This is a genomic window from Inquilinus sp. 2KB_23 (assembly GCF_052115705.1).
Classification (GTDB): Bacteria; Pseudomonadota; Alphaproteobacteria; order DSM-16000; family Inquilinaceae; genus Inquilinus; species Inquilinus ginsengisoli_A.
Genome location: NZ_JBFRHF010000003.1, coordinates 277,141 through 333,136 on the forward strand (window position 1 = coordinate 277,141; position 55,996 = coordinate 333,136).

At 68.6% G+C, this 55,996-nt stretch carries 54 protein-coding genes (2 of these 54 running past the window's edge); 32 read left to right on the top strand and 22 right to left on the bottom strand.

All coding sequences use genetic code 11. The features are described from left to right. The 4 genes from AB4112_RS05465 to AB4112_RS05480 form a co-directional block, all read right to left on the bottom strand. Positions 1–887 carry the 5' portion of a nitrilase-related carbon-nitrogen hydrolase gene (locus AB4112_RS05465; RefSeq protein WP_309796090.1) on the bottom strand. It extends 124 nt beyond the left edge of the window, so 887 of the gene's 1,011 nt are visible here — the first part of the coding sequence; the start codon lies at positions 885–887; its stop codon lies off the left edge, out of view. A 180-nt stretch (positions 888–1,067) separates the two neighbouring features. Beyond that, positions 1,068–1,442 carry a hypothetical protein gene (locus tag AB4112_RS05470; protein WP_309796092.1) on the bottom strand — a complete coding sequence of 125 codons (375 nt, stop codon included), beginning with the start codon at positions 1,440–1,442 and terminating at the stop codon, positions 1,068–1,070. Positions 1,443–1,484: 42 nt separating this feature from the next. Next, positions 1,485–1,937 carry a hypothetical protein gene (locus AB4112_RS05475; protein WP_309796094.1) on the bottom strand — a complete coding sequence of 151 codons (453 nt, stop codon included), beginning with the start codon at positions 1,935–1,937 and terminating at the stop codon, positions 1,485–1,487. After that, positions 1,934–2,806 (bottom strand): alpha/beta fold hydrolase, encoded by an 873-nt coding sequence (locus AB4112_RS05480; protein ID WP_309796096.1) that lies wholly within the window; start codon positions 2,804–2,806, stop codon positions 1,934–1,936. The genes AB4112_RS05475 and AB4112_RS05480 overlap by 4 nt, the downstream gene beginning before the upstream one ends. Positions 2,807–3,206: 400 nt before the next feature. On the opposite strand from AB4112_RS05480, the gene AB4112_RS05485 reads away from it, so the two are divergent. Then, complete coding sequence (locus AB4112_RS05485; RefSeq protein WP_309796098.1) at positions 3,207–4,163, top strand: GlxA family transcriptional regulator; 957 nt, start codon at positions 3,207–3,209, stop codon at positions 4,161–4,163. Between the two features lie 167 nt (positions 4,164–4,330). Here AB4112_RS05485 and AB4112_RS05490 read toward each other — a convergent pair whose 3' ends face one another. Together AB4112_RS05490 and AB4112_RS05495 are read right to left on the bottom strand one after the other, a co-directional pair. Continuing rightward, positions 4,331–4,792, bottom strand: a complete 462-nt coding sequence (locus tag AB4112_RS05490; protein ID WP_309796100.1) for a peroxiredoxin — start codon at positions 4,790–4,792, stop codon at positions 4,331–4,333. 103 nt (positions 4,793–4,895) lie between these two features. Then, complete coding sequence (locus tag AB4112_RS05495; protein WP_309796101.1) at positions 4,896–7,883, bottom strand: bifunctional [glutamine synthetase] adenylyltransferase/[glutamine synthetase]-adenylyl-L-tyrosine phosphorylase; 2,988 nt, start codon at positions 7,881–7,883, stop codon at positions 4,896–4,898. A gap of 80 nt (positions 7,884–7,963) precedes the next feature. On the opposite strand from AB4112_RS05495, the gene AB4112_RS05500 reads away from it, so the two are divergent. Continuing rightward, a complete protein-coding gene (locus AB4112_RS05500; RefSeq protein WP_441717612.1) occupies positions 7,964–11,164 on the top strand; it encodes a YhdP family protein in 3,201 nt (1,066 codons plus the stop codon). A 4-nt stretch (positions 11,165–11,168) separates the two neighbouring features. Here the strand turns inward: AB4112_RS05500 and ggt are convergent, their stop codons facing one another. From ggt to AB4112_RS05520, 4 genes are all read right to left on the bottom strand, one after another. Then, complete coding sequence (gene ggt, locus AB4112_RS05505) at positions 11,169–12,932, bottom strand: gamma-glutamyltransferase (protein ID WP_309796104.1); 1,764 nt, start codon at positions 12,930–12,932, stop codon at positions 11,169–11,171. 120 nt (positions 12,933–13,052) lie between these two features. Next, a complete protein-coding gene (tyrS, locus tag AB4112_RS05510) occupies positions 13,053–14,297 on the bottom strand; it encodes a tyrosine--tRNA ligase (protein WP_309796105.1) in 1,245 nt (414 codons plus the stop codon). Positions 14,298–14,397: 100 nt separating this feature from the next. Continuing rightward, positions 14,398–15,249 carry a class I SAM-dependent methyltransferase gene (locus AB4112_RS05515; protein ID WP_309796106.1) on the bottom strand — a complete coding sequence of 284 codons (852 nt, stop codon included), beginning with the start codon at positions 15,247–15,249 and terminating at the stop codon, positions 14,398–14,400. Between the two features lie 49 nt (positions 15,250–15,298). Further along, a complete protein-coding gene (locus tag AB4112_RS05520) occupies positions 15,299–15,958 on the bottom strand; it encodes an alpha/beta hydrolase (protein WP_309796107.1) in 660 nt (219 codons plus the stop codon). A gap of 378 nt (positions 15,959–16,336) precedes the next feature. Between AB4112_RS05520 and AB4112_RS05525 the strand changes: the two genes are divergently transcribed. From AB4112_RS05525 to AB4112_RS05580, 12 genes are all read left to right on the top strand, one after another. Then, positions 16,337–16,804: an Rrf2 family transcriptional regulator gene (locus AB4112_RS05525; protein WP_309796108.1), complete on the top strand. Its 468-nt coding sequence runs from the start codon at positions 16,337–16,339 to the stop codon at positions 16,802–16,804. A gap of 10 nt (positions 16,805–16,814) precedes the next feature. Then, entirely contained in the window at positions 16,815–17,912 is a 1,098-nt protein-coding gene (locus AB4112_RS05530) for a cysteine desulfurase family protein (RefSeq protein ID WP_441717615.1), read from the top strand. Between the two features lie 85 nt (positions 17,913–17,997). Then, on the top strand, positions 17,998–18,324 hold the full coding sequence (locus tag AB4112_RS05535; RefSeq protein WP_309796110.1) for a ferredoxin family 2Fe-2S iron-sulfur cluster binding protein: 327 nt from the start codon (positions 17,998–18,000) through the stop codon (positions 18,322–18,324). A gap of 252 nt (positions 18,325–18,576) precedes the next feature. After that, entirely contained in the window at positions 18,577–20,031 is a 1,455-nt protein-coding gene (gene sufB, locus AB4112_RS05540; protein ID WP_309796112.1) for a Fe-S cluster assembly protein SufB, read from the top strand. 99 nt (positions 20,032–20,130) lie between these two features. Continuing rightward, a complete protein-coding gene (gene sufC / locus AB4112_RS05545; RefSeq protein ID WP_309796113.1) occupies positions 20,131–20,895 on the top strand; it encodes a Fe-S cluster assembly ATPase SufC in 765 nt (254 codons plus the stop codon). A gap of 7 nt (positions 20,896–20,902) precedes the next feature. Then, on the top strand, positions 20,903–22,231 hold the full coding sequence (sufD, locus tag AB4112_RS05550; protein ID WP_441717618.1) for a Fe-S cluster assembly protein SufD: 1,329 nt from the start codon (positions 20,903–20,905) through the stop codon (positions 22,229–22,231). 1 nt (position 22,232) lies between these two features. Beyond that, positions 22,233–23,486 (top strand): SufS family cysteine desulfurase, encoded by a 1,254-nt coding sequence (locus AB4112_RS05555; protein WP_441717620.1) that lies wholly within the window; start codon positions 22,233–22,235, stop codon positions 23,484–23,486. Beyond that, complete coding sequence (locus tag AB4112_RS05560) at positions 23,483–23,941, top strand: SufE family protein (protein WP_309796116.1); 459 nt, start codon at positions 23,483–23,485, stop codon at positions 23,939–23,941. The genes AB4112_RS05555 and AB4112_RS05560 overlap by 4 nt, the downstream gene beginning before the upstream one ends. After that, positions 23,938–24,366: an iron-sulfur cluster assembly protein gene (locus tag AB4112_RS05565; RefSeq protein ID WP_309796117.1), complete on the top strand. Its 429-nt coding sequence runs from the start codon at positions 23,938–23,940 to the stop codon at positions 24,364–24,366. The genes AB4112_RS05560 and AB4112_RS05565 overlap by 4 nt, the downstream gene beginning before the upstream one ends. 108 nt (positions 24,367–24,474) lie before the next feature. Further along, entirely contained in the window at positions 24,475–24,855 is a 381-nt protein-coding gene (locus tag AB4112_RS05570) for a HesB/IscA family protein (protein WP_309796595.1), read from the top strand. Positions 24,856–24,873: 18 nt separating this feature from the next. Beyond that, positions 24,874–26,199 carry a chloride channel protein gene (locus tag AB4112_RS05575; protein ID WP_441717623.1) on the top strand — a complete coding sequence of 442 codons (1,326 nt, stop codon included), beginning with the start codon at positions 24,874–24,876 and terminating at the stop codon, positions 26,197–26,199. 138 nt (positions 26,200–26,337) lie between these two features. Further along, entirely contained in the window at positions 26,338–26,550 is a 213-nt protein-coding gene (locus AB4112_RS05580) for a hypothetical protein (RefSeq protein ID WP_441717625.1), read from the top strand. Between the two features lie 14 nt (positions 26,551–26,564). On the opposite strand, the gene AB4112_RS05585 is transcribed toward AB4112_RS05580, so the two are convergent. Continuing rightward, entirely contained in the window at positions 26,565–26,951 is a 387-nt protein-coding gene (locus AB4112_RS05585) for a nuclear transport factor 2 family protein (RefSeq protein ID WP_309796121.1), read from the bottom strand. Between the two features lie 198 nt (positions 26,952–27,149). Here AB4112_RS05585 and AB4112_RS05590 point away from each other — a divergent pair, with 198 nt between their 5' ends. The 10 genes from AB4112_RS05590 (at position 27,150) to AB4112_RS05635 (ending at position 35,537) form a co-directional block, all read left to right on the top strand. Beyond that, positions 27,150–28,124 carry an aliphatic sulfonate ABC transporter substrate-binding protein gene (locus AB4112_RS05590; protein ID WP_441717627.1) on the top strand — a complete coding sequence of 325 codons (975 nt, stop codon included), beginning with the start codon at positions 27,150–27,152 and terminating at the stop codon, positions 28,122–28,124. A gap of 3 nt (positions 28,125–28,127) precedes the next feature. Next, complete coding sequence (locus AB4112_RS05595) at positions 28,128–28,955, top strand: ABC transporter permease (protein ID WP_441717629.1); 828 nt, start codon at positions 28,128–28,130, stop codon at positions 28,953–28,955. Between the two features lie 2 nt (positions 28,956–28,957). After that, positions 28,958–29,752 (top strand): ABC transporter ATP-binding protein, encoded by a 795-nt coding sequence (locus AB4112_RS05600; RefSeq protein WP_441717631.1) that lies wholly within the window; start codon positions 28,958–28,960, stop codon positions 29,750–29,752. 9 nt (positions 29,753–29,761) lie between these two features. Then, positions 29,762–30,271 (top strand): OsmC family protein, encoded by a 510-nt coding sequence (locus AB4112_RS05605; RefSeq protein ID WP_441717633.1) that lies wholly within the window; start codon positions 29,762–29,764, stop codon positions 30,269–30,271. 400 nt (positions 30,272–30,671) lie between these two features. Further along, positions 30,672–32,231 (top strand): flavin monoamine oxidase family protein, encoded by a 1,560-nt coding sequence (locus AB4112_RS05610; RefSeq protein ID WP_441717635.1) that lies wholly within the window; start codon positions 30,672–30,674, stop codon positions 32,229–32,231. 38 nt (positions 32,232–32,269) lie between these two features. Next, entirely contained in the window at positions 32,270–32,671 is a 402-nt protein-coding gene (locus tag AB4112_RS05615; RefSeq protein ID WP_309796127.1) for a c-type cytochrome, read from the top strand. Positions 32,672–32,854: 183 nt separating this feature from the next. After that, entirely contained in the window at positions 32,855–33,349 is a 495-nt protein-coding gene (locus tag AB4112_RS05620) for a RidA family protein (protein ID WP_309796597.1), read from the top strand. A gap of 136 nt (positions 33,350–33,485) precedes the next feature. Beyond that, positions 33,486–34,601, top strand: coding sequence for a catalase family peroxidase (locus AB4112_RS05625; RefSeq protein ID WP_309796128.1), 1,116 nt, complete (start codon positions 33,486–33,488; stop codon positions 34,599–34,601). Beyond that, positions 34,598–35,161, top strand: a complete 564-nt coding sequence (locus AB4112_RS05630; RefSeq protein WP_309796129.1) for a cytochrome b — start codon at positions 34,598–34,600, stop codon at positions 35,159–35,161. The genes AB4112_RS05625 and AB4112_RS05630 overlap by 4 nt, the downstream gene beginning before the upstream one ends. A 73-nt stretch (positions 35,162–35,234) precedes the next feature. Continuing rightward, entirely contained in the window at positions 35,235–35,537 is a 303-nt protein-coding gene (locus AB4112_RS05635; protein ID WP_309796131.1) for a putative quinol monooxygenase, read from the top strand. A gap of 16 nt (positions 35,538–35,553) precedes the next feature. Here AB4112_RS05635 and cysW read toward each other — a convergent pair whose 3' ends face one another. The 5 genes from cysW to AB4112_RS05660 all read right to left on the bottom strand — a co-directional run bounded on the left by cysW (position 35,554) and on the right by AB4112_RS05660 (position 39,980). Continuing rightward, on the bottom strand, positions 35,554–36,459 hold the full coding sequence (gene cysW, locus AB4112_RS05640) for a sulfate ABC transporter permease subunit CysW (RefSeq protein WP_309796132.1): 906 nt from the start codon (positions 36,457–36,459) through the stop codon (positions 35,554–35,556). Continuing rightward, a complete protein-coding gene (gene cysT, locus AB4112_RS05645) occupies positions 36,443–37,297 on the bottom strand; it encodes a sulfate ABC transporter permease subunit CysT (protein WP_441717639.1) in 855 nt (284 codons plus the stop codon). The genes cysW and cysT overlap by 17 nt, the downstream gene beginning before the upstream one ends. Before the next feature lie 13 nt (positions 37,298–37,310). Beyond that, the gene (locus tag AB4112_RS05650; RefSeq protein WP_309796135.1) at positions 37,311–38,312 is read right to left on the bottom strand and encodes a sulfate ABC transporter substrate-binding protein; all 1,002 of its coding nucleotides are present in this window, start codon (positions 38,310–38,312) and stop codon (positions 37,311–37,313) included. 164 nt (positions 38,313–38,476) lie between these two features. Then, on the bottom strand, positions 38,477–39,541 hold the full coding sequence (locus AB4112_RS05655; protein ID WP_309796136.1) for a sulfate/molybdate ABC transporter ATP-binding protein: 1,065 nt from the start codon (positions 39,539–39,541) through the stop codon (positions 38,477–38,479). 241 nt (positions 39,542–39,782) lie between these two features. Further along, a complete protein-coding gene (locus tag AB4112_RS05660; protein WP_309796137.1) occupies positions 39,783–39,980 on the bottom strand; it encodes a DUF3553 domain-containing protein in 198 nt (65 codons plus the stop codon). 97 nt (positions 39,981–40,077) lie between these two features. Here AB4112_RS05660 and AB4112_RS05665 point away from each other — a divergent pair, with 97 nt between their 5' ends. Both AB4112_RS05665 and AB4112_RS05670 read left to right on the top strand, forming a co-directional pair. Next, positions 40,078–41,223, top strand: coding sequence for a trans-sulfuration enzyme family protein (locus AB4112_RS05665; protein WP_441717642.1), 1,146 nt, complete (start codon positions 40,078–40,080; stop codon positions 41,221–41,223). 171 nt (positions 41,224–41,394) lie between these two features. Next, positions 41,395–42,489, top strand: a complete 1,095-nt coding sequence (locus AB4112_RS05670) for an ABC transporter ATP-binding protein (RefSeq protein ID WP_441717644.1) — start codon at positions 41,395–41,397, stop codon at positions 42,487–42,489. Positions 42,490–42,504: 15 nt separating this feature from the next. Here the strand turns inward: AB4112_RS05670 and AB4112_RS05675 are convergent, their stop codons facing one another. Continuing rightward, the gene (locus AB4112_RS05675) at positions 42,505–43,218 is read right to left on the bottom strand and encodes a DJ-1/PfpI family protein (RefSeq protein ID WP_441717646.1); all 714 of its coding nucleotides are present in this window, start codon (positions 43,216–43,218) and stop codon (positions 42,505–42,507) included. Between the two features lie 82 nt (positions 43,219–43,300). Between AB4112_RS05675 and AB4112_RS05680 the strand changes: the two genes are divergently transcribed. After that, positions 43,301–44,248, top strand: coding sequence for a GlxA family transcriptional regulator (locus tag AB4112_RS05680; RefSeq protein WP_441717648.1), 948 nt, complete (start codon positions 43,301–43,303; stop codon positions 44,246–44,248). Positions 44,249–44,255: 7 nt separating this feature from the next. Here AB4112_RS05680 and AB4112_RS05685 read toward each other — a convergent pair whose 3' ends face one another. The 3 genes from AB4112_RS05685 to AB4112_RS05695 all read right to left on the bottom strand — a co-directional run bounded on the left by AB4112_RS05685 (position 44,256) and on the right by AB4112_RS05695 (position 47,165). Further along, entirely contained in the window at positions 44,256–44,543 is a 288-nt protein-coding gene (locus tag AB4112_RS05685) for a GIY-YIG nuclease family protein (protein WP_309796142.1), read from the bottom strand. Between the two features lie 181 nt (positions 44,544–44,724). Further along, on the bottom strand, positions 44,725–45,924 hold the full coding sequence (locus AB4112_RS05690) for a lytic murein transglycosylase (RefSeq protein ID WP_309796143.1): 1,200 nt from the start codon (positions 45,922–45,924) through the stop codon (positions 44,725–44,727). A 251-nt stretch (positions 45,925–46,175) separates the two neighbouring features. Continuing rightward, positions 46,176–47,165, bottom strand: a complete 990-nt coding sequence (locus tag AB4112_RS05695) for an aldo/keto reductase (protein WP_441717650.1) — start codon at positions 47,163–47,165, stop codon at positions 46,176–46,178. A gap of 432 nt (positions 47,166–47,597) precedes the next feature. Between AB4112_RS05695 and AB4112_RS05700 the strand changes: the two genes are divergently transcribed. Together AB4112_RS05700 and AB4112_RS05705 are read left to right on the top strand one after the other, a co-directional pair. Further along, the gene (locus tag AB4112_RS05700) at positions 47,598–49,100 is read left to right on the top strand and encodes a C1 family peptidase (protein ID WP_309796145.1); all 1,503 of its coding nucleotides are present in this window, start codon (positions 47,598–47,600) and stop codon (positions 49,098–49,100) included. A gap of 24 nt (positions 49,101–49,124) precedes the next feature. Further along, a complete protein-coding gene (locus tag AB4112_RS05705) occupies positions 49,125–49,523 on the top strand; it encodes a protease inhibitor I42 family protein (RefSeq protein ID WP_309796146.1) in 399 nt (132 codons plus the stop codon). Positions 49,524–49,615: 92 nt separating this feature from the next. On the opposite strand, the gene AB4112_RS05710 is transcribed toward AB4112_RS05705, so the two are convergent. Then, positions 49,616–50,647, bottom strand: a complete 1,032-nt coding sequence (locus AB4112_RS05710; protein ID WP_441717653.1) for a D-2-hydroxyacid dehydrogenase — start codon at positions 50,645–50,647, stop codon at positions 49,616–49,618. Positions 50,648–50,897: 250 nt separating this feature from the next. On the opposite strand from AB4112_RS05710, the gene AB4112_RS05715 reads away from it, so the two are divergent. Then, positions 50,898–53,408, top strand: a complete 2,511-nt coding sequence (locus AB4112_RS05715) for a GcvT family protein (RefSeq protein WP_441717655.1) — start codon at positions 50,898–50,900, stop codon at positions 53,406–53,408. 51 nt (positions 53,409–53,459) lie between these two features. Here the strand turns inward: AB4112_RS05715 and AB4112_RS05720 are convergent, their stop codons facing one another. Beyond that, positions 53,460–54,230 (bottom strand): class II glutamine amidotransferase, encoded by a 771-nt coding sequence (locus tag AB4112_RS05720; protein WP_441717657.1) that lies wholly within the window; start codon positions 54,228–54,230, stop codon positions 53,460–53,462. Between the two features lie 221 nt (positions 54,231–54,451). Here AB4112_RS05720 and AB4112_RS05725 point away from each other — a divergent pair, with 221 nt between their 5' ends. Then, positions 54,452–55,045: a hypothetical protein gene (locus AB4112_RS05725; protein WP_309796150.1), complete on the top strand. Its 594-nt coding sequence runs from the start codon at positions 54,452–54,454 to the stop codon at positions 55,043–55,045. A gap of 622 nt (positions 55,046–55,667) precedes the next feature. Further along, on the top strand, positions 55,668–55,996 hold the beginning of the coding sequence (locus AB4112_RS05730) for a DegQ family serine endoprotease (protein WP_309796152.1). It continues 1,264 nt past the right edge of the window; only the first 329 of its 1,593 coding nucleotides appear in the window; the start codon lies at positions 55,668–55,670; its stop codon lies off the right edge, out of view.

The following is a 55,996-nucleotide window of genomic DNA, read 5'->3' on the forward strand; positions in this document are numbered from 1 at the left end:
AGCAGGCTGAGCAGTTCCGGACGGCTGTAGTGACCGCGCGAATCCATCAGGCGCTTGCGTTTGTCGATGGCCCGGAAATCGAGATCGGCGATGACCTCGCCTTCGCCCGATCGCAGTGGCGCGCCCATCAATGCGCCCTCTGGCGAGACGATCGCCGTGAAGCAGCCGCTGGTGATGGGCTCAATGCTGCAGCCGGTGTCCTTCATGATCTGGGCTTGCTGCTCGGCGTCCAGCCAGGCGGTCGCACAGACCACGAAACACCCGGCCTCCAATGCGTGCTGGCGGATATTGACCGAGATCTGTTCGGAGAAGCCGTCGCCGGCGAACGACCCGGGATACATGGCCGAGTGAATTTGTTCGCCGTCCGCCATCAAGGCATAGCGGGCCAGCGGGTTGTAGTGTTCCCAGCAGGCCAGTTGACCGATGCGCCCAACGGCGCTGTCGACACAGCGCAGGCCGGAGCCATCGCCTTGACCCCAGACCATGCGTTCATGATAGGTCGGGGAGATCTTGCGGCGGTGCTGAATGAGCGTGCCGTCGGCATCGAACAGGAGTTGCGCATTGTAGATCGTGCCGCCATCGCGCTCGTTGACGCCGATGGAGACGACCATGCCAGCTTGCTTGGCGGCCTCGGCGATCGCGCGGGTAGCGTCGGACGGCACGGTCACCGCCTGATCGAGCAACTTGTAGTGTTCCGCGCCCATCAAATAAGGCGCTTCGACGAAGGAAAAATAGGGATAGTAGGGAACGACCGTTTCCGGGAAGGTCGCGAACTGGACACCTTGGCGCCCAAGCTCGAGGATCTTCTTGACGACTTTGCCGACTGTGCCCTCGCGACTGTAGAGAACGGGACTGAGCTGCACGGCTGCGGCTTTGACAACAGGCATCGCGGCGGGTCCTTATTGGCGGGTTGTTGATGTCGTCGTCGCTCCGCCGCGACATGGTTCCGCCGGGTCCCGAATTGCGGTTCGAGATCGGTTGACGATCGAGCAGTCACGAAGTTGACGAAGGCGATCCCGATGGAGCCTGGAGCGCTGCCAGGCTTCCAACGAGGCCCGCGGATCACATCACGAGCGGGGCGGCTCACCGATGAGCATGGCGAGCGGGGCGAGCGGCCCGAGAGCGATCAGCTCGAATTCCATCATGCCGGCCACGCCGAGAGGAAGCTTCTCCAGGAGTTCGTGGGCCTCTGCGGTGCTGGTGGCGTTCACGATGAAGACGACGCCGTAGCCCTCGGTCTGGAAGAACCACTGCTCGATCTTTCCGGCGAGATGGTTGCGAACCGTCGCGCGGACTTCGTGGGGCAGGACCGGCGCGATCGCCTCGGGCGTGCCCTTGGCCGTGACCGAGCCGATCGCCAGGATCTTGGTCGTCGGAACGACGACGGCGGCAAGTGCGGGCAGTATCTCGGCATGAACGCGCGGATTCTTGTTGTTGGGCATTTTGCTAATTCCTTTTGATAGATTGGTCTGGAACGCCGCGAACTACTTCGCAGGCTCGGCTAAAAGCACGCGAAGCGGCGCGATCGGGCCGAGCGGGATGATCTGGAATTCCATCAGACCCGCCTGGCCGAAGGGAAACTTGCCAAGAAGCTCCAGAGCCTCGTTTGGGTCGGTGACGTTCATCATGAACACCACGCCGCTCTGGTCCTGTTTGAGGTACCACTGGTCGATTTTCCCAGCGAGATAGAGCCGTACCGTGTCGCGCACTTCGGCGGGGAGGAGCGGCTTCCATTGCTCCGGCGTCCCCTTGGCCGTGAAGGTGCCGATCGCCAACAGTTTGGTTGTCGGAACGTCGAGGCCCGAGGATGGCGGCGCCGACTGAGCGAACGAAGCGGCCGGCCCGATCGCTGCGAGCACCGCAACGAGGACGCCGATGCAGGCGAGCCTACTCAAGCGGGTCGCGTTCACAGCGAACTTGTCGAGGACGCGGCTCATGACAGCATCGCCTTCGCCACTTGCGCGGGCTCGTCGGCCTGCAGCCAATGGCCTGCCGGGATGACGGTGAGGGACGCATTCTTGAGCTGAGACTGGCGCCGCTCGGCCATGGCGGCGGGGAAGTAAGGATCGAACTGTCCCCAGATCAGTTTGACCGGAATATCCAACGCCTTGAGCGCCGTCAGATGCTGGGCGTTTCTGGCATGTTCATCGAAGAATTCCGCGGCCAACTGTACGAAGGCAGGCCCGGCGCCAGGTTGGACGATGAAGTTGTCGCTGATCAGCGAACCGATGAACGCGCTGAAATGGGGCTTTTGCGCCTCGGGCAAAGCGTCCAGGAATTTCTTCTGCTGCCATCTCAGCAGCCAGCCAAACTGTTCGGGGCTCTGGGCGATCGCCATGGCCAGGGGCTGGATGCTCCGGGTCGCAAAGAGCGTGATCATCTCTGGCCAAAGAAAAGTGGAGTCCTCGCTATAGGCCGAGTTGAGCATGATCGCGGAGTCGACGGCCTCCGGATGCGTGAGCGCGTAGTTGAGAGTCGCCATACCGGAGGAATCGTGAGCGACCGGGACGATCTTCCCCAGGCCTAGACTCTCTACGACCGCTTCAAGGTCACCCAGTTGCTGATTGAAACTGTACGCAGCGGCGGCGGGTTTGTCGGAGGCGCCGAAGCCCAGAAAATCGAACGTCACAACGCGACGTCCGCTCGCGACCAAGTGCGGGATCAGGTCATCCCAGATATGCAGGTTGTCGGGGAAGCCGTGCATAAGCACAAAAGCCGGCCCGGTGCCGGCATAGTCTCTAGCGTAGACGCGTCCCTCGCCTCGCGGAATACGGTGCTCGGTGAATGCGATGTGATCAGAAGACATGCATCATCCTTTCTTCCTCGCGGAAGAGTTGAGGTAGGCGTTTGATTGGCCGCTGGTGCCGCAACACGATCCGCCTCCAGAGAGGTCCAGGAATAGCCGTGCCCGGCGAGCACTCGGCAGCTTGGCCATAGCACTCGAGTTGATGGCGGCCGAACAGACGCTTCCTTTATTACTCAGAAGATGAGCAACAACCTGGTTAGGCAGAACGAGATCTGTGTGTTGCTTATGTATTAGCGATTTTGGCGGGATCAGCGTAGGTCGTTCTTGCCACCATTCGTGACATGGATCGGCACGAGCCTAACGAAGCTGGCTCGCGAGCGCCGAGCGGCTGTTTCCGAACACACCTCGTGGATGGCATTAATTTCGGGTAGCATATGAATTTCGGACACTAGGAGTGAATATGCATCGGGTCGGTTTCATCGTGCCGCGCGGATTCCAGTTGATGAGCCTAGCGGCGCTGACGGCGTTCGAGATCGTGAACCTGCCCCCGGCTGACCAGCGCTACGACATCCATTTGCTGTCTGAACATGGCGGTCCAGTTCGGTCTTCCTCGGGAATGATGCTGGAAACCGAGGCATTCGGAGATCCCGCCTTCGACACCGTCATCGTGGGTTCGATCACCGAGATGGAAATGCCGCCCTCAGATGCGAGCGTGATCGCGTTCGTCCGAGAAGCCGCCAAGGCCTCCAGGCGGACAGCCTCCATCTGCAGCGGCGCATTTGTGCTTGCTGAGGCGGGCCTTCTGAATGGCCGGCGCGCGACGATGCACTGGGCCCATGCAGCGAGCTTCAGGATCCGGTTTCCCGACGTCAAAACGGAAGAGGACCGGATCTTCATCAACGATGGCCCGATCTGGACCTCGGCTGGCATGACCGCGGGGATCGACCTCGTTCTGGCGCTGATCGACAACGATCTTGGTCCCGAAACCGCAAAGATGGTCGCCAAGCTTCTGGTCATGAACCAGCGTCGGATGGGCGGACAAAAACAGCATTCCGCACTCCTTGATATGACGCCGAAATCCGATCGCATCGAATTGGTCCTGGCGCATATTCGTCAAAATCTCCGGAACCCGCTCACGATCGAGGAGCTTGCGGACGTCGCCAACCTCAGTCCCCGCCAGTTCAGCCGCGCCTTTCTGGCCGAGACGGGCCAGTCCCCGGCTAAGGCCGTCGAGCAACTTCGGCTGGAGGCGGCCAGGTTCATGATTGAAGAAGGGCGGCACACGGTTAACGTCGTCGCGCAGGAGACGGGTTTTGCCGACCGCGAACGCATGCGTCGAGCGTTCCTCCGGACCTTCGGTGTGCCTGCCGAGATGCTGCGCAGGAACGCGCGACGGGAGGCGGTGGCGGCGGCCTGACTTTGGGCCTTGGCCACGACCTTCCGTTAAGATTGGCATCTGCGGAGCGCATTCCCCTTGTGGATTGGCTGCCGGCAACCGATTAAGCAGCAAGCTTGGGAATTGGCTGTTCGACCAATCGCAAGAACCGGGTGTTGCGAGCCCGCGAACCCAACCTCGCGGGGGACCTAACCCTTCGCGGCGGCCAGCACCGCCTCGACATGGCCCGGCACCCGGACGCCGCGCCACAGGCCGCGCACGACGCCGGTTTCGTCGACCAGGACGGTCGATCGGTCGATGCCCATGTACTTCCGGCCATACATCGACTTCTCGACCCAGGCGCCGTAGCGCTCGACCGTGTCGTCGTCCTTGGCCGAGGCCAGGGTGAAGGTCAGGCTGTACTTCGCCGCGAACTTGTTCAGCGCCGGCACCGGATCCTTCGAGATGCCGATGATCTCGGCATCGACGCCGCTGAATTCCGGCAGCGCGTCGTTGAAGCCGCAGGCCTCCTTGGTGCAGCCCGAAGTGTCCGCCTTCGGGTAGAAGTAGACGATCACCTTCCGGCCCTTGAGGGCCGAGAGCGAGACCGTCCCGCCGCCGGCCTTGGGCAGGGTGAAGTCGGGGGCGGGCTCGCCGATCTCGACAGTCATTCGGATGTCTCCACACGCGGTTCGCTGCGCTCTGACCTAGGACGCCGGCCGTCATTCGGCAAGCCCGTCGATACGACGAGGCCGGCTGACCTCAGCATGCTGCCTACGCCTTCGCCGGCTCGTCCCGGGGCGGCGGGGGCGGGCCGATCACCCGGTCGAAGATGGCCATGACCGCCGCGGCCTGCTCCTGCATGCCGGCCACGGCGGCGTCGAGGTCCTCGGGCGGCGCCGTGCGGTTCTCGCCGATGGCGCGCAGCAGGCCCTGGATCATGGCGTGCGAAGCGTCGGCCGGGTCGAACTTGTCCTCCACCGCGAAGCGCAGGAACGCCTGCAGCCGCTGCCAGGTCGCCAGCGCCCGCTGCAGCACCTCGGCCTCGTCGGGCGGCAGCAGCCCGGCGGCGGCGATGCGGCGCAGCGCCTCGGCCGTGGCCTGGTGCAGGATGTCGGGATGCTCGGCGGCGTGCAGCAGCTGCAGGTGCTGGGCGATGAACTCGATATCGACCAGCCCGCCGCGGAAATGCTTGATGTTCCAGATGTCCGCCGTGTCGCGCTGGCGGGCCATCCGGCCGCGCATCTCGGCGATGTCGCGGCGCAGCGTGTCGGGGTCGCGCTTCATGCACAGCACGGCCCGGACCTCGGCCTCGATCCGCCGGCGCAGCGGCTCCGGCGCCAGGATCACCCGGGCCCGGGTCAGGGCCATGTGCTCCCAGGTCCAGGCCTCCCCCTGCTGATAGGCGGTGAAGGCGTCAAGGCTGGTCGCCAGCGGCCCGGAATTGCCGGAGGGGCGCAGCCGCATGTCGACCTCGAACAGGGCTCCCTGCGCCGTGGGCGCCGTGATCGCCGACACCAGCCGCTGGATCAGCCGGGTGTAGTAGACCATCGGGCCGATCGGCTTGTCGCCGTCCGACACCTGATCCGCCCCCGCGTCATGGATCATGATCAGGTCGAGGTCGGAGCGGATGGTCATCTCGCGCCCGCCGAGCTTGCCGAGGGCGAGGAGGGCGATGCCGCCATCCGGGAACCGGCCGTGCCGGCGCGCGAACTCCGCCTCCACCCGGGGCGTCAGCGCCCGCAGCGCCACCTCGGTGACGTCGGACAGGAAGGCGGCGCAGGACGGCGTCTCCGACAGCCGCCGCAGGATGTGGACCGCGGCGCGGAAGCGTTGGTCGTTGGTCCAGCGCCGCAGTACGTCGAGCGAATCCTCGAAGTCGCGCGCCGTCGCCAGCTCGCTGCCCAGCCGCTCCTCCAGCCGGTCCTGCTCCGGCAGGGTGGTGAAGAAGCCCGGCGCCAGCACCGCCTCCAGCTGGCCGGCATGGGTCGTCAGATAATCGGCTATCCGGCCGCCAAATCCGAGTATATCTATAAGGAGATCAAGGAGCTCTGGGTTGATGTTAAACAAGGAGAAGAGCTGGACGCCGGCCGGCAGCCGGCCCAGGAAGCCATCCAGCCGCTGCAGCGTGGCGTCGGCGTCGGCGGTGGCGCCGACGATCGCCAGCAGCCGGGGCAGCAGGCTGTTGATCAGTGTCCGCGCCCGGTCGCTGCGCAGCGCCCGGTAGCGGCCGTGCAGCCAGCCGCGGACGATGGCGATCGCCTCGGGCGGGCGGGCGAAGCCCAGCCGCTGCAGCGTCTCGACCGTGCCCGGGTGGTCGTCGGCGCCGGCGAAGACCAGGGCGACGCTGCCCTCGGGCGGCCGCTCCTCCTGGAACAGCTCGGCGTAGCGGCCCTCGACCAGGCGCAGCGTGTCGGTCAGGACGGTGCGGAAACCGGCGGGGTCGGGGAAGCCCAGGAACCGCGCCAGCGCGTCGACCTCGGCCGGGTTCTCCGACAGCGCATGAGTCTGGCGGTCGTCGACCATCTGGATGCGGTGCTCGACCCGGCGCAGGAAGCGGTAGCACTCGGCCAGGCTGGCGGCGGTGGCCCGGTCCACCCGGCCGGCCTCGGCCAGCGCCGTCAGCCCGGCGATGGTGCCGCGCAGCCGCAGCTTCGGCTCGCGGCCGCCGAAGATCAGCTGCTGCATCTGGACGAAGAACTCGATCTCGCGGATGCCGCCGCGGCCCAGCTTCAGGTCATGGCCCTCGATGGCGACGACGCCGTGGCCGTGATGGCTGTGGATCTGGCGCTTGATCGCATGGATGTCCTGGATCGCCGCGAAGTCCAGGTTGCGGCGCCAGACGAAGGGCGTCAGGAAGTCGAGGAAGGCGTCGCCGGCCGTCTTGTCGCCCGCCACCGGCCGGGCCTTGATCATCGCCGCCCGCTCCCAGCTCTGCGCCAGGCTGGTGTAGTAGGTCTCGGCCGCCTCCAGCGACACCGCCGGCGGCGTCGCGCCGGGGTCGGGGCGCAGCCGCAGGTCGGTGCGGAAGACATAGCCGTCGACCGTCCGCTCCTCCATGATCCGCACCATCTCGCGCACCAGCCGGGTGAAGGTCTGGCCGAGGTCGTCGGGCCGGTCGGTCGGCACCTTGTCGCGGTCGTAGAAGATGATCAGGTCGATGTCGCTGGAGTAGTTCAGCTCGCGCGCGCCGAGCTTGCCCATGCCCAGCACGATCAGCCCGGACGCGTCGGGCGTGGCCACGGCCTCGGGCCGCAGCAGGCCACGCCCCACGGCGCGGGCCAGCAGGTGCGAGATCGCGAGGTCCAGGGTGGTGTCGGCGAGGTCGGACAGGGCGGCGGTCACCCGCTCCAGCGGCCACTGGCTGCCGATGTCGGCCAGGGCGATCAGCAGCGCGGTGCGGCGCTTGGCCAGGCGGAACGCCGCCATCAGCCGGGCGGTGTCGGTCTCGGCGGCCAGCTCGGCGCGCAAAGTCGCCAGCTCGGCGGCGACGGCCGCGTCGGGACCTTCCGCCAGGAAGCGTCGGATCGTCGCGGGCGTCTTCAGCACCAGCTCGGTGAGGTAGGGGCTGCCGCCGAACACCGCCTCCAGCAGGGCGTGGCCGCCGGGGTCGGAGGGCAGCGCCACGGCAAATTCGCGAAGCTCGGGATCGGATTGCTCGGCCGCGCGTTCAACCCAACGTTCGAGCCCGCGCCGGGCGCGGTCGGGGTCGCCCGCGCGGGGCCAGACGGCATCGGGCCAGGCGACATCAAGACGTGGCATCGAGCTTTCCAAGTGCCTAAGGTGCGGGCGCAGCATCGGGTGCCTGCGGGTACTGGTCAAGCAGGGGTGAAACGTTCGGGATGAGGGCGCTGAAGATCCTGGCGGAGATCGTCGGTCTGGCGGTCGCCGGCTTCGCGCTCGCCGCTGTCGCCCTGGCGTGGCGGCTGTCGTCCGGGCCGCTGGAGATCGGCGGCCTGACGCCGTATGTCGAACAGGCGATCTCCGACCAGAACGCCACCACTGAGCTGGGCAGTCTTTCGCTGCGCTGGGACGGGTTCCAGCGGCCGCTGGTGCTGACCGCCACCAATGTCCGGGTGCGCCAGAAGGACGGGACGGCGATCGCCATCATCCCGGAGATCTCGGCCGACCTCAGCTTGCCCCGGCTGGCGCGCGGCGAGGTGGCCCCGCTGCGGCTGGACATGATCCGGCCGCATCTGCGGGTGGTCCGCACCGCCGAGGGCGATTTCAGCTTCGGCCTGGACAGCGCGGCACAGGCGAATCCCCAGGGGCCGCCGACGGATCCGGTCGCGCCGCCGCCAGCCGGGCCGCCGACGCGGGATGTGGTCAAGGACCTGCTGGCGGCTCTCGACGCCCGGCTCGACAGCGGCACCAGCCCGATCGCGTCGCTGCGGCGGCTGACGGTGGTCGACGGCAGCGTCAGCATCGACGACCGCATGCTCGGCCAGACCTGGTATGCGCCGAAGGCCGCCGCCGACCTCAGCCGGACGGCGACCGGCGTCGACGGCAGGGCCTCGCTCACCGTGGTGTCCGCCGGCGGGGCCTCGGATTTCTCGGGCGAGATCCACTATGTCCGCGCCCGGCGGAGCGGTCGGGCGGCGATCGGCTTCACCAACGTGACCCCGGCGTCGCTGACCCGGATCTCGCCGGTGCTGGCGCCGCTGGAGGCGATCCAGAGCCCGGTGTCGGGCCGGCTCGACGTCGATTTCGATTCCCGGTTCCAGCCGACCACCGGCCGGTTCTCGCTGACCAGCATCAATACCCGGCTGATGCTGCCGCCTTTGTGGACCGCGCCGTTCAGCGCCGCCCGGGCCAGCCTGTCGGGGTCGGTCGACCTGCCGAAGCGGCGCCTGGTGCTGGACGACTTCACCATCGATCTCGGCGGGCCCAGGATATCCCTGTCCGGCCAGGTCGATGCGCCACAGGACACGATCGAGGTGGCGATCGTCGGCACGGTCGCCAGCCTGCCGGTCGACCTGCTGGACAGCCTGTGGCCGCCCGGCGTGCCCAGCGGCGCCCGAGACTGGATCACCACCAACCTCCGCGACGGCATGATCGACCGGACCGAGTTCAGCCTGCAGGCGCGCGCGCCGCTGGCCGATCCCGCCAATGCGGCGCTGGTGTCGCTGGACGGCACCCTGCAGGCGCGCGGGCTGACGGTGAACTACTTCAACGGCCTGCCGAAGATCACCGGCCTCAACGCCGCGGGCAGCTTCAACCAGTCGCTGCTGCGCATCGCCACCGCCGGCGGGGGGATCGGCGACATCGCGTTGAAGCCTGCCGACATCACCATCACCGGCCTAGACCAGCACGACCAGGTGATCGAGATCGACGCCCCGATCGAAGGGCCGGTGAAGTCGGTGATGGGGGTGCTCGACGTGCCGCGGCTCGGCTACGCCAAGAAGGTGGGCCTGGATCCCGACCGCATGTCGGGGCGGGTGGCCGCCCGGCTGCGCTTCGGCTTCTCGCTGCTCGCCGACCTGACCTTCGAGCAGATCCGGCTCGCGGCCGACGGCGACCTGACCGATGTCGGCGTGACCGCCGTCAAGCCCGGCTACGACGTGAGCGGCGGCAACGCCAAGCTCGCGCTCGACAAGGCCGGGATGACGCTCGACGGCCGGGCGCAGGTCAACACGGTGCCGGTCGCGTTCACCTGGCACGAAGCTTTCGACGATTCCCCCGTCGACACCAAGGTCTCCGCCAAGGTGACGCTCGACCCGGCCGCCCGCGCGGCCCTGCACCTGCCGGAGATCCAGATGATCGGCGGCACCGTGGTCGCCGATCTCGACCTGGCGATGGGCGGCAGCACCGGCACGCTCGACGCCAAGCTCGACCTTACCGATGCGCGGATCTCGCTCGACCCGATCGGCTGGACCAAGCCGCCCGGGGGCAAGGCGAACGCGGCGGTGACGCTGTCCCTGGCCGGGGCGCGCGTCGCCAAGGTGTCGCAGTTCAGCGTCTCCGGCGGCGATATCGCGCTCTCCGGCAGCGCCGATTTCGCGCGCGACGGGTCCCTGGCGCAGCTCAACATCGGCTCGCTGCAGCAGGGGCAGACCCAGGTGAAGGGCCAGGTCGAGGTGCTGGGGCCGGACAGCTACCGCCTGGCGCTCGACGGCCCGCGCCTTGACGTCTCCGGCCTGTTGGGCCAGCGCCGCAGCGCCGGCGCGCAGGACGCCGCCGCCGCTGACGGTGCCCCCGGGCCGCAGATCGACGCCACCTTCGCGGTCGGCGAACTGGTCTTCGGCAAGGACCGGTCGCTCAAGTCGGTGCGCGGCCGGGCGATCGGGCGCACCACCAACCTGCAGGACGTGACGCTGGCGGCGCTGCTGCCGGGCGGTAAGCCGGTCGACCTGCGGCTGACGCCGCAGCAGGGGCAGCCGGACCGCCAGATCGTGACCCTGCGCGGCGAGGATGCGGGCGAGGCGCTGCGCGTGCTCGACATCGCCGACAACATCTCCGGCGGCAGCCTGCTGGCGACCGGCACGCGGAACGGCACGACCGGGGCGATCGACGGCCAGCTCGACGCCCGCGGCTTCGTGCTGCGCGACGCGCCGGGGGTGGCGCGGCTGCTGGCGGCGACCTCGCCCTCGGGCATCCAGGACCTGTTCGGCACCAGCGGGCTGACCTTCAACCGGCTCGAGGCCGACTTCACCTATGCGGCCACCCAGCGGCGGGTGACGCTGAAGCAGGGTCGCGGTGCCGGCGGCGACCTCGGCCTGGCCTTCGACGGCATCCTCGACCTGAAGGCCGAGACCATCGACCTGGCCGGCACCATCGTGCCGATCTACCACATCAACAGCGTGATCGGCTCGATCCCGCTGCTTGGCGACATCCTGACCGGCGGCGGGGGCGGCGGGCTGTTCGCCTTCACCTACACCATCCGCGGCTCCTTCGCCGACCCATCGGTTTCGGTCAATCCGCTCTCGGTACTGGCGCCGGGCTTCCTGCGGCGCCTGTTCTTCGAGGAGACGCCGTCGGATGGCGGGGCGCCGGCGCCGACACCACGCCGGCCGCCACCGCGGCCGCCCGTCAGCGACCGATGACGGCCTATTCCCCCACCGCCAGCCCCGCCGGCCGGCGGTCGTCATTGGCGCCGTAGACGAAGCCGGGCCTCATCTTGCCGCCGAGGGTGGAATCATTGCCGGAGGAGGCGGCGCCCGTGGCAACCGGCAGCGGCAGGGCGATCAGCTCGGCCGCGCCCCAGGGCGTCTGCTCGGTGACCTTGTAGCCCATCTCGCCCAGCAGCTTCACCGTGTCGGGCGACAGCGCATAGGGTTCGGCGAAGACCTCGTCCGGCAGCCACTGGTGGTGGATGCGCGGCGCATTCACCGCCTCCTGCGGCTGCATGCCGTAGTCGATGATGTTCAGTGCCGCCTGCAGCGTGATGGTGATGATGCGCGCCCCGCCCGGGCTGCCCAGCACCAGCACGACGTGGCCGTCCTTGGTCACCAGTGTCGGGGCCATCGACGACAGCGGCCGCTTGCCCGGCGCGATCGAATTGGCCTCGCCCTGCACCAGGCCGAACAGGTTCGGCACGCCCGGCTTGACCGTGAAGTCGTCCATCTCGTCGTTCAGCAGGAAGCCGGTGCCGGGCGCGATCACCCCGGCGCCGAACAGGCCGTTGATGGTGTAGGTGACCGACACCGCGTTGCCGTCCTTGTCGACCACGGAGTAGTGGGTGGTCTCGGTCTTCTCATGCGGCGCGATGCCGGGCTGGACGTCCTTCGACGGCGTCGCCTTGTCGGGCTGGATCCGGGCCCGGATCTGGGCCGCGTAGTCCTTGCTCAGCAGCCGGTCGAGCGGGTTGGTCACGAAGGCCGGGTCGCCGAGATAGGTGTTGCGGTCCATGTAGGCGTGGCGCATCGCCTCGACCATCAGGTGCACGCTGGCCGCCGAATGGTAGCCCAGCGCCTTCATGTCGTAGCCTTCCAGGATGTTCAGGATCTCGCACATCGTGGTGCCGCCGGAGGAGGGCGGCGGCGAGGACACGAAGACGTAGCCGCGGTAGGAGCAGGTGACCGGATCCGTCTCCGTCACCTTGTAGTCGGCGAGGTCCTGGGCGGTCATGATGCCGCCATTGGCCTTCATCGCCGCCGCGACCTTCTCGGCGATCGGGCCCTTGTAGAAGGCGTCCGGCCCGCCCTTGGCGATCGCCTCCAGCGTGTCGGCGAGCTCGGGCTGCACCAGCCGGTCGCCGGGCTGCAGGGCGGAGCCGTCGGGCTTGAAGTAGATCTTCGCCGCCACCGGGTCCTTCTTCAGCAGGGCGGCGCCGGCATCGATGATGTCGGTGTCGCCGCGGGTCAGGATGAAGCCTTCGCGCGCCAGCCTGATCGCCGGCGCCATCACGGTCTCGCGCGGCAGGGTGCCGTATTTCGCCAGGGCGCTGTCGAGGCCCAGCACGCTGCCCGGCACGCCGGCGGCGAGATAGCCGTAGAGGCTGGCGCCCTTGACCGGGTTGCCGGCGGCGTCGAGATACATCGCCTTGGTCGCGGCGGCCGGCGCCATCTCGCGGAAGTTGATGAAGGTGTCGCGGTTCTCTTTGGCCAGGTGGATGACCATGAAGCCGCCACCGCCGATATTGGCGCAGCAGGTGTTGGTCACCGCCTGGGCGAAGCCGGTGGCGACCGCGGCGTCGATGGCGTTGCCGCCGGCGCGCAGGATCTCGGCCCCGGCGTCGGAGGCGAGGTGCTGCGACGACACCACCATGCCGTCCGGCGCCTCGACCGCGGGGCGGGACGCGGCCTGCGCCCCGGTTGCGGAACCGAGGCCACATGCTGCCACGGCCAGCGCCGCCGCCACCTGTCGGATCATCGCATCGCTCCCTGTCGTGACGCGCTAGGGCGGATGTCCCTGCGCGCCGCAAGCTCTCTGAGGAAAGCGATGCTGCCCCGTTCGCGGGGTCGCCGCAACGGCCGTGCGGCAGCCCCTACGTCAGGCCGGCCGCACCAGCACGTGCTTCTTGCGGCCGGCGGACAGCTTGACCACGCCGTCGGCGCCGATCTCGCCGCTGCCGATCGTCTGCTCCGGGTCGGCGATGGCGGCGTCGTTGACGCGGCCGCCGCCGCCCTGGATCAGCCGCCGCGCCTCGCCGTTCGAGGTGGCGAGCCCGACTCGTGCGAACAGGCGGAAGGCCGCGATGCCGGCCTCCAGCTCGCCGCGCGGGATGTCGACCGACGGCAGGCCTTCGGCCGACACGCCCTGCTCGAAGGCCTGGCGCGCGGTCTCGGCCGCCGCCGCGGCCTTGTCGCGGCCATGCACCAGCGCGGTCGCCTCGGTGGCCAGGATCTTCTTGGCCTCGTTGATCTCGGCTCCATCAAGCGCCGCCAGCCGGTCGATCTCGTCCAGCGGCAGCTCGGTGAACAGCTTGAGGAAGCGGCCGACATCGGCGTCCTCGGTGTTCCGCCAGTACTGCCAGTAGTCGTAGACCGGCAGCCGGTCCTCGTTCAGCCACACGGCGCCGGCCGCGGTCTTGCCCATCTTGGCGCCGGACGAGGTGGTCAGCAGCGGCGAGGTCAGGCCGTAGACCTCACGCCCGGCAATGCGCCGGGTCAGGTCGATGCCGTTGACGATGTTGCCCCACTGGTCCGACCCGCCCATCTGCAGCACGCAGTCGTGGCGGCGCGCCAGCTCGAGGAAGTCGTAGCCCTGCAGGATCATGTAGTTGAATTCGAGGAAGGTCAGCGGCTGCTCGCGGTCGAGCCGCAGCTTCACCGAATCGAAGCTCAGCATCCGGTTGATGGTGAAGTGCCGGCCGATCTCGCGCAGGAACGGGATGTAGGCCAGTTCATCCAGCCAATCGGCGTTGTTGGCCATGATCGCGCCGTGGTCGAAATCCAGCAGCTTGGCGAACACGGTTCGCAGCGAGGCGATGTTGCTGTCGATCGTGGCGTTGTCGAGCAGGGGCCGGGCGTCGTCTCGGAAGGTCGGGTCGCCGATCTTGGTGGTGCCGCCGCCCATCAGCGCGATCGGCCGGCCGCCCGTCTTCTGCAGCCAGCGCAGCATCATGATCTGGACCAGGCTGCCGACATGCAGGCTGGTCGCCGTGGCGTCGAAGCCGATATAGCCCGTGACCGACCCCTTCGCCGCCAGGGCGTCGAGGCCCTCGGCATCCGTCATCTGGTGGATGAAGCCGCGCGCCTGGAGGGTGCGCAGGAAGTCGGAGCGGAATCCGGTCATGATCGTCGGCTGTCGGTCGGAGGATCGGGACAAGGGCTGTAGCACGTCCGCCGCCCGTGCCTCAAACCGAACTTCCCCTCGGGGAGGAGCGGCCGGGGCCTCAGGCCGTGGCGGTGACGATCCAGGCGGCGGCGTCCAGCAGCACGCCGTCGACGGTTTCATGCGGCGCCAGGGCCTCGCGCACCGCGACGGCGACGATATCGCGCTTGTCCTGATGCTCGCGCAGCATGGCGCCGACCGGGCCGCTGCGCAGCACCAGGGCCAGCGTCTGGTCGAGGTCGCCGACGCCGCATTTGGTGTCGAAGCGCGTGGCGGCGATGGTCGAGAAGCCGGCGCGGCTGAGGATGGTGCGGATCCGGTCCGGGTCGGCGAAGGCAAAGGCGCCCGGGGCCCCCGGCTCCGGCCGGGGCGGGGCCGGCAGGTGGCGCAGCGCCGCGTTCATCGACACGGTGGCCCAGGCGTTCTCGGCCAGGGTGCGCCAGCAGACGAAGGCCAGACGGCCGCCCGGCTTCAGCGCCTTGTGCAGGTTGGTGAAGGCGGCGACCGGGTCGCCGAAGAACATCACCCCGAAGCGCGAGAACAGCCCGTCGAAGGCGGCGGTCCCGAGATCGGCGGTCTGGGCGTCGGCTTCCCGGAACTCGACATTGGCCGAGCCGGCCTGCGCCGCGCGGCGCCGGGCGAGGCCGAGCATGGGGACCGAGATGTCGACGCCGAGCACCTTGCCCGCGGCGCCCACCAGCTGGCCCAGCTCCAGCGTGCTGCCGCCGCTGCCGCAGCCGATGTCGAGCAGGGCTTCGCCGGCGGCGGGGGCCAGCGCATCCACGGTGCGCCGGCTGAACGGCGCGGTCATGCGGTCGAGCTGGGCCTGCATCTCGACCCAGACCGGCCCGCCGCTCTCGTTCCAATAGGCGATCTGGTCGGCGTTCGGGGTTGCGGCGTCGCTCGTCGGCATGCGGCTTCTCCTCTGCCCGGTCTGTGGTGGCCCCGCCTGCAGCCCGGCGTCAGCCGCCGTTCTGCGGCGTCAGCTTCACCGATTTGGTCAGGTAGTCGTCGATATGGGCCAGCAGCTGGTCGCCATGCATGGTGAAGAAGTGATTGGCCCCCGGGATGATCCGGTAGTCGATCTTGATGTCTTTCTGCAGCGACAGCTTGTTCACCAGCTTCTGGACCGATTCATGGGGGACGACGTCATCCTTGTCGCCCTGGACGACCAGCCCGGAGGACGGGCAGGGGGCCAGGAAGGTGAAGTCGTACTTGTTCGCCGGCGGCGAGATCGAGATGAAGCCGTCGATCTCCGGCCGGCGCATCAGCAGCTGCATGCCGATCCAGGCGCCGAAGGAGAAGCCGCCAACCCAGCAGGCCTCGGCATTCGGGTTCAGCGCCTGCAGCCAGTCCAGCGCCGACGCGGCATCCGACAGCTCGCCCTCGCCACGGTCATGCACGCCCTGGCTGCGGCCGACGCCGCGGAAGTTGAAGCGCAGGACGGTGAATTCATGCTTCTTGAAGGTCTGGTACAGCGTGTGCACGACCTTGTTGAACATCGTCCCGCCGCCCAGCGGGTCGGGGTGCAGCAGCAGGGCGATCGGCGCGTTGGTGCGCTTGCTCGGGGTGTAGCGGCCTTCGAGGCGGCCTTCGGATCCGTTGAAGATGACGTCCGGCATCGACCGTTAAGCTCCTCGAGGTTGCGACGGTGCGGGCCGGATCATCGGCCGTAAATTTCGCGGTGCACCGGGTGGCGCGTTGGGGCGGCTTTCTTGACCATCGGGTTTGGATGTCTATATCTAAGCGGTCATTCACCCTGCCACGTCGTGGACCGTGACGGCCACCGCCGTCCACGCGATCCACGCGAAATGTTCGTATACCATCGGGACGGCCTGAGTGTTCAAGCGTCTTGGCGATGATTGGGACATACCTGTCCGGCACGGGCGGATGATCATGGCGCGGATTGCGCATCCGGCGGTCGGGTGCGGCGGTCATCCGGGCCATGGCTGCGTGAAGCATGGTCCGACGGGCAGGTCGGGCTATTGGGGGCGCGGAACATGCGTTTGAGCACCAAGGGACGCTACGCCGTCATGGCGATGGTCGACCTGGCGCGGCACGGTGCGGACGGTCCGGTGGCGCTTGCCGACATCGCCCTCCGCCAGGAAATCTCATTGCCCTATCTCGAGCAGCTGTTCGCCAAGCTGCGACGCAGCGGCCTGATCCGCAGCGTGCGCGGGCCCGGCGGCGGCTATCTGCTGGCCCGGCCCTGCAGCAGCATGCGGATCTCCGACATCATCGTCGCGGTCGACGAGCCGATCCAGGCGACGCGCTGCGAGAAGCACAGCCCGCTCGGCTGCCACAGCGACAAGAGCCGCTGCCTGACCCATGATTTATGGGAGGAGCTGGGCAACCAGATCCACCTCTATCTCTCCTCGATTACGGTCGAGGATGTGGTCAACCGCCGGGTGCTCGGCTCCAGCCATCTCTTTTCCGCCGGCCAGCACGTGACCGCCGCCGCCGAGTGAGGCGCGTGCCGTGACCCCCGTCTATCTCGACCACAACGCCACCGCGCCGCTGCGGCCCGAGGCGCGGGCGGCGATGCTCGCGGCGCTGGACGGCACCGGCAACCCGTCCTCGGTGCATCGCCACGGCCGCGACGCGCGGCGCATCGCCGAGGCCGGGCGGTCGCAGGTCGCGGCCCTGGCCGGCGTCAAGCCGGCCCAGGTGGTGTTCACCGGCAGCGCCACCGAGGCCAACGCCCTGGCGCTGACCGGCCTCGGCCGCCGCCGCATCCTGGTCTCGGCGGTCGAGCATGACAGCGTGCTGGCCTGGGCGACCGAACGGATCCCGGTCGATGGCGACGGCCGGGTCGATCTCGACGCGCTCGACCGCATTCTGGCGGCGGAGTCCGGGCCGGCGATCCTCTCGATCATGGCGGTCAACAACGAGACCGGCGTGATCCAGCCGGTGGCCGAGGCCGCGGCGATCGCCCGCCGTCATGGCGCGCTGGTGCATTGCGACGCGGTCCAGGCCGCCGGGCGCATCGCGCTGCCGGCGGTGGGGGCGGAGGTCGACGCGCTCAGCCTGTCCGCCCACAAGCTGGGCGGACCGCAGGGCATCGGCGCGCTGGTGCTGCGCGACGGGTTGCCGCTGGCGCCGCTGCTGCGCGGCGGGGCCCAGGAAGGCCGCCGCCGTGCCGGCACCGAGAATGTCGCCGGCATCGCCGGCTTCGGCGCCGCCGCGTTCGTCGTGGCCGGGCTGGCCGACCAAGCCGGGATCGCGGCGCTGCGGGCGGATCTGGAAGAGCGCCTCACAGCCGCCGGCGGCGTCGTGCTGGGGGCGGGCGCCCCGCGTGTCGCCAACACCAGCTGCGTCGCCATGCCCGGAGTCGCCGCCGAGACCCAGGTCGCGGCGCTCGACCTCGCCGGCGTCGCGGTCAGCTCCGGCTCGGCCTGCAGCTCCGGCAAGGTCCGCCGCAGCCACGTGCTTGAGGCGATGGGCCTGGCCGCCGACCTCGCCGACGGCGCGATCCGGATCAGCCTGGGGCCGAGCACGGATGCGGCGGCGATCGACCGCTGCGTCGCTGCCTGGACCGATCTCGCCGCCCGCCGGCGGGGACGTGCGGTGGCGTGACACGGCCGACATGAATTTTCGCCGATTGCCGGCGGTTTGCGGCTTGCGGTAAAGACCACGCTTTTGGAGCAGGAGCAGGGCGGTCATGCCCAGGATCATCTTCATCGAGCCCGACGGCAACCGCCGCGAGATCGACGCCCCGGCCGGGCTGTCGATCATGGAGATCGCGCACAAATACGACGTCGATCTCGAAGGCGCCTGCGAGGGCTCGCTGGCCTGCTCGACCTGCCATGTCATCGTCGAGCCCGACTGGTACGCGCGGCTGCAGCCGGCGCGGGAGGATGAGGAGGACATGCTCGACCTCGCCTTCGGCCTGACCAAGACCTCGCGGCTGGGCTGCCAGATCATCATGACCGATGCGCTGGACGGGCTGACGGTGCGGCTGCCCGCCGGCACCAACAACCTGATGTGATGTCGAGGCTTTTGGTCATGGGCGGGTCGCATGCCCGCCTTGGCGGAGGCGCAGCTGAGAACGACTCTCGCGGTCGGGTTTTCGCTGGCATTCGCCGCTGGAACGCCTATCTATTGGCGTGAGGTGGATGGCGGCACGGGCCTGTCCTGGAGCATTCCGGCGGGCCAGCCACATCGGATTACCCGACTAGCCCGGTTGGTTAATCGGCCCCGTGAGTTAGTCGGTTTGGGTTCAGGCGTTGAGGAGTGAGGCATGGCGGCGGTCCAGGAGACGGTCCGACAGGTCGAAGAGATCACGAACACCCGCTACAAGCACGGCTTCATCTCGGACATCGAGATGGAAACGGCGCCGAAGGGCTTGAGCGAGGACACCGTTCGCTTCATCTCCGCCAAGAAGAACGAACCCGAGTGGCTGCTCGAGTGGCGGCTGCGCGCCTTCCGGCTGTGGCTGACCATGGAGGAGCCGCATTGGGCGAAGATCGGCCACCCGCCGATCGACTATCAGGCGGCCTACTACTACGCCGCGCCGAAGAAGAAGCCGCAGCTGGGCAGCCTGGACGAGGTCGATCCCGACATCCTGGCCGTCTATGAGAGGCTGGGCATCCCGCTGCGCGAGCAGGAGAAGCTGGCCGGCGTCGCGGTCGACGCGGTGTTCGACAGCGTCTCGGTGGCCACCACCTTCAAGGACCAGCTCGAGAAGGTCGGCGTCATCTTCTGCTCGATCTCCGAGGCGGTGCAGAAATACCCCGAGCTGGTGCGCCAGTATCTCGGCTCGGTGGTGCCCTATTCCGACAACTACTTCGCCACCCTGAATTCGGCCGTCTTCACCGACGGGTCCTTCGTCTACATCCCCAAGGGCGTGCGCTGCCCGATGGAGCTGTCGACCTATTTCCGCATCAATGCGGAGAATACGGGCCAGTTCGAGCGCACCCTGATCATCGCCGCCGAGGGCAGCTACGTCTCCTACCTCGAAGGCTGCACCGCGCCGCAGCGCGACGAGAATCAGCTGCACGCCGCGGTGGTCGAGCTGGTGACGCTCGACGACGCCGAGATCAAGTACTCCACCGTCCAGAACTGGTATCCGGGCGACGAGGAGGGCAAAGGCGGCATCTACAATTTCGTGACCAAGCGCGCCGCCTGCCGCGGCCGCAACTCCAAGGTCAGCTGGACCCAGGTCGAGACCGGGTCGGCCATCACCTGGAAGTATCCGAGCTGCATCCTGCAGGGCGACAATTCGGTCGGCGAGTTCTACTCGGTGGCGATCACCAACAACCGCCAGCAGGCCGACACCGGCACCAAGATGATCCATATCGGGAAGAACACGACGTCCCGGATCATCTCCAAGGGCATCTCGGCGGGCAAGTCGGACAATACCTATCGCGGCCTGGTGCGGATCCTGCCGGGCGCCGAGGGCGCGCGCAACTTCACCCAGTGCGACAGCCTGCTGATCGGCGACACCTGCGGCGCCCACACCGTGCCCTATATCGAAAGCCGCAACCCGACGGCGCAGGTCGAGCACGAGGCGACGACCAGCAAGGTCAGCGACGACGTGCTGTTCTACTGCCGCCAGCGCGGCATCGGCACGGAAGAGGCGCTGGGCCTGATCGTCAACGGCTTCTGCCGCGAAGTGCTGCAGGCCCTGCCGATGGAGTTCGCGGTCGAGGCCCAGAAGCTGGTCGGCATCAGCCTGGAAGGTTCGGTCGGCTGACCACGCGCCGCGGCGATGCGGCATTTGCAGAAAGACGCTGCGTTCGCGCGGCCCGGTTGAGTTGAGGAAAGCCGCCGTGAGGCGGCGAGGGAAAGCGGAATGCTCGAGATCAAGGACCTGCACGTCTCCGTCGATGGCAAGGAGATCCTCAAGGGGGTCTCGCTGACGGTGAACAAAGGTGAGATCCACGCGATCATGGGGCCGAATGGCTCCGGCAAGTCGACGCTCAGCTACGTCATCGCCGGGCGCGACGGCTATGAGGTCACCGGCGGGTCGATCACCTTCGAAGGGCAGGACCTGCTGGCGCTGGAGCCGGAGGAGCGGTCGCGCGCCGGCGTTTTCCTGGCGTTCCAGTACCCGCTCGAGGTCGCCGGCGTCGGCACCGTCACCTTCCTGCGCACCGCCTACAACGCCCATCGCAAGCATCGCGGCGAGCCCGAGCTGGATCCGATGCAGTTCACCAAGCTGCTGCGCGAGAAGGCCAAGGGCCTGGGCATCGAGACCGACATGCTGAAGCGGTCGGTCAATGTCGGCTTCTCCGGCGGCGAGAAGAAGCGCAACGAGGCGCTGCAGATGGCGATCCTGGAGCCGACCTTCGCCGTGCTCGACGAGACCGACAGCGGCCTCGACATCGATGCGCTGAAGGTGGTGGCCGAGAGCGTCAACCGACTGCGGTCGCCCGAGCGCGCGGCGCTGGTGATCACCCATTACCAGCGGCTGCTCAGCCACATCATCCCCGACCATGTCCATGTCCTGGCCGATGGCCGGATCGTCCGGTCCGGCGGCAAGGAGTTGGCGCTGGAGCTCGAGGAAAAGGGCTATGCCAACGTCGTTCCGGACGGTGCCGTCCCGGTCGGCGCGTGAGCCGGTCATGAGCGAACGGATCACGATCTCGCCCACCGTCGCCGCCCAGCGCGACCGCTTCGCCGCCCGCCGCGCCGGCCTGCCCGGGGTCGGCCGCAGCGCCATCGACCGCCGGCGCGAGGCGGGCATGGCCCGGTTTGAAAGCCTCGGCCTGCCGACGCGCAAGCTGGAGGCCTGGAAATACACAGACCTGCGGCGGCTGGAGAAGTTCAGCTTCGCCAGCGTGGCGCCGGACGAGCTGGCGGTGCCCGAGGTGCTGCGCCCCTTCATCCCGGCGCAGGGCCCGTCCATGGTCTTCGTCAACGGCCAGCTGCGCCTGGACCTGTCGCATGTCGACGACCTGCCCGCCGGGCTGCGCCTGGACGGCTATGCCGCGGCGCTGGAGGATGGCGACGCCGACGTCGAATCCCGCTTCGCCGCGGCCGCCGATGCGGCCTCGATGGTGGAGTTGAACACTGCTTTGGTCGATGACGGCGCCGTGCTGCGCATCGTGGCCGGCGCGGTGATCGAGGCGCCGATCCGCCTGGTGTTCCTGTCCGCGCCCGGCGAGGCGCCGGTGGCCAGCCATTCCAGGATCCTGATCCTGGTCGGCGCCAACAGCCAGGCGACGGTGATCGAGTCCTATCACGGCACCGACAACGCCGGTTACTTCACCAATGCGGTGGGTGAGGCCGAGATCGGCGACGGCGCCCGGCTGCGCCACTACCGGCGCCAGAGCGAGGGGCTGCAGGCGGTCCATCTCGTCAACGGCCGCGTCCGGATCGGCCGCGACGCCACCTATGACAGCTTCACCCTCAGCCTCGGCGCCGATCTGGCGCGGACCGAGGTGACGGCCACCTTCGCCGGCACCGGCGGCAACGGCCATGTCACCGGCGCCTATCTCGCCGACGGCAACCGCCACATCGACACCACCACGCTGATCGACCACGCCGTGCCGGATTGCCGGTCGCGCGAGGTGTTCAAGGGCGTGCTCGACGACAAGGGACGCGGCGTCTTCCAGGGCAAGATCATCGTCCGGCGCGACGCCCAGCGGACCGACGGCTACCAGCTGAACCGGGCGCTGATGCTGTCGCGCACCGCCGAGATCGACAGCAAGCCCGAACTCGAGATCTACGCCGACGACGTCAAGTGCAGCCACGGCGCGACCATCGGCGAGCTCGACTCCGCGGCGCTGTTCTACCTGCGCAGCCGCGGCATCGACGAGCGCACGGCCCGGGCCATGCTGGTCGAGGCCTTCCTGCGCGAGGCGCTGGAGGAGATCGCCGACGAGGCGGTCCGCGACGAATTCGGGGCCGCGGTCGAGCTGTGGCTCGTCGGGCGGCATCAGGAGGCCTGAGATGGACACCCGGCTGCACACCAGCGGCATCAACGCCTATGACGTGAACGCGATCCGGGCGGATTTCCCGATCCTGTCGCGCACCGTCTACGGCAAGCCGCTGGTCTATCTCGACAACGCCGCCTCGGCCCAGAAGCCGCTGTCGGTGATCGAGGCCGAAAGCCGCGTCTACCGGGAGGAATACGCCAACGTCCATCGCGGCCTGCACTATCTCAGCGGCGCCGCGACCGATGCGTTCGAGGCGTCGCGCGAGGCGGTGAAGAGCTTCATCAACGCCCGCTCGATCAAGGAGGTCATCTACACCCGCGGCACCACCGAGGCGATCAACCTGGTCGCCCAGACCTGGGGCCGCGCCTTCCTGAAGCAGGGCGACGAGATCATCGTCTCGGTGCTGGAGCACCACTCCAACATCGTGCCCTGGCAGCTGCTGGCGCAGGAGAAGGGGCTGGTCCTCAAGGTCGCCCCGATCGACGACGAGGGCAATTTCCTGCTCGACGAGTTCGAGAAGCTGCTGTCGCCGAAGACGAAGCTGGTCGCGCTCACCTACATGTCGAACGCGCTGGGCACCATCGTCCCGATCAAGGCGGTGATCGACCGGGCCCATGCGGTCGGCGCCAAGGTGCTGGTCGACGCCGCCCAGGCGATCACCCACATGCCGGTCGACGTCCAGGCGCTGGGCTGCGATTTCCTCGCCTTCTCCGGCCACAAGCTGTACGGCCCGACCGGCATCGGCATCCTCTATGGCCGCGAAGAGCTGCTGGAAGCGATGCCGCCCTGGCAGGGCGGCGGCGAGATGATCCGCACCGTCAGCTTCTCCGGCACCACCTTCGCCGACCTGCCGGCCAAGTTCGAGGCCGGCACCCCGGCCATCGCCCAGGCGATCGCGCTGAAGGCGGCGATCGACTACGTCACCACCCTCGGCCTCGACACCATCGCGGCGCATGAGCGTGAGCTGCTGGATTACGGCGTCGAGCGGTTGTCGCATGTGCCGGGGCTGACCATCGTCGGCCGCGCCCAGGAGCGCGCCTCGATCATCTCCTTTTCCATGGATTGCGCCCATCCGCACGACATCGGCACGGTGATCGACCAGGCCGGCGTCGCGGTGCGGGCCGGCCATCACTGCGCCCAGCCGCTGATGGAACGGCTCTGCTTGCCGGCGACGGCGCGGGCCTCTTTCGCCCTGTACAACACCAAGGCCGAGATCGACGTGATGGCCGAGGCGTTGGACAAGGTGGTCAAGATGTTCGCGAGATGACCATGCCCCCCTCCCAGGCAAGGCTATCGCCCGAAGAGTTGGAGGAGAACTTCTCCCTCCTCGACGATTGGGAGGAGCGCTACGCCTACATCATCAGCCTGGGCGACGCCCTGCCGCCGTTCCCGGATGCCGAGCGGACCGAGGCCAACAAGGTCCATGGCTGCCAGAGCCAGGTGTGGCTGGTGGCCCGGCCGGAAGACCAGGCATCGGACCGCATCGTGTTCCAGGGCGACAGCGACGCCCGCATCGTCAAGGGGCTGATCGCCATCGTCACCGGCGTGTTCTCCGGCCGCCGGCCGGAGGAGGTGGCGGCGATGGACCTGCGCGGGCTGTTCACCCGGCTGGGTCTCGACACCCATCTGACCAGCGGGCGGCGCAACGGCCTGGCCTCGATGGTCGAACGGATCAAGGAGATCGCGCGGCGGCACCTGTCCGCGCGGGAGGCGACATCATGAGTTCTTTCCCCGACGACGGCCTCGGCCTGAACGACTTCATGCGCGCCGGCACGCTCGACCTGCCGGAGCCGGACTGGATCCATGTCCGCACGCCGATGTCCAAGGTCACATACCCGCTCGATGTCGCGGCCACGCGCTCGGCGGTGATGGACAACCTGACCCTGGTCTACGACCCGGAGCTGCCGGTCAACATCGTCGAACTCGGGCTGATCTACCGGGTCGAGGTGTCGCCGCAGGGCCAGGTCGACATCGACATGACCCTGACCGCGCCGAACTGCCCGGTCGCCGGATCGATGCCGGTGATGGTGGAGCGGGGGGCGCTGTCGGTCCCCGGCGTCACCGGGGCCAAGGTGAACCTGACCTGGGATCCGCCCTGGTCGATCGAACGCGCCAGCGAGGATGCCCGGCTGGCGTTGGGGATGTGACGAAAGATCGCCCGGCTAAAGCCGCGCGATCCTGGGATGCTGCCGCAAACCGTTGAAGTCCTTCCCCGATCGGCCCATCTTGGGGATTGAGGATACGAGGTGAACACCATGCGCGCCCTGCCACCGCCGATCTCGCTGACCGACCGCGCCGCCGACCGCGTGCGCGAGCTGATCGAGAAGTCGACCAAGCCGATCCTCGGCCTGCGCGTCGGGGTCAAGGCGCGCGGCTGCTCCGGCCTCAGCTACTTCATGGAATACGCCGAGGAGCGGAAGAAGTTCGAGGACGTGGTCGAGAGCAAGGGCGTCACCGTCCTGATCGACCCGTCGGCGATCATGTTCCTGCTCGGCACCGAGATGGACTGGGTGCAGGAAGAGTTCGGCGCGCGCTTCGTGTTCAACAACCCGAACGAAGTCGACCGCTGCGGCTGCGGCGAGAGCTTCCGCGTCGCCCAGCCCGAGAACAAGGAACCGGCGCACGCCGGCGCCTGACGCCGTCCGGCCGTCGCCGTGGCTTACAACGCCGGCGCCGCGCCGGACCTGACACCCCGAACCCTTCGCCGCCTGCTGTCGCCGCCGCGCCTGCGACGCCTGATCCGCTTCGCCGTCGGCGGGTTGCTGGTCGGCTGCATGGCGGTCGCCTTCGCCCGCGCCGCCGACTGGGCCCAGGCCGTCTTCTTCTGGATCACCGACGGCCGGCTGTGGCTGGCCCCGATCCTGGGCGCCGTCGGCTTCGGCGTCTCGGCCATGGCCGCCGCGCAGTTCTTCCCGGCGGCGCCGGGCAGCGGCATTCCCCAATGCATCGCGGCGATGCGCCGGCCGCTGGAGCTGGTGCCGAGCCAGCTCAACATCCGCACCGGCATTGGCAAGATCCTGCTATGCCTGTTCGGCTTGGTCTGCGGCGCGTCGATCGGGCGTGAGGGGCCGACGGTGCAGGTCGGCGCCGTGATCCTGGCCCGCTTCACGCCCCACGCCAACCCGGCCCGCCTGCGCCGCGTGATCACCGCGGGCGGGGCGGCCGGCCTGGCCGGCGCCTTCAACACACCGCTGGCCGGCATCGTCTTCGCTCTGGAGGAGCTGGTCGGCGGCTTCGACATCCGCAACCGGATGGCGGTGCTGACCGCGATCTTCCTGTCCTCGGCGGTCGCGATCGCCGTGCTCGGCGACTACACCTATTTCGGCCGCCATGCGCTGGACTTTACGGCGCGGGCGATCCCGGTCTTCATCCTGGTGGCCTTCCTCGCCGGGCTGCTGGGCGGCCTGTTCGGCCGCTGCGTCCTGGCGCTGACCCGACTGCTGCCGCGCCTGTTCCGCCGCTGCGGCCGCTGGTCGGTGCTGCTGGCGGCGGCAAGCTGCGGCCTGCTCGCCGGGCTGATCGGCCTGGCCGCAGGCGGCACCACCTTCGGCACCGGCTACGAGCCGACGCGCCTCGCCCTCGAAGGCGCGCACGCTTTGTCGTGGTGGTTCTTCCCGGCCAAGTTCGCCGCCACCGCCCTGGCCTCTTCGGCCGGGATCCCGGGCGGGCTGTTCGCGCCGTCGCTGGCGGTCGGGGCCGGGTTCGGCGCGATCTTCGCGCCGCTGGTCGATCCCGCTTTGGTGCCGTCGCTGATGCTGGTGGGAATGGCCGCCTACCTCACCGGCGTCACCCATTCCCCGGTCACGGCGCTGGTGCTGCTGGCCGAGATGACCGGCGAGTCCCGCGGCCTCGCCATCCTGATCCCGGCGGTCGGCCTGGCCTGGTTCGGGTCGCGCCTGGTGCTGCGGCAGGGGCTGTACCACCTGCTGGCCGAACGAATTCTTGCACGCGGCGGCTGGAATCCTTCAGCGACAAGCTGATATCGTCCCCCACAAAGAAAAAGATCCTTTTGGGGGTTCAGGGTGAGATACGTCCTTCCAGCGCTTGCGGCGCTGCTTCTTTTGGGCTGCGCGGAGAAACCCACTGAGTCCTCGGCCGTCCTGTCGCAGACGGTGAAGGTGAACGGCCTGGATATCGGCGTGACCCGGCTGGCGACGTCGAGTTGGGGGGCCTGGCTGGTGGGGCCGAGCCTGATCGCCCCGTCGCACAGCAAGGTCCGTGCCGCCGAGCGCAAGGCCATCGAACTGGTCTCGGCCTGCAGGGTCACCGACATCGCGCCGCGGGACAACCCGATGCGGTCCGAATATGTGGAGCTGACGGTGGCCTGCTGAACGGCCGCCGAATCCTAGCCGGCCGGCACCCGCAGCGCGTAGCGCTCGGTCCAGCGGCTGCGGTCATAGGGCGGCTCGCCCGAATCCCCGAACACCTCCAGGGCCTCGGTGATCTGGCCGTCGCGCAGGCGGTAGACCGAGATGGCGTGGACGACCTCCACGTCGTTGGTCAGCAGGACGCGGGAGATCGCCCGCTCTCCCGCCGCGATCAGCTCCTGCAGATGGCAGCGCCAGCGGGCGGGATGGTTCGCGTTGACCGCGATGAAGGCGTCGGCGCCGCGGATGCGCTCGCAGGTCTGCGGCCAGTCGGCCACGAAGTCGTCGGCCAGCAGACCAAGGGCCCTGGCCCAGTCACGCGTGTCGAATGCACGCCAAAGATCGGCGACGATATGGTCGTCCATGGCATTTCGATAAATTTGTTCCTATTTTGTTCATTATGCCCATGCAAGGCCTGCATGTCGAGCGCTCAGACATAGACACTAGAATATTGTTCAATATGGAAATATTTGACACTTGGACTGGATAAAATTAGCCTATTTGCCCGATGAATTGACGGGCGGGTCGCGTGAATCCTGCCGGCTGAAAGGATCGCAAAACCCATGTTCGCTGTCTCTCGCCGCCTGCTGCTGACGGCCGCCGCCCTGTTGAGCCTCGGTCCGGTCGCGGCCCATGCCGCCGATGCGGTCTCCGGCATCACCATCGACTGGGCCTACTACAACCCGGTCAGCCTGGTGCTGAAGGACAAGGGCTGGCTGGAGGAGGCGCTGAAGCCGCAGGGCGTGTCGGTGACCTGGGTGCAGAGCGCCGGTAGCAACAAGGCGATCGAGTTCCTGAACTCCGGCAGCGTCCAGTTTGGCTCGACCGCCGGCGCCGCGGCGCTGCTGGCGCGGATCAACGGCAGCCCGATCAAGGCGGTCTACTCCTACTCCAAGCCGGAATGGACGGCGCTGGTCACCAATGGCGACAGCCCGATCCAGTCGGTCGAGGACCTCAAGGGCAAGCGCGTCGCCGTCACCCGCGGCACCGACCCCTACATCTTCCTGCTGCGCGCCCTGGCCGATCACGGCCTGACCGAGCAGGACATCGAGGTGGTGCTGCTGCAGCATGCCGATGGCCGCAACGCCCTGATCGGCCACCAGGTCGACGCCTGGGCCGGGCTCGACCCGATGATGGCGCAGGCGGAGCAGGAGCAGGGGGCGCGGCTGTTCTACCGCAAGCCCGACCTCAACACCTATGGCGTGCTGAACGTCAACGAGCAGTTCGCCGCTGACCATCCGGAGATCGTCGAGGCGGTGATCCGTGCCTATGAGCAGGCGCGCCGCCACGCGCTGGCCCATCCGGACGAACTGCGCGCCGCCCTTGTCCAGGCCGCCGGCCTGTCCGACGCCGTGGCGGCCAAGCAACTGGAGCGCACCGACCTGTCGAACCCGGCGATCGACGCGCCCAAGCGCGACACCATCCTGAACGCCGGGCTGGCGCTGCAGAAGGCCGGGGTGATCGACGCCGCGGTCGATGTCGCGGCCACGGCCGACGCGCTGCTCGACAGCCGCTTCAAGACCGCGCTCGCGAACTAGCCGATGGCCAGCCTGGACAGCACCGCGATCGAGCCGGTCCGCGCCGCACGGCCGGGTTTGAATGCCGCCGGCACCCTGGCCGTCGGGCTCATCCTGCCGGTCGGGCTGGCCCTGGCCTGGGAGGGGCTGGCGGCGCTGGGCGTGGTCTCGACCCGGCTGCTGCCGCCGCCGTCGCAGATCCTGCGCACCCTGGGCGACCTGGCGATGCGCGGCGTGCTGCTGGACCATGTGCTGACCACGCTGGGCCGGGTCGCCGCCGGCTTCCTGCTCGGGGTCGCCGCCGGCACCGCGCTGGGCGCCGCGACCGGGGTGTGGCCGCTGGCCCGCCGGCTGCTGGACCCGACCATCCAGGCGCTGCGCAGCATCCCGTCGATCGCCTGGGTGCCGCTGTTCATCCTGTGGTTCGGCATCTTCGAGACGCCGAAGGTGATGCTGATCGCGGTCGGCGTGTTCTTCCCGGTCTACCTCACCCTGGCCGGCGCCATCGCCTCGGTCGACCGCAAGCTGGTCGAGGTCGGGCGCATCTACCGCTTCGGCACCTGGGACCTGGTGCGCCGCATCCTGCTGCCGGCGGCGCTGCCGACCTACATCACCGGCCTGCGCGGCGGCCTCGGCCTCGGCTGGATGTTCGTGGTGGCGGCCGAGTTCATGGGCGCCAGCAAGGGCCTCGGCTACCTCCTGGTCGACGGCCAGATGACCGGGCGGCCGGCGATCATCCTGGCCGCGATCCTGCTGTTCGCCGTGCTCGGCAAGCTCAGCGACCTCGCCCTGGCCGCGCTCGGCGCCCGGCTGGTGCGCTGGCAGGACGGCTACCGGCCGGAAGGGGCCTGACCATGCTGTCGCTGACCGGAGTCGCCAAGCGTTATCCGAACGGCCTGGCCGCGCTGTCCGGCATCGATCTCGCCATCGATCCCGGCGCCATCGTCGCCGTGGTCGGCGCCAGCGGCTGCGGCAAGAGCACGCTGCTGCGCCTGGTCGCCGGGCTCGACCGCGCCACATCAGGCACGGTCGCGGTCGCCGGCCATCCGGTCGACGGGCCGGGCGAGGATGTCGGCGTGGTGTTCCAGGAGCCGCGGCTGATGCCCTGGCTGACGGTCGAGGCCAACATCCGCTTCGGCCTCGGCCGGCTGCCGAAGGCCGAGGCGGCGCGGCGCGCGGCGGAGGCGATCGCCCGGGTCGGGCTGGCCGGCTTCGCCCAGGCCTGGCCGCGCCAACTGTCGGGCGGCATGGCCCAGCGCGTCGCCATCGCCCGGGCCCTGGTGGCGAAGCCGAAGGTGCTGCTGCTGGACGAGCCGTTCAGCGCGCTCGACACCTTCACCCGGCGCGACCTGCACCAGCACCTGCTCGACATCTGGGGCTGGCTGCGCCCGACCATGATGCTGGTGACGCACGACATCGACGAGGCGCTGGCCCTGGCCGACCGCGTGGTGGTCCTGGCCGGCCGGCCGGGCCGCATCGTCGCCGACGTCGCGGTGCCGCTGCCGCGGGCCGACCGGGCAGGGGCGCCGGAGTTGCAGCGGCTGCGCGAAGCCGTGCTATCGTCGCTGGCGGTGCCGCGCGACGCGGCGCCGGACCGTGACGCGGGCGCCGCAGGGGCCCGGGTCTCGGCCATACCCGTCACGATCTGAGAGATGGCGATGGACTCCGATGCACTGCGCGCCATGCAGGCGCCGCTGAAGGACCGGTATCGCGAGGCGCCGGAGGCGGCGCTGGTCACCCTCCGCGCCAAGGGCCGGCTCGGCGACGAAGGGGTGACCTGCAAGGTCGAGACCGGCCGTGCCCTGGCCGAGGCCGGGCTGCACCCGGCGACCGGCGGCGACGGGCTGTCGCTGTGCTCCGGCGACATGCTGCTGGAGGCCCTGGTGGCCTGCGCCGGGGTGACGCTGAAGGCGGTCGCCACCGCGCTGGCCCTTCCGGTCACCGGCGGCACGGTCTCGGCCGAGGGCGACCTCGACTTCCGCGGCACGCTGGGCGTGGCCAAGGACGCGCCGGTCGGGTTCCGCGCCATCCGGCTGCGCTTCGACGTCGAGGGCGACCTGACCGAGGAGCAGCGGGCGACGCTGCTGAAGCTGACCGAGCGCTACTGCGTGGTCTACCAGAGCCTGCGCCAGCCGGCGGCGTTTGCGGTCGACTTGGTGAGCGCCTGACACCCGAGCCGTCATTGCGAGCCCCGCAGGGGCGTGGCAATCCAGCGGCACCGACCCCTGGATCGCCACGTCGCTGCGCTCCTCGCGATGACGAGGGTAGGGATGAAGGAGCTTGATGTAATTTGACGTGAATATTGAATTATTTTCTATCAATTCAAATAATACCTGATTTTCCGAAATATTGATCTGCCCATTATTTGTCTGATCTGATGCCTTTTGCTTCGGCATCCGACGGATGCATGGGCGATCCTTGAGCTCGGGATGGCGCCGGAACCGGCCTCGCCGGTTCTGGCATCGTTCTTGCTCCGCCCTCGATCGATGACCGGATCGATCCGGCGCGACCGTCGAAGGGGCAAGACCAATGCAAGAGGACCACGGGGCCGGCGTCAGTCGGCGAGGCTTGCTGTCGCTGATCGGGATGACCGCCGGCAGCGCCGCCATGTACCAGGCCATGACCAGCCTCGGCCTGGCCGCCGAGTCGGGCTACAAGGGGCCGATCGCGCTGGGCGGCGATCCGAAGGGCGCCTCGGTGCTGGTGCTCGGCGCCGGGCTGGCCGGGATGACCGCGGCGCTGGAACTGCGCCAGGCCGGCTACAAGGTCCAGGTGCTGGAGTTCAACGACCGGCCGGGCGGGCGGAACTGGACGCTGCGCGGCGGCGACCGCTTCACCGAGCTCGGCGGCGCCACCCAGGCCTGCGAGTTCGACGAGGGGCTGTACATCAACCCCGGACCGTGGCGCATCCCGTACCACCATCACGGCGTGCTGGATTATTGCCGCCGCCTGGGCGTGGCGCTGGAGCCGTTCCAGCAGCTCAACCACAACGCCTTCCTGCACAACACCAAGGGCTTTGGCGGCAAGCCGCAGCGCATCCGCGACATCAAGACCGACTTCCAGGGCCATGTCTCCGAGCTGCTGGCCAAGGCGACGCAGCAGGGCAAGCTGGACGATGCGGTGACCAAGGAGGACCGCGAGATCCTGCTGCAGGCCCTGAAATCCTGGGGCGCGCTGGACGGCGACTATGCCTACAAGGCCGGCGAGACCTCGTCCGAATTCCGTGGCTTCAGCAAGGATGCCGGCGGCGGCCTGGGCGCCGCGCCGGTGCCGAGCGAGCCGATCGGCCTGTCCGACATCCTGACCTCGCGGCTGTGGCGCGGGCTGCAGAGCTTCGCGCTGTACGAGTTCCAGACCACCATGTTCCAGCCGGTCGGCGGCATGGACATGATCGGCAAGGCCTTCGCCGCCCAGGTCGGCGACCTGATCCGCTACCACGCCAAGGTCACCCGCATCCAGCAGAGCGAGAGCGGGGTCACGGTGACCTATGAGGACACCAAGAGCCCCGGCAGCCCGCTCCAGGCCACCGCCGACTGGTGCATCTGCACCATCCCGCTGACCGTGCTCAGCCAGATCCAGATCGATGTCGGGCCCAAGATGCAGGCGGCGATCGAGGCGGTGCCCTATGCCTCCTCGGTCAAGGTCGGGCTGCAGTTCCGCCGCCGCTTCTGGGAGGAGGACGAGGCGATCTACGGCGGCATCAGCTACACCGACCTGCCGATCCGCCAGATCTCCTACCCCAGCACCGGCTACAACCGCGGCGGCAAGGGCGTGCTGCTCGGCGCCTACACCTGGAACGGCCCGAACTCCTATGAGTTCGCCGCTATGGCGCCGGCCGAGCGGATCAAGCGGGCGGTCGAGTTCGGTGGCCAGATCCACCCGCAATATGCGGCGGAGTTCGAGACCGGCGTCGCCGTGGCCTGGCACCGGGTGCCCTTCATCCTGGGCTGCTCCGGCGACTGGACCGACGAGGCCCGCGCGCAGCACTACGACAACCTCTGCCAGATCGACGGCCGCATCGTGCTGGCCGGCGAGCACGCCTCCTACATCCCGGCCTGGCAGGAAGGGGCGATCCTGTCCTCGCTCAACGCGATCGAGCGGCTGCACCACCGGGTGGTGGGGGCCTGACGATGAGCCGCACCGCAATGCTTCCGGGGATCCTCGCCATGACCATCCGCCTCGCAGCCTGCCTGATGCTGCCCGTGCTGGCGCTGCCGGCCGTCGCCTCGGCCCAGGAGGCGCCGGCGCCGATGCTGAGCCCGGCTTCGACCTTCGCCGAGACCGACGGCGCGGCCCTGTTCGCCAATGTCTGCCAGGCCTGCCACATGCCGGCGGCGCAGGGCGCCATCGGTGCCGGCCACTACCCGGCCCTGGCCAAGAACCCTAATCTCGAGACCGGGGCCTATCCGGTCTATGTCGTGGTCCATGGGCTGAAAGGCATGCCGCCGGTCGGCAGGATGATGAACGACGACCAGGTCGCCGCGGTCGTCAACTACCTGCGTACCAGCTTCGGCAATTCCTATACCGATCCGGTGACGGCCAAGGACGTGGCCGACGCCCGAAACTGACCACGGAAAAGCTTTTTCGAGAATCCCAAACCGTCATCGCGAGGAGCGAAGCGACGTGGCGATCCAGGGGCCGGTGCCGCTGGATTGCCACGCCCCTGCGGGGCTCGCAATGACGGCTCTGGAAAGACCCGGGATGGCACGACACCGAGAGCCACACTCACCAAGGGGAGAGAACGAGTGACGATGATGAAGACGATGGCCGCCGCCTGTCTGGCGGCATTGGTGACGGCCGGCCCGGCGCTGGCCGACGATGTGATCCGCCACAAGATCCCGAATTCCGACTTCCCGATCGCCCGCGCGGTCGAGGTGCCGGCGGGCAAGACCACGGTCTATGTCAGCGGCGCGGTGCCGCCGGTGGCGGATACGGCCGCGGCCAAGAACACCGTCGCCGCCTATGGCGACACCAAGGCCCAGACCGTCGCGGTGTTCCAGTCGATCGAGAAGACCCTGAAGGATCTCGGCCTCGGCTTGGGTGACGTGGTCAAGATGCAGGTCTTCCTGGTCGGCGACCCGGCCAAGGAGGGCAAGATGGATTTCGCCGGATTCATGGAGGGTTACCGCCAGTTCTACGGCACCGCGGCCCAGCCCAACCTGCCGGCCCGATCGGCCCTGCAGGTTGCCGCCCTGGCCAATCCCGGCTATCTCGTCGAGATCGAGGTAACCGCCGTGCGGCCCTAGGCGAACAGCGGGGCGGGGATCGCCAGGGCGGTTCCCGCCGGCCCGCCTCGGTCCGCCGGCGGAATTGTTTCGACGGTGCCGGAATAGACCGGTAGCGTTGGGCGTCTCTCCCGTAGCAACCGCCAAGGAGTGGATGGTGTCCGGCAGTCGTGAGCCATTGAGGGGCGATATCCCGCCACCCCTGAGTCCCCTGGGAACCCTGGTCCGGCTGGGCGTGATCGGCGCCGTGCTGCTGGTCGCCGCGGGGGCCTTCGCCTACACCGGCGGCTGGCTGTCCCCGGACCGGCTGACCCCGGACCGGATCATCGATGCCTTCGAACACGACAACGGCGTGCATCCGGGCTTCCGGCGCAACCATGCCAAGGGTCTGTGCATCGCCGGGTCGTTCGAGAGCAACGGCCAGGGCGTCCGCCTGTCGAAGGCCGCGGTGTTCGCGCCCGGCCGGGTGCCGGTGGTCGGCCGCTTCGCCAATGCCGACGGCCATCCCTTCGTCGTCGACACCCCCGCCTCGATCCGCAGCATGGCGCTGCAGTTCACCACGTCCAACGGCGAGGTGTGGCGGACCGGGATCAACGACATCCCGGTCTTCGTCGTCAAGACGCCGCAGGCCTTCTACGACCTTCTGGTGGCGTCGGCGCCGGACCCGGCCACCCAGCAGCCCGATCCGGCCAAGATGCAGGCGTTCTTCGCCGCCCATCCCGAAATGCTGAAGGCGATCGGCGCCATCAAGGCCCAGCCCTTCTCCTCCGGCTTCGGCGACGCCGCCTACAACAGCCTCAACGCCTTCCGCTTCGTCAATGCGGCCGGCACCTCCACCCCGGTCCGCTGGTCGATGGTGCCGGTGCAGCCCGTCACGGCGGAAAGCCCGGACCAGGCGGCCCAGACCGACAAGAATTACCTGTTCGACGACCTGATCGCCCAGGTCCGCAAGGGGCCGCTGCAATGGCGCCTGGTGGTGACCGTCGGGCAGCCTGGGGATGTGACCGACGATGCCACCGTGGCCTGGCCGGCGGATCGCGAGCAGGTCGATGTCGGCACCATGACCATCGACCATGTCGAGGCCGAGGCGGCGGGCAATTGCCGCGACATCAACTTCGACCCGCTGGTGCTGCCATCGGGCATCGAGGCGTCCGACGACCCGCTGCTCAGCGCCCGGTCGGCGGCCTATTCGAAATCCTACACGCGCCGCAGCGGCGAGCCGAAGTCGCCCAGCGCGGTCCAGACCGATGCAGCGCAAGGATCGGGGTCATGACGGGCGAACCGCGCTTCACCGCGTTCTCGCGGATCCTGCACTGGGTGATGGCCGTGCTGATCCTGGCGATGCTGTTCATCGGCGTCGGCATGGTCGCCTCGGTGTCCGAGCGCTATCGCCTGCTGGTGTCGATCCACAAGCCGCTCGGCGTCCTGATCCTGGTGCTGGTGGTGGTCCGCATCGCCAACCGGCTGTTCAACGTGCCGCCGCCGCTGCCGCGCCACATGCCGGCCTGGCAGAAGCTGGCGGCGAGGGCGAGCCACCTCGTGCTCTACGCCCTGATGCTCGCCATGCCGCTGGTCGGCTGGGGGATGCTGTCGGCGGCGGGCTATCCGATCGTGCTGTACGGGCCGGTGCACCTGCCGGCGATCCTGCCGCAGGACGCGATGCTCTATGCCGCGCTGCGCCAGGCGCACACCGTCCTGGCCTATCTGCTGTTCGCCACCATCCTGGCCCATCTCGGCGCGGCGCTGATGCACGCGCTGATCCATCGCGACGGCGTCTTCACCAGCATGGCGTCGTGGAAGGCGCGGGGCGGGGAGGCGGTCCGGAAAGGCTGACGGCGGGGCATTGCGGGCTGGCGATGCCGCACTTCGGGGCGATAAGATCCGACAAAACATCGGAGACCCCAAAGTGATTCACGTCATCGCCATGCTCACCGCCAAGCCGGGCCAGCGCGCGGCCCTCCTGGAGGAGTTCCGCAAGATCATCCCCGCGGTCCATGCCGAGCAGGGCTGCATCGAATACGGCCCGGCGGTGGATGCCGAGGGCAGCGCCGACCGCTTCGGCGACGACACCTTCGTCGTGATCGAGAAGTGGGAGAGCCCGGAGGCGCTGAAGGCGCATTCGGTGGCGCCGCACATGAAGGCCTATGGCGAGCGAGCCAAGGACCTGCTCGCCGGCCGTGCCGTCCATGTGCTGGCCCCCGCGGGCTGAACCGATCCGGCCGGGGTCAGTGCCCCGGCCGCCCCGTCCGCCGGCTGCGGCGTTCGATCAGCGTCTTCACCGTCAGGGTCACCAGCGCCAGCAGCGCCAGGGTCGAGGCCGCGGCGAAGGCGCCGACGGCGTTGTAGTCGTTGTACAGCAGCTCGATCTGCAGCGGCAGCGTGTTGGTCTGGCCGCGGATGTTGCCGGAGACGATGGAGACGGCGCCGAATTCGCCCATCACCCGGGCGTTGCACAGCACCACGCCGTACAGCAGCGCCCATTTGATGTTGGGCAGGGTGACGCGGAAGAAGGTCTGCCAGCCATTGGCGCCCAGCGTCGCCGCCGCCTCCTCCTCGTCGCGCCCCTGCGCCTGCATCAGCGGGATCAGCTCGCGCGCCACATAGGGCGAGGTCACGAACAGGCTGACCAGGACGATCGCCGCCGGGGTGAACATCACCTGCAGCCCATGCGCCTGCAGCCACGGCCCCAGCAGCCCCTGGGCGCCGTAGAGGAAGAGGTAGACCACGCCGGCCACGATCGGCGAGACCGAGAACGGAATCTCGATCAGCGTGGTCAGCAGGCGCTTGCCGCGGAACTGGAACTTGGCGATGGCCCAGGCCGCCATGATGCCGAACGCGGTGTTGACCGGCACCACGATCAGCGCCGTGGTCACCGTCAGCCCGATGGCGTGCAGCGTGTCGCGCTCGACGATGTTGCGGGCGAAGACGGCGATGCCGGCGGACAGGGCCTGGACGAAGATCACGACGATCGGCGCCACCAGCACCAGCGCCGCGGCCAGCAGGGCGAGGCCGATCAGGATGCGGCGGGTCCAGCGGCCCTCGCCGATGCGCGGCGAACGCCGCGGACGGGTGGCCGCGGCCGGGCGCGCGGGCTCGACGTCCGGCGTCACGCTGTCAGCGGCGATCGACATGGCGCAGGAACCGGGCCTGGAGCAGGTTGGTGGCGAGCAGGATCACGAAGGCGGCGGCCAGAATGGTCACTGCCAGCGCCGCCGCGGCGGCGTAGTCGTATTCCTCGAGCCGGATGAAGACGAGCAGCGAGGTGATCTCGGTCTGCATCGGCCGGTTGCCGGCGATGAAGATGACGGCGCCGAACTCGCCCAGGGACCGGGCGAAGGCCAGGCTGCAGCCGGCCACGAAGGCGGGCAGGATCGCCGGCCACACCACATGGCGCAGGGTCGACAGGTCGCCGGCGCCGAGCGTGCGCRCCGCCTCCTCGACCCCGGGGTCGAGATCCTCCAAGACCGGCTGCACGCTGCGCACCACGAAGGGCAGGCTGGTGAAGGCCATGGCGATGGCGATGCCCAGCGGGGTATAGGCGACCGGGATGCCGATCGCCGCCAGCGGCGCGCCGAACCAGCCGTTCTTGGCGAACAGCGCGGTCAGGGCCAGGCCGGCCACCGCGGTCGGCAGGGCGAAGGGCAGGTCGACGATGGCGTCCAAGAGCCGCCGTCCGGGGAAGCGGTAGCGCACCAGCACCCAGGCCAGCAGCAGCCCGATGACGCCGTTGAACACCGTCGCGCCCAGCGCCATGCCCAGCGTCAGCTGATAGGTGGCGATGGCACGGGGCGACCCGACGATGGCGAAGAACTGCGCCGGCGTCAGGCTGGCCGCCTTCAGCCCCAGCGCCGCCAGCGGCAGCAGCACCACCAGCACCAGGTAGACCAGGGTGCAGCCCAGCGTCAGCCGGAAGCCGGGCAGCACCCGGCGTCGTGCCGGGTGAGGGGCGGTGAGGGCGGCGCTGGTCATTCCGGCGAACCGGTCATTGGTTGACGAACACGCTGTCGAGGATGCCGCCGGCGGCGAAATGCTCGGCATTCACCTTGTCCCAGCCGCCGAACACCTCGTCGACCGTGGCCAGCGTCACCGCCGGGAACTGGTCGGCGTGCTTGGCCGCGACCTCGGCCAGGGTCGGGCGGTAGAAATTCTCGGCCAGGATCTCCTGGCCCGCCGGCTGGTACAGGAAGTCGAGATAACCCTTGGCCAGCGCGGTGGTGCCGCGGGCATCGGCGACCTTGTCGACCACCGCCACCGGGAAATCTGCCTTCAGGCTGGCCGGCGGCACCACCACGACGAAGCCCTTGTCGCCGTATTCCTTCTGGATGCCGCGGGTCTCGGCCTCGAAGGTGATCAGCACGTCGCCGGTCTCGCGCTCGACGAAGGTGGTGGTGGCGCCGCGCCCGCCGGTGTCGAACACCGGCACATGCGACAGCACGGTCTTGACGAAGGCCTTGGCCTTCTCCTGGTCGCCGCCATTGGCCTTCAGCGCATAGGCATAGGCCGCCAGGTAGGTGTAGCGGGCGTTGCCGGAGGTCTTCGGGTTGGGGAACACGGCCTGGACGTCGTCGCGCGCCAAGTCGCCCCAATCCTTGATCCCCTTGGGGTTGCCGGCCCGCACCAGGAAGGCGGGGAAGGAGTAGTAGGGCGAGGCGCCGTTGGGGAAGGCCGTCTGCCAGCCCGGCTTGACCGCGCCGCCCTTCTCCAGCGCCGTGATGTCGGTGGCCTGGTTGAAGGTCACGACATCGGCCTGCAGCCCTTCCAGGATCGACCGCGCCTGCTTCGAGGTGCCGGCATGCGACTGCTCGACCTTCACGTCCTGCCCGGTCTTGCCCTTCCAGTAGGTCTGGAACGCCGGGTTGATGTCGGTGAACAGCTCGCGCCCGACATCGAAAGAGGCGTTGAGGATGCTGGTCTGGGCCTGCGCCGCAGCGGCACTGCCGAACAGGCCGGCGACAAACGCCAGCGCCAGGAAGGAACGCTTCATTCAAATCTCCAAGAGGGATCGGAGGCCGTCCGGAAATGCGCTGATGTGAGTCGGATGGCGGTGGCTTCGAGACCCGGCGCGCAGCGGACGTTTGAGTCCGTGAGCACCGGAAGCGGAGAAGCCGCCGTCAGACGGCCACAGCAGTAGCATTTCCGGATGGCCTCTCAGGCGGCCTGGCGCGCCGGGAAGAGGCCGAAATGGCTGGTGCCGACCTGCAGCGTCTCGCCGGCGGCGGGCAGGCGGGTGGCCAGCTGGCGGCGATGCCATTCCAGGTCGATCGGGATCGCGCCGTGCTCGGTCACCGCCTCGACCCGCACCAGCGGGCCGATGACGGCGACGCTGCGGATCGCGATCGGGAAGGCGTCGCTGCGCGCTTCCTGCGGCAGCAGGTCATGCGGCCGGATGAACAGCTCGCCGGCGCCGTCCGGCCCGGAATAGCCGGCCGGGCGCGGCAGCACCGCGCCCTCGACATCGACCCGGTCGGGGCCGATGCGGCAGGGCAGGCGCACGGCCTGGCCCAGGAACTCGTAGACGAAGGGCGTCGCCGGCCGCTCATAGACCTCGGTCGGGCTGCCGATCTGCTCGACCTTGCCGTGGTCCATCACCACCACCTGGTCGGCCAGCTCCAGCGCCTCCTCCTGGTCGTGGGTGACGAAGACGGTGGTCAGCTTCAGCGTCTGGTGCAGCTCGCGCAGCCAGCGGCGCAGATCCTTGCGCACCCGGGCGTCGAGCGCGCCGAAGGGCTCGTCCAGCAGCAGGATGCGCGGCTCGATCGCCAGGGCGCGGGCCAGGGCGACGCGCTGGCGCTGGCCGCCGGACAGCTGGTCGGGATAGCGGTCGCCGAACTTCTCCAGCTGCACCAGGGCCAGCAGCTCCTTGGCGCGGGCGCGGATCGCCTCGGCCTCGGGCCGGGTCTGGCGCGGCCGCACCTTCAGGCCGAAGCCGATATTGTCCAGCACCGACATATGCCGGAACAGGGCGTAGTTCTGGAACATGAAGCCGACCTGGCGGTCGCGCACGTCGACGGCCGACATGTCGAGGCCGCCGATGCGCAGCGACCCGGCATCGGCGTGTTCGAGGCCGGCGATGATGCGCAACAGCGTGGTCTTGCCCGAGCCGGAGGGGCCGAGCAGCGCACAGAGATGCCCCGCCTCGATGTCGAGGCCGATCCCCGACAGAGCGGTGAAATCCTGAAACCGCTTTTCGATCCCGCGGAGCTCGACGCGCATCGATTCAGCTTTCTTTTAACGTAAATTCAAGCCTTCGATCATAGTGGAGTGTATAAAGCGCGCCAATGGAAATTCCATGCACTCGCGCGATGGCGGCGGAGGTTGAACATATAATTATAGTATTAATTTGTCATTGCCCGGCTTGACCGGGCAATCCAGGGGCCACCGAGAGCCGCTCTGGCCGCCCCTGGATGCCACGGTCAAGCCGTGGCATGACAAAAAGGGGAAGGGAGCGGCCCCGCTACAGCTCCCCCGCCGGCTCCAGCTGGATCACCGTGCTGTCGATCAGCACCTTGCCGCGGTTCTCGAAATTCACCGTCACCCGGCTGCCGATCACCGACTGCACCTGGCCCGGGCCCCAGTCGGGCTGGGTGGGGTGCCGCACCCACATGCCGGGCGCCAGGCCGAAATCCACGCCGAACCCGTTCTCGACCGCCATCTCTCCGCCCCTTCGCGTTGCCCGACGACGTTGCCACGGATTGCCGCGCCGCGTCAGCGGGGTTACACCCGGAAGACACTCTGGAGTCACGCCCTCCATGGACGATCGTCCGCCCTGCCGTCCCGAAACGCTGGCTGCCCGCCTCGACGGCTATCTGTGCGGCGACACCGGCGCGATCGTGCCGCCGATCCACCCGTCCTCGACCTATGCCCGCGACGCGGACTACGCCCAGATCGGCGGCCGGGGCTACAGCCGCGACGACAACCCGACCTATCTCCAGGCCGAACATGTGCTGGCCCAGCTCGAGGGCGGGGCGGCGGCGATGCTGTTCGCCTCCGGCATGGCGGCGATCGCGGCGCTGTTCCAGGCGCTGCAGCCGGGCGACCATGCCGTGGTCTCGCGCGACATGTATTTCGGCACCGCCAAGCTGCTGCGCGAGGTGCTGATCCCCTGGGGCCTGCGCTGCGACATGGTCGACACCGCCGATCTCGACGCGCTGCGGGACGCGGTCAAGCCGGGGGTGACGAAGCTGGTGTTCGTCGAGACCCCGGCCAACCCGACCTGGGCGGTGACCGACATCGCCGCCGCCGCCGCCATCGCCCATGCGGCCGGGGCGTGGCTCGCGGTCGACAACACCTCGGCCTCGCCGGCGCTGTGCCGGCCGATCGCGCATGGCGCCGACCTGGTGGTGCATTCCGCCACCAAATACCTGAACGGCCATTCCGACGTGGTGGCCGGCGCGGTGGTGACGGCGGCCGACACGAAGCTGTGGCAGCGGATCGGCCGCATCCGCTTCCTGGCCGGCCCGGTGCTGGGCCCGTTCGAGGCCTGGCTGCTGCTGCGCGGCATGCGCACCCTGTTCATCCGGGTGCGCGCCGCCGGCGCCAATGCCCAGCGCATCGCCGAGCATTTCGACGGCCACAAGGCGATCGCCCAGGTCTGCTATCCCGGGCTGCCGGGCTTTCCCGGCCATGCCATCGCGGCGCGGCAGATGGAGGGCGGCTTCGGCGGCATGCTGTCGCTGCGCGTGGCCGGCGGCCGCGACGCCGCGCTGCGCGCCATCGGCCGGGTCCGCATCTTCATCCGCGCCACCTCGCTGGGCGGCGTCGAAAGCCTGATCGAACACCGCGCCACCATCGAGAAGGAGGACGGCACCGTCCCCGACGACCTGCTGCGGCTGTCGGTCGGCATCGAGGCGGTGGAGGATCTGATCGCGGATCTGGAACAGGCGCTGGCGGGATAAGACAGGAAGACGTTGACCCGGACCCGTCTTCCCTTTGTCATGCCACGGCTTGACCGTGGCATCCAGGGGCGGCCAGCGCGGCTCGTCGTGGCCCCTGGATTGCCCGGTCAAGCCGGGCAATGACAGCAAAGAGAGCCGGCATGAACCGGCACGACCAGTGACAGGGGCGGCATGACGGACAGGGAAGCGGGCGCCTTCGTCGAATTCGTCGACGTGGCCAAGACCTATGACGGCGAGACGCTGGTGGTGCGGGGGCTCGACCTCGCCATCCGCCAGGGCGAATTCCTCACCCTGCTCGGGCCCTCGGGCTCGGGCAAGACCACGACGCTGATGATGCTCGCCGGCTTCGAGACGCCGACCCGCGGCCACATCCTGCTCGGGGGCAAGGCGATCGACGCGCTGCCGCCGTGGCGCCGCGACATCGGCATGGTGTTCCAGAACTACGCCCTGTTCCCGCACATGACGGTGCGTGAGAACGTGGCCTTTCCGCTCAAGGTGCGCGGCCTTTCGGGGGCGGATGCCGAGAAGCGGGTCGAACGCGCGCTCGACATGGTCAAGCTGGCCGGCTTCGGCGGCCGCCGGCCGGCCCAGCTCTCCGGCGGGCAGCAGCAGCGCGTCGCCCTGGCCCGCGCCCTGGTGTTCGAGCCGCGGCTGGTGCTGATGGACGAGCCGCTGGGCGCGCTCGACAAGCAGCTGCGCGAGCACATGCAGCTGGAGATCAAGCACCTGCACCGCTCGCTCGGCGTCACCGTGGTCTATGTCACCCACGACCAAGGCGAGGCGCTGACCATGTCGGACCGCATCGCCGTGTTCCATGAGGGCGGCATCGACCAGCTGGCGACGCCCGACGACCTCTACGACCGGCCCGAGACCGCCTTCGTCGCCCAGTTCATCGGTGAGAACAACCGCCTGGCCGGGACGGTCGAGGCGCTGGCGGGCGGGCAATGCACCGTCGCGGTCGATGGCGGCGGCACGGTGCTGGCGACGCCGGTCGGCGGGGGCGGGCAGGGCAGCCGCGCCACCCTGTCGATCCGGCCGGAGCGGGTGCGGCTGGCTCCCGGCGCCGAGGCCGGGCCGAACCGCTTCCCGGCGCGGATCGAGGAGCTGATCTTCCATGGCGACCACACCCGCGCCCGGCTGGCGCTGCTGGGCCGCGACGACTTCGTGCTGAAGCTGACCAACGCCGACGGCCGCCCGGGCCTGGCGCCGGGCGAGACCGTCACCGTCGGCTGGGCCGCCGCCGACTGCCGGGCGCTGACGGCATAGGACGCGGCCTGCCGCTCAGGCGGTCGCGGCCCGGGCGCGGTGCCGGTCCGCCGCCACCTGGGCGATGATCGCGGCACGGTCCGGCTGGCGGGCGACGTTGCGCGCCCGGGCCAGGGCCAGCACCTCGGCCGGCGCGGTCTCGGGGCGGCCGGACTCGAAGGGCGGCGCCGGCGCGTATTCCAGGCCGAGCTGGATCGACTGGGCCACCGTCGCATCCGCCAGCTCGGCCGCCAGGGTCAGGGCGAAGTCGATGCCGGCGGTGACACCGCCGCCGGTCAGGACGGTGCCGTCGCGCACGACCCGGCCGGCATCGGGAATCGCGCCGAACAGCGACAGCTCGTCCCGCCAGGCCCAGTGGCTGGCGGCCCGCTTGCCCTCCAGCAGCCCGGCGGCGCCGAGGATCAGCGAGCCGGTGCAGACCGAGGTGACGTAGCGCGCGCCGGCGGCCAGCCGCCGGATCTGTGCGAGATAGCCCGGGTCGCGCATGGCGTCGAGGCAGCCGAACCCGCCCGGCACGCACAGCACGTCGCAGCGTTCCACCGCCTCCAGCCGCGCCAGGCCGGAGAAGGCGAAGCCCTCGACCACGACCGGCGTGCCGCCCATCGACGCCACCACCGGGACGGCGCCCGGCAGGCGCGACAGCACCTGGTGCGGGCCGGTGAAGTCGAGCTGGGTGACCCCGGGATAGATCGGGAAGACGATGATGAGGGGGACGATGGGGGCGGCCATGGCGCTCTCCGCTGGAATTGACAGCGCCAGTATCGCCCGCCAGGATCATGTCTGAAACGACATTGATCCCTTATTTACCGTCATGACCCTCGCCATCGGCTTCCTGGTCTTCCCGGGCTTCAACATCCTCGACCTCACGGGGCCGCTGGCGGCGTTCGACACCGTCTCGCGCGACCGGTCGCCGCGGCCCTACCGGCTGGAGGTGCTGTCGGAACCGGGCGGCGCGGTCGCCAGCTCCTGCGGCCTGCCGGTGGTGACGCTGCCGCTGGAGGGCCGGTCGCCCGACCTGCTGCTGGTGGTCGGCGGCCGCGGCGTCGACCGGGCGGCGGCGGTGCCGCAGCTGCTGGCCTTCATCCGCGACGCCACGGCCGGGCGGGTGGCCAGCGTGTGCACCGGCGCCTTCCTGCTCGCCGCCGCCGGGCGCCTCGACGGGCGGCGCGCCACCACCCATTGGCGGCATGCGGCGACGCTGCAGCGCCAGTATCCGGGCGTGCGGGTCGAGATGGACCGGATCTTCATCAAGGACGGCCCGGTGTGGTCCTCGGCCGGCATCACCGCCGGCATCGACCTGGCCCTGGCCCTGATCGAAGAGGATCTCGGCGTCGAGGCCGCGCGCGGGACGGCCCGCGACCTCGTCGTCTATCACCGCCGCCCGGGCGGCCAGTCGCAATTCTCGGCGCTGCTGGACCTCGAGCCGCCCTCCGACCGCATCCAGGCCGCGCTGCGCTATGCGCGGGAGCATCTGGGCGAGGCGCTGTCGGTCGACCGCCTCGCCGCGGTGGCGCATCTCAGCCCCCGCCAGTTCGGCCGCGCCTTCCTGGCCGAGACCGGGCAGACCCCGGCCAAGGCGGTCGAGCGCCTGCGCGCCGAAGCCGCCCGGCCGCGGATCGAGGACGGCATCGAGCCGATCGAGGCCATCGCCCGCGATGTCGGCTTCTCCGACCCCGAGCGGATGCGCCGGGCCTTCCTCCGCGCCTTCGGCCAGCCGCCCCAGGCCCTGCGGCGGGGCCGGCGGGCCGCGGCGGCATAGGGGGCGATCAGCTGTTGATCGTCTCGAACAGGTCGAGCCATTGCGGGTTTTGGTCTTCGATCAAAGAGAGCTTCCAGGCACGCGGCCAGCGCTTGAAGGTCTTCTCGCGCGCAATGGCGAGGCGGACATCGTCATAGGTTTCGACGTAAACCAGCCGTTTGATGCCGTACCGTTTGGTAAATCCCGGAGTGGTGGCGGTGCGATGCTCGTCGAGGCGGCGCGAAATATTGTTGGTGACGCCGATGTACAATGTGCCGTTGCGGTGACTGGTCAGAATGTAAGTGTAGTAGGGCATTGGCGGCGATGGGTCAGTGTATCGGAACGATACCGCTCTTCGTTGTTAATACCCATCTCTCAAATTGTCATGCCACGGCTTGACCGTGGCATCCAGGGGCGCCCAGAGCGGCTCTTGGTGGCCCCTGGATTGCCCGGTCAAGCCGGGCAATGACAATAAAACAATAGGCTCTGAAGCTTTTCTACTGCCCGCCCAGCGCGCGGTAGATCTTCTGGCCGGCACGGCCGGTCGAGGGCATCCCGGCGCGCTGTTCGGCCTGGGAGATGGCGGCGCGGGTGGCCGGGCCGATCTTGCCGTCGGCCTGGCCGCCGATGTCGTAGCCCTGGGCCAGCAGCAGCTGCTGCAGCCGCAGGCGCTGGGCCCGCGACAGGCCGGGGTCGTCGGTCGGCCACGGCGTGCGCAGCGCCGGCCCGCCGGACAGCCGCTGGGCGAGGTGGGAGATGGCGAGCGCGTAGGATTCGGCCGCGTTGTAGGAATAGATCGCGTCGAAGTTGCGGAACACCAGGAAGCCCGGGCCCTGCGGCCCGGCCGGCAGCAGCAGCCCCGCCTGGGCGCTGCCCGACAGCGGTGCCCCGTCGGCCCGCACCACGCCGCGCTGGGCCCAGGCCGACAGCGGGTCCTTGTCCTTGCGCCCGGTCGGCCCGTTGTAGCCGGCCGGCACCTTGACCTCGATCATCCAGGGCTGGCCCTGCTGCCAGCCGGAGCGCTTGAGGTAGTTGGCGGTGGAGCCGAGCGCGTCGGCCACCGACCCGACCAGGTCGCGCCGCCCGTCGCCGTCGAAATCGACCGCCAGGCGCTGATAGGTCGAGGGGATGAACTGGGTCTGGCCGAAGGCCCCGGCCCAGGAGCCGTTCAGCTCCTCCAGCCGCAAATCGCCGGCGCTGACCAGCTTCAGCGCCGCCATCAGCTCGCCGCGCCAGAAATCGGTGCGCCGCTCGCCGGCGCAGACCAGCGTGGCCAAGGCATGCGGCAGGAAATAGCCGCCGGTCTCCTTGCCGTAGTCGCTCTCGACGCCCCAGACCGCGGCGATCACGGTGCGGTCGACGCCGTAGCGCTGCTCGGCCTGCTGCAGCACCCGGCCGTATTTCGACATCATGGCGCGGCCGTCGGCGATGCGCTGGTCGTCGACCAGGAAGGCGAGGTAGTCCCAGATCGGGGTCACGAATTCCGGCTGGGCCTGCGAGAAGCGCAGCACCTTGTCGTCCGGCTGGGTCAGCCCGTCGAAGGCGCGGGTGGCGATGTCGCGGCTGACCCCGGCCTTGATCGCGGAGTCGGCCAGGCCGGCGACGCAGGACGAGAAATCGGCCAGGGCGGGGCCGGCGGAGAGCAGCGGCAGCAGCGCCAGCAGGGCCGCCTTCCAGGGTGAGCCGAACAGGGTCATCGGGGTCCTTGCAATCCGGTCCAAGGGAATCGGCCCCCGGGGAATCAGCCGGGGCGCATCCGGCGATCCTCGCCGATCCCTCCGGCGCGGACAACCCGCCCATGGCCCCGCGGGGGCCCTTCGGGGGTGCTTTCCCTCTTCGTCATTGCGAGGAGGCGAAGCCGACGAATCCATCCATGGTGCGGCCTGGCATGGATTGCTTCGCTGCGCTCGCAATGACGGCAAAGGGGGAGGGAGGGGGAGAGCCGGTCCTAGATCTGGACCGATTTCATCCCCGCGGCCGGATAGCGCGTGCCGGCGGCGGCGCCGGCCGGGATCGCCGCGTCCAGCCGGGCCAGGTCGTCGGGCGTCAGGGCCACCGGCAGCGCGCCGAGATTCTCGTCCAGCCGCGCGATCGAGCGGGTGCCGGGGATCACCGTCACGTCCTCGCCCTGGGCCAGCACCCAGGCCAAGGCGAGATGCGACGGCTTGCAGCCCTTCTCGGCCGCCAGCGCCTCGAACCGCGCCACCAGCCCGCGGTTGTGGTCGAAGTTCTCGGCCTGGAAGCGCGGATGCGCCGCCCGCCTTCCGTCGATCTGCGACAGGTCGCGGATCGCCCCGGTCAGGAAGCCGCGGCCGAGCGGCGAATAGGCGACGAAGCCGATGCCGAGCGCTCGGGTGGTCCTGCGGGTCTCCTCCGCCTCGGTGCGGTACAGCAGCGAATACTCGGTCTGCACCGCCGCGATCGGGTGCACCGCATGGGCCCGGCGGATGGTGTCCGCCCCGGCCTCGGACAGGCCGAGATGGCGGACCTTGCCCTGCTCCACCAGCCGGGCCATGGCGCCGACCGTGTCCTCGATCGGCACGTTGGGGTCGACCCGGTGCTGGTAGTAGAGGTCGATGGTGTCGACCCCGAGCCGGCGCAGGCTGGCCTCGCAGGCCTGGACCACATAGTCGGGCCGGCCGTCGACGCCGTTCGGCCCGCCCTCGCGCCGGGTCTGGCCGAATTTGGTGACCAGCACCACGCGGTCGCGCCGGCCCTTGATGGCGCGGCCCAGCAGCTCCTCATTGTGGCCCCAGCCATACATGTCGGCGCTGTCGAGATGGTCGACGCCGCGGTCGATGGCGTGACGGATCAGGTCTTCTGAGGCGGCGTCGTCGGCGGCGCCATAGACGCCCGAGAGCGGCATCAGGCCGAGCCCGATGGCCGAGACCGACAGCCCGCCCAGCCGGCGATGCGCGATGCCCTGAGTCGATGTCATGCTTGCGTCCTTCCGATCAGGCCGTTCTGGATCGTCGCCCCGGAGGCGACGCAATATGCGGAAGCGGCTGCTGCCGTGGGGACACGGACGGAATGGCGAGAGCCGTGCCGGAGCGGGCAGGCCGTTCAGGTCCATATTGGCCCGGGGAGGTCCTGGTGCCAAGCGGGTTCCCGGCATCAGAACGGTCCGCGATCGCGAGCGACAGTGCCGCCGCCTTGCTGCACGCCGACAATGCCCCGGGACCGTCTAGCCATGGCGCTTAATCAGCAATATCAGTTCGCCTACTTGAGACGATCCGAAAATGATGTTATCCTAAAAAGAATTATTTCTGTAATCAAGATGATTCTCTGCGTTGCAGAGCGTCCTCATGCTTGGGCAATGGGCTATTTCATAACAAAAAGGAACCAGTGATTTAATAAAAGGGGGAGAGCTATGACCATTTTACGAATAGTCGCTCTTGGGTGTTTGATCGGAATAGTTTCGCTCGGGCCGGTCTACGGCCAGGTGACTCCGCCCGTACCCGAGGATCTGCCCTCGTATTTCCGTGACCAGGAGGCTACCGCGCCTCTGGCGGATCGGCAGGATCTGGACCAGCTGCGAAAGATGGGCCGGGAAAGGGGATGGACGTTCCAGGTCGGCTACACCTCCGCCTTCACCAGGCCCATCGCCGAAGTGGCGACGACGGCCATTCCCGAGAACTTCCTGGGGCTGGCAGCCGCTCAGAACGAACTCGCGGCCCAGGCAAATGATGTCGTAGACGAAAGTGCGCGGCTGGCCGGGGTGAATGTCGCCACCTATCTGAAGAGCTGCAGGCCCGACCTCGCACGGTTTAACTGGCGAGACGATGGCGACATGGGCGCGGTCCGCAACCAAGGCGGCTGCGGCAGCTGCTGGGCGTTTTCGGCCGCCGCCACCTATGAAGGCGCCTACGGCATTCGCAACGGGCAGCTCGTCGATGTCGCGGAGCAGCATATTCTCGATTGCGCCAAGGCGGACGGGCAGATTGCGGGAACCTGCTCGGGCGGCTGGTACTACCCGGTCTTCAAATGGCTGATGTCCAAGGGCGCAGGATCCGAAGCCGATGCGCCCTATCTCGGTCACGTCGGATCCTGCAGACCGGAGCTCCAAAGCCGCTACCGCGCGATCTCCTGGGGCTTCGTGACGGACAGAACCGACATCCCGCTCAACAGCGAGCTCAAAGACGCCTTGTGCCGCTATGGTCCGCTGTCCGTGGCAATGGAAGCGACGCCGGCCTTCAAGGCCTATGTCGGGGGCGTCTTCAACGAAGGATCCAATGGGCGGATCAATCACGCGGTCAACCTGGTCGGCTGGGACGACACGAAGAACGCCTGGCTGGTGAGGAACTCCTGGGACACCCGATGGGGCGACAACGGGTATGTCTGGATAGCCTACGGCACCAACAAGATCGGCTATGCGGCCGCCTGGGTCCGGCCCGTCGACACAACCATTCCGATCTTGTCCGACGCCCTTGCCAGTGCGTGGGACCGGAATGCGACAGCTTTGGGGGATGCTGAAAAAGCCGTCGAAACGCCCAATCTGACCGTTTCGACCAAGAGCGCCGAGTTTGTCGCGATCGACTCTAAGAACACCGAGCCGGATACCAAATTTGCCAACACACCAAAGGAGACGGTGTGGATCCAATATGGCACCGCGGACCAGCGGACAGCCGCCGATCTGCTGCGCAAGGCGCTGCAGACCGAGGGCTTCGTGGCACCCGGAATTGAAGACGTCTCCAAGAAGGGGGCAGCAATGCCGGCTGCCGGACAGATCCGGTATTTCCGCCCGGCGGATATCGAGGCAGCCCAGCGGATCGAGGCGCTCGCGGAGCGGGTGACGGGCCTGCCCTTTGCGACGATCAAGCTCGATCTGAAGGCCCCCGCGTCCACGATCGAGGTCTGGTTCTCGAAGTCATGACGGTCGTTCCGCAGAGGATATGTCGTGAGCCGTTCGAAGCTCATTGTTGAGGCATTGATTTTGGCATTGGTGTTGCCCGAGGCCGGTCGCTGCGACGATGTGGAGCTGAGGCGATCGGAAGGTCAATCGCTGAATGCGACTGTCAAGATCGGCGACAGCATAGTGATTGCTGTCGACGCGGCCTCGGGCATTAATTATGACTGGGTATACGATATCGTCGACAACAGGGCCGGAATTTGGGTCGTCAAGGATCCTGAGGTCAGGCAATCAGAAGAAGAGACGCCTGGCGCGCCGGAGACAAAGCGCTTCTTCTTCGGGATCCGCAATCGGGGGTGTGCGATCCTGCATTTCATGCTCCGTTCGCCGGACTACGATGGCGCCAAGATTGCGGATCAGTTCCGGGCGGAAATCTGTGGCGCATGATTTTCGGTGACGGGGCTCTCGTCCGGCGCCGGCCAATCGCGAGTCCGTAAAGCGGTTGCACCTCCAGACCGGCGCGACGCCGACAGATCGTCTCACGAGGGCGAGCGGCCGATGGTTCGGCCGGCCTCGCACCTCAGCCCCGCCCGCCGGCCTCCCGCCACCAGGTTGAACGGCTTGCCCTGTTGGAACCCGTCGACCAGGTCGATCAGCTGGTCGGCCAGGGCCTGCATCGCGCCGCGGCCGGCCCAGGCGACATGCGGGGTCAGGATGAAGTTCGGCAGGTCCAAGAGCCGCATCAGCGGCGCGTCGGCCGGCGGCGGTTCAGGCATCGCCACGTCGAAGCCGGCGCCGCCGATGCGGCCCGACCGCAGCGCGTCGGTCAGCGCCGCCTCGTCGACCAGCCCGCCCCGCGCCGTGTTGATCAGGATCGCCTCCGGCTTCATCCGGGCGAATTCCGCGGCGCCGATCAGGCCGCGCGTCTCCGGCCGCAGCGGGCAGTGCAGCGAGATCACGTCGCTGGTCGCGATCACCTCGTCGAACGGCATCCGGCCTGCGGCGGGGGCGGCGTCGCCCTTGCGGCCGGCGAACACGACCTCCATGCCGAAGGCCCGGGCGATGGTGGCGACCGCGTTGCCCAGCGATCCGCCGCCGACCAGGCCCAGCCGGGCGCCGTGCAGGTCCAGGATCGGGTGGTCGAAGAAGCAGAACTGCCGCGCCTCCTGCCAGCGCCCGGCCTCGACCGAGCGGCGATAGGGCAGCAGCGACCGGCGCAGCGCCAGGATCAGGGTGAAGACATGCTCCGGCACCGTGTGCACGGCATAGCCGCGGATGTTGGCCACGGCGACGCCGTTGCGGTCGCACCAGGCGGTGTCGACGCAGTCGGTGCCGGTGGCGGCCACCGCGACCAGCCGCAGGTCGGGCAGCTGGGCCAGCACGTCCTCGCGCAGCGGCACCTTGTTCAGCACCGCGACGCTGGCGCCGTGCAGCCGCGGCAGCACCTCGTCCGGCGCGGTGCGCTGATGCTCGACCCAGCGATGCGGGAAGGCGGGCGGGCGCAGGCGGACCGACGGCGCCAGGGTCTCGCGGTCGAGGAAGACGACGGTCGGTTCGGCGGGCAGGGGCATGGTCGGCACTCTCGCTGGGGCTCTCTTCGCAGCATGCCGATCCCGCCATCCGCGGCCAGCCCGATTGCGACATCCGCCGGGCCGGTTCCGGCCGCGGCGGAGGCCCGGGTGACGCAGCCGGATGCGTTTGGCGGGGCTGCGACATCACAGGTCGCGGCTGGATTAGCCGAAAACCGGCCTCGCCCGGAGACTTCGCCACCAGTGTGAAGGGCCTGCCAGGCCCTGCGGTCCGGACGGAGCGGTTCGAGCGATGAAGTCAACAGCGCGCGTGGTGGTGATCGGTGGCGGCGTGGTCGGCGTGGGCACGCTGTACCATTTGGCCAAGAAGGGCTGGACGGATGTCGTCCTGATCGAGCGCAAGGAGCTGACCTCGGGGTCGACCTGGCACGCCGCAGGCCTGCTGCCGCTATTCAACATGAGCTACTCGGTCGGGCAGATCCACAAGCACTCGGTCAAGCTCTACAACTCGCTCGAAGCCGAGACCGGCCAGCATGTCGGCTTCCGCCAGGTCTCCAACATCCGTCTCGCCCGGACCAAGGACCGCTGGGACGAGTTCATGTACTACAAGGGCGTGGCCGACACGATCGGCATCACCGTCAACCTGCTGACCCCCGCCCAGGTCAAGGAGATCTGGCCGCTGTGCGAGACCGACGGCATCATCGGCGCGATCCAGCACCCGGATGACGGCTACATCCAGCCGGCCGACCTGACCCAGGCCTTCGCCAAGGGCGCCCGGGCGCTGGGGGCCGAGATCCACCGCTTCACCACCGTGACGGCGATCGAGCAGACCCCGTCGGGCGAATGGCTGGTCAAGACCGACAAGGGCGACATCACCTGCGAGCATGTGGTCTCGGCCTCGGGCAACTTCGCCCGCCGCACCGGCGCCATGGTCGGGCTCGACATCCCGGTGATCCCGGTCGAGCACCAGTACATCGTCACCGAGCCGCACCCGGCGGTGCAGGAGCGCCATCGCCAGGGCCTGCCGGAGATGGGCGTGCTGCGCGAGGCGGATTCGTCCTGGTACCTGCGCGAGGAGGCCGGCGGCTTCATCCTCGGCCCCTATGAGCCGGGCGCGCCCTGCTGCTATCTCGACGGGCCGGACGACCAGTCGGAATACGAGCTGTTCCAGGAGGATCTGGAGCGGATCGCGCCGCATATCGAGACCGCGATCGCCCGCGTCCCCGCCTTCGGCGAGGTCGGGGTCAAGAAGGTCTACAACGGCGCCATCGCCTACACCCCGGACGGCAGCCCGATCATCGGCCCGGCCTGGGGCCTGAAGAACTTCTGGCTGAACGAGGGCCACAGCTTCGGCGTCACCGCCGCCGGCGGCGCCGGCTGGCAGCTGGCCGAATGGATCGTCGAGGGCGAGCCGTCGATCGACATGATGGGCGTCGACCCGCGCCGCTTCGGCCCCTACGCCTCGCGCGGCTACCTCAAGGCCAAGAACGAGGAGGCCTACCGCAACGTCTTCACCGTCCATTACCCGGACGAGGAGCGGGCCGAGGCGCGGCCGCTGAAGCGGGCGCCCTGCTACGACCGGATGAAGGCGCTGGGCGCCGTGTTCGGCACCGTCTACGGCTGGGAGCGGCCGAACTGGTTCGCGCCCCAGGGCTATGAGCTGACCGAGGCGGAGCTGGCCAAGCCGGACACGCTGGTCAACGAGAACCATGCGCCGGTGGCGCCGGGCGAGCCGATCCGCGAGAAGTGGAGCTTCCGCCGCTCCAACTACTTCGAGTTCGTCGGCCGCGAGGCCCGGCATGTGCATGAGAAGGTCGGGCTGCTCGACATGTCGGCCTTCGCCAAATACACGGTCTCCGGGCCGGGCGCGGCGGTCTGGCTGGACGGCCTCGTCGCCAACCGGGTGCCGAAGAAGCCGGGCCGCATGACCCTGGCGCATTTGCTGACCAGGAACGGCGGCGTGCGGTCGGAGTTCACGATCTACTGCGAGTCCCCCAACCACTACTACCTGGTCGGCGCCGGCGCCTATGAGCGGCACGATTTCGACACGCTGCAGAAGCTGCGGCCGCGCGACGGGTCGGTCGACCTGCAGAAGATCACCACCCAGAACGGCGTCTTCGTGCTGGCGGGGCCGAGTTCCCGCGACCTGCTGCAGAAGCTGACCGACACCGACTTGTCGACCGCCGCCTTCCCCTGGCTGTCGGGCAAGGCGATCAATGTCGGCATCGCCCAGGCCCAGGCGCTGCGCGTCAACTTCGTCGGCGAGCTGGGCTGGGAACTGCATCACCCGATCGAGATGCAGAACACCATCTTCGACCTGCTGATGGATGCGGGGAAGGAGTTCGACCTCAAGCCCTTCGGCATCCGCACCATGGATTCGCTGCGGCTGGAGAAGTCCTACCGCCTGATCCCGCGCGAGCTGTCGATCGAATACTCGGCGCTGGAATCGGGGCTCGACCGCTTCGTCCACCCGAACAAGGGCGACTTCATCGGCCGCGACGCGCTGGTGGCGTGGCGCGAGCGCGGGTTCAAGAACCGCTTCGTGACCCTGGAGGTGCTCGACGTCACCGATGCCGACGCCCGCGGCAACGAGCCGATCACCCGGAACGGCGAGCTGGTCGGCCGCTGCACCTCGGGCGGCTATGGCTGGCGGATCGGCAAGTCGCTGGCGCTGGCGATGGTCCGGCCCGATCTCGGCGAGATCGGCACCGAGCTCGATGTCAGCATCCTGGGCAAGCCGCACCGCGCCATGGTGATCGAGGAATCGCCGTTCGATCCCAACAACGAGCGCTTGCGGGCCTGATGGCCCGCGGGGACCGCCTGCGGGCCTGACGACAGTGCCCGGCCGGCGGGATCAGGGGCTGAACGGCTCCAGGTCCAGCCGGCCGGCGCAGTCGGTGACCAGCAGGTGGCCCGGCGGCATCTGGTGCCAGTGGTCGAAATCGCCGTCCAGCGGCTCGGACACGATCAGCCGCTGCTCGTCCTCGGAACAGAAGAACAGCGACGGCGGCGTCTCGTCGGTGGCGTAGCGCACCGCCCAGACGCTGCAGCCGTCGCTCAGCGCCGCGGTCATGCGGAACGGCTCGGTGATGTCGGCCGCGGCCATCGCATCGCCGATCACGGCCACCGTGCGGCGCAACGCTGCGGGCGGGTCGGTCTCCAGCCCGAAGCCGAACAGGGCCAGGAAAATCAGCTCGCTGTCGGTGGTGCCGCCGCGCCGGGCGTAGAGCTCGTCCGGGATCAGCGCGTCGAGCCGCCGGCGGATCCGGTCATAGCCGCCGATCTGGCCGTTGTGCATGAACAGCCAGCGCCCCTGGGCGAAGGGGTGGCAGTTGGCCCGGCTGGTGGCGGTGCCGGTCGAGGCGCGGACATGGGCGAAGAAGGTCTTGGCCCGGATCTGGTGGGCGAGGCTTTTCAGATTGGGATCGGCCCAGGCCGGCAGGATGTCGCGGTACAGCCCGGGGATCGGTCGCTCGCCGTACCAGCCGACGCCGAAGCCGTCGCCATTGGTCGCGACCGCCGCCTTGCGCGCGCGCAGGCTCTGCGCAATCAGCGAGAACTCGGGTTCAAAGATCAGCTTTTCGAGGAAGATCGGTGCACCCGAATAGCTCAGCCAGCGGCACATGATCGTTTCGACTCGTGAAAATGCGTAATCCTCTTGTGAATACGCTCCGGTCTCGTCCGCGTCACCAGCCGTGGCGAAACAATATGATAGGTCCCGACGAATCGTCGTAACGCGGATGAAAACTTTCGATGTCATCCTCCAATTGGGGGATGCGCAAGTTGGGGTGCGGGCGCAGAATTTATTCTCGTGAGTGGCGAGCTTCCAGCGGGGGGATGGTCAGCGTGGCGTTCGGCGAGGCGATTGCGGACCGGCAGCTTCGGACAGTCTACCGGATTTGGGCACAGCTGGCGGCGAAGGGTCGCCTGCCGGCTTGCGACGACATGATCTTCGCCAGCCTGAGCCGGTTGCCGCCGCCCATCCTGCTGTGGGCGTGGATGCCGTGCGAGGCAACGTTCCGCTTCGCTCTCGATGCGCAAGGGGCGGGGCTGGCCCCCGGCCGCAACCTGCCCGGGCGGCCGCTGGAGGAACTGATCCGCGGCGAACGGCATGAGGCGATGCGCCGGGCGCTGATGTCGGTGCAGTTGTCCGAACGTCCGTTCTACGCCGAATTCGCGCTGTCCGACGGGCTCGACAGCGTGCGCAAGCGCACCCTGCTGCTGCCGCTCTCGGACACCACGGACGACCTCGCCTATGTGCTGATGCTGGTGGCCACGGTCTGGCCGGCCGACGCCACGATCCAGCAGCGCATCGACGGCTGTGACGATGTCCGCGTCCATGTGCTCAACCAGTTGAGCGACGAGGCCGCGCCGCGCTGGGAAGACCCGCAGCCCGAACTCGACCCGGCCGAGCTTCAGACCCTGCTGACGATCATCTGACGCCAGGCCCGGCCGGCAGGGCGAGGTTCAGCGCCATTCCAGCGTTCCACGCGCCATCGGCGCGATCCGGCGGGGCGGTGCCGAACGGATTTCTTCGGTTTCGTCGTCCCGGATCCTAGAACACCACCAAGCGCCGAGGACCAGGCCGACCGACGGGCCGATGACGGCCCAGATGATGAGAAGTGCTGTTGCCATCGGATTTCTCTCCGCCACTGCAAGTGGTGAGCACCGGCGCATTCCTCAAGTGTTATGCTACGAACAGTGTAGCTGGTGCGACGATACGGACCGGCACGGGCAGGCCCAGCATCCATCGCGGATTGGAAGACGTCGGAAAGACCGACTGTCTTCAGCCATTAGTGGTTATGCACCAGTTGGAAAGACCGCGACTGCGCGGCCGTCGATAACAACCAGATGCCTGCTGCGTTTTGCGCCTCGAGGTTGCGACCCTCAACATAATTTTCGTTAAGCTTTCAAGCTGGCGGAATCCCTGGACATGCACCCCGGACTGTAAAATTACCTCGATTTAATACCGTCGAAACTGGGGGTTAAACGCCGAGGCCCCATCTTCATCAACACACGCCGACCGTGACCGGTGGCGCCCTGGAGATTGGTGGAGATGCAGATGAAGACCCCCTTCGGTTCCGACGACCAAGCCCGCCGGCCCGGCCTCCGCCGGATGACGGCGGCGCTGCTGCTCGGCACGGCTTTGATCGGTGTGCCGGTCGGGGCCATCCTGAGCTTCGACCGCCCGGCCGTGGCGCAGAGCCAGAACGAAGCCACGACCGCGATCGTCCCGGTCGCTCCCGGCTCCTTCGCCGGGCTGGTGCGCCAGGTGACCCCGGCCGTGGTCAATGTCTCGACCGTCGAGCATCCGGCGGCCAGCCGGATGGCCGACCGTGACGATGGCGGCGAGATGCAGCAGTTCCCGCAGGGGCAAGGGTCGCCCTTCGA

What these genes read in the sequence shown, in the direction of transcription:
- AB4112_RS05470 (WP_309796092.1), bottom strand. Translation starts at nt 1,442, where the DNA reads ATGCCCAACAACAAGAATCCGCGCGTTCATGCCGAGATACTGCCCGCA.
- AB4112_RS05475 (WP_309796094.1), bottom strand. Translation starts at nt 1,937, where the DNA reads ATGAGCCGCGTCCTCGACAAGTTCGCTGTGAACGCGACCCGCTTGAGT.
- AB4112_RS05480 (WP_309796096.1), bottom strand. Translation starts at nt 2,806, where the DNA reads ATGTCTTCTGATCACATCGCATTCACCGAGCACCGTATTCCGCGAGGC.
- AB4112_RS05485 (WP_309796098.1), top strand. Translation starts at nt 3,207, where the DNA reads ATGCATCGGGTCGGTTTCATCGTGCCGCGCGGATTCCAGTTGATGAGC.
- AB4112_RS05490 (WP_309796100.1), bottom strand. Translation starts at nt 4,792, where the DNA reads ATGACTGTCGAGATCGGCGAGCCCGCCCCCGACTTCACCCTGCCCAAG.
- AB4112_RS05495 (WP_309796101.1), bottom strand. Translation starts at nt 7,883, where the DNA reads ATGCCACGTCTTGATGTCGCCTGGCCCGATGCCGTCTGGCCCCGCGCG.
- AB4112_RS05500 (WP_441717612.1), top strand. Translation starts at nt 7,964, where the DNA reads ATGAGGGCGCTGAAGATCCTGGCGGAGATCGTCGGTCTGGCGGTCGCC.
- ggt (WP_309796104.1), bottom strand. Translation starts at nt 12,932, where the DNA reads ATGATCCGACAGGTGGCGGCGGCGCTGGCCGTGGCAGCATGTGGCCTC.
- tyrS (WP_309796105.1), bottom strand. Translation starts at nt 14,297, where the DNA reads ATGACCGGATTCCGCTCCGACTTCCTGCGCACCCTCCAGGCGCGCGGC.
- AB4112_RS05515 (WP_309796106.1), bottom strand. Translation starts at nt 15,249, where the DNA reads ATGCCGACGAGCGACGCCGCAACCCCGAACGCCGACCAGATCGCCTAT.
- AB4112_RS05520 (WP_309796107.1), bottom strand. Translation starts at nt 15,958, where the DNA reads ATGCCGGACGTCATCTTCAACGGATCCGAAGGCCGCCTCGAAGGCCGC.
- AB4112_RS05525 (WP_309796108.1), top strand. Translation starts at nt 16,337, where the DNA reads ATGCGTTTGAGCACCAAGGGACGCTACGCCGTCATGGCGATGGTCGAC.
- AB4112_RS05535 (WP_309796110.1), top strand. Translation starts at nt 17,998, where the DNA reads ATGCCCAGGATCATCTTCATCGAGCCCGACGGCAACCGCCGCGAGATC.
- sufB (WP_309796112.1), top strand. Translation starts at nt 18,577, where the DNA reads ATGGCGGCGGTCCAGGAGACGGTCCGACAGGTCGAAGAGATCACGAAC.
- sufC (WP_309796113.1), top strand. Translation starts at nt 20,131, where the DNA reads ATGCTCGAGATCAAGGACCTGCACGTCTCCGTCGATGGCAAGGAGATC.
- sufD (WP_441717618.1), top strand. Translation starts at nt 20,903, where the DNA reads ATGAGCGAACGGATCACGATCTCGCCCACCGTCGCCGCCCAGCGCGAC.
- AB4112_RS05555 (WP_441717620.1), top strand. Translation starts at nt 22,233, where the DNA reads ATGGACACCCGGCTGCACACCAGCGGCATCAACGCCTATGACGTGAAC.
- AB4112_RS05560 (WP_309796116.1), top strand. Translation starts at nt 23,483, where the DNA reads ATGACCATGCCCCCCTCCCAGGCAAGGCTATCGCCCGAAGAGTTGGAG.
- AB4112_RS05565 (WP_309796117.1), top strand. Translation starts at nt 23,938, where the DNA reads ATGAGTTCTTTCCCCGACGACGGCCTCGGCCTGAACGACTTCATGCGC.
- AB4112_RS05570 (WP_309796595.1), top strand. Translation starts at nt 24,475, where the DNA reads ATGCGCGCCCTGCCACCGCCGATCTCGCTGACCGACCGCGCCGCCGAC.
- AB4112_RS05585 (WP_309796121.1), bottom strand. Translation starts at nt 26,951, where the DNA reads ATGGACGACCATATCGTCGCCGATCTTTGGCGTGCATTCGACACGCGT.
- AB4112_RS05590 (WP_441717627.1), top strand. Translation starts at nt 27,150, where the DNA reads ATGTTCGCTGTCTCTCGCCGCCTGCTGCTGACGGCCGCCGCCCTGTTG.
- AB4112_RS05595 (WP_441717629.1), top strand. Translation starts at nt 28,128, where the DNA reads ATGGCCAGCCTGGACAGCACCGCGATCGAGCCGGTCCGCGCCGCACGG.
- AB4112_RS05600 (WP_441717631.1), top strand. Translation starts at nt 28,958, where the DNA reads ATGCTGTCGCTGACCGGAGTCGCCAAGCGTTATCCGAACGGCCTGGCC.
- AB4112_RS05605 (WP_441717633.1), top strand. Translation starts at nt 29,762, where the DNA reads ATGGACTCCGATGCACTGCGCGCCATGCAGGCGCCGCTGAAGGACCGG.
- AB4112_RS05615 (WP_309796127.1), top strand. Translation starts at nt 32,270, where the DNA reads ATGACCATCCGCCTCGCAGCCTGCCTGATGCTGCCCGTGCTGGCGCTG.
- AB4112_RS05620 (WP_309796597.1), top strand. Translation starts at nt 32,855, where the DNA reads ATGATGAAGACGATGGCCGCCGCCTGTCTGGCGGCATTGGTGACGGCC.
- AB4112_RS05630 (WP_309796129.1), top strand. Translation starts at nt 34,598, where the DNA reads ATGACGGGCGAACCGCGCTTCACCGCGTTCTCGCGGATCCTGCACTGG.
- cysW (WP_309796132.1), bottom strand. Translation starts at nt 36,459, where the DNA reads ATGTCGATCGCCGCTGACAGCGTGACGCCGGACGTCGAGCCCGCGCGC.
- AB4112_RS05650 (WP_309796135.1), bottom strand. Translation starts at nt 38,312, where the DNA reads ATGAAGCGTTCCTTCCTGGCGCTGGCGTTTGTCGCCGGCCTGTTCGGC.
- AB4112_RS05655 (WP_309796136.1), bottom strand. Translation starts at nt 39,541, where the DNA reads ATGCGCGTCGAGCTCCGCGGGATCGAAAAGCGGTTTCAGGATTTCACC.
- AB4112_RS05660 (WP_309796137.1), bottom strand. Translation starts at nt 39,980, where the DNA reads ATGGCGGTCGAGAACGGGTTCGGCGTGGATTTCGGCCTGGCGCCCGGC.
- AB4112_RS05665 (WP_441717642.1), top strand. Translation starts at nt 40,078, where the DNA reads ATGGACGATCGTCCGCCCTGCCGTCCCGAAACGCTGGCTGCCCGCCTC.
- AB4112_RS05670 (WP_441717644.1), top strand. Translation starts at nt 41,395, where the DNA reads ATGACGGACAGGGAAGCGGGCGCCTTCGTCGAATTCGTCGACGTGGCC.
- AB4112_RS05675 (WP_441717646.1), bottom strand. Translation starts at nt 43,218, where the DNA reads ATGGCCGCCCCCATCGTCCCCCTCATCATCGTCTTCCCGATCTATCCC.
- AB4112_RS05680 (WP_441717648.1), top strand. Translation starts at nt 43,301, where the DNA reads ATGACCCTCGCCATCGGCTTCCTGGTCTTCCCGGGCTTCAACATCCTC.
- AB4112_RS05685 (WP_309796142.1), bottom strand. Translation starts at nt 44,543, where the DNA reads ATGCCCTACTACACTTACATTCTGACCAGTCACCGCAACGGCACATTG.
- AB4112_RS05690 (WP_309796143.1), bottom strand. Translation starts at nt 45,924, where the DNA reads ATGACCCTGTTCGGCTCACCCTGGAAGGCGGCCCTGCTGGCGCTGCTG.
- AB4112_RS05695 (WP_441717650.1), bottom strand. Translation starts at nt 47,165, where the DNA reads ATGACATCGACTCAGGGCATCGCGCATCGCCGGCTGGGCGGGCTGTCG.
- AB4112_RS05700 (WP_309796145.1), top strand. Translation starts at nt 47,598, where the DNA reads ATGACCATTTTACGAATAGTCGCTCTTGGGTGTTTGATCGGAATAGTT.
- AB4112_RS05710 (WP_441717653.1), bottom strand. Translation starts at nt 50,647, where the DNA reads ATGCCCCTGCCCGCCGAACCGACCGTCGTCTTCCTCGACCGCGAGACC.
- AB4112_RS05715 (WP_441717655.1), top strand. Translation starts at nt 50,898, where the DNA reads ATGAAGTCAACAGCGCGCGTGGTGGTGATCGGTGGCGGCGTGGTCGGC.
- AB4112_RS05720 (WP_441717657.1), bottom strand. Translation starts at nt 54,230, where the DNA reads ATGTGCCGCTGGCTGAGCTATTCGGGTGCACCGATCTTCCTCGAAAAG.